This is a genomic window from Streptomyces sp. ISL-11 (assembly GCF_018614525.1).
Lineage (GTDB): Bacteria > Actinomycetota > Actinomycetes > Streptomycetales > Streptomycetaceae > Streptomyces.
The window spans coordinates 1-43,307 of sequence record NZ_JAGGOL010000174.1; the positions used below are offsets into that span (position 1 = coordinate 1).

Below are 43,307 nucleotides of genomic sequence, written 5' to 3' on the forward strand. Positions count from 1 at the left end.
CCGGGCACCAGGTCGGCGGCCATGCCCTCGACGGTCAGCGGCCCGGCCGGCAGCAGCGTGTGCGCCGCGTCCGCCGCCGTACCCTCGTCCGGGTAGCCGAGCACCGTCAGCGCGCGGGCGCGCGGCGCCTCCACGAGGCGGACCGTCGCCCGCGTCAGGACCCCGAGCGTGCCCTCGCTGCCGGTGAAGGCCCGCGCCACGTCGGTGTGCCGCTCGGGCAGCAGCGCGTCGAGCGCGTAGCCGGAGATGCGCCGCGGCAGGTCGGGGAAGCCTGTCCGCAGCCGCGCCAACTCGCCTCTCACCAGGGCTTCCAGGCCGTCCGCCAGGCGCGGCGGCAGTCCTCCCGGGCCCCGGCCGAGCCGGGCGCGCTCGCCCCCGTAGGTCAGCACGTCCAGCGCGCGGACGTTGTCGGCGGTGGTCCCCCAGGCGACGGAGTGGGCGCCGCACGCGTTGTTACCGATCATGCCGCCGAGCGTGCACCGCCCGTGCGTCGACGGATCGGGCCCGAACGTCAGCCCGTACGCGCCCGCCGCCGCCCGCAGCGTGTCGAGGACGACGCCCGGCTGGACGACGGCGGTGCGGACGGCCGGGTCGACGGAGACGACGGCGTTCATGTGCCGGGTGAAGTCCAGGACGACGCCCGTGCCCGTGGCCTGCCCGGCGATCGACGTGCCCCCGCCCCGGGCCACGACCGGCACCGCCCGCTCCCGGCAGACGGCGAGCACCGCCTCGACGTCGCCGGCGTCCCGGGGCGCGACGACGCCCAGCGGCACGCGCCGGTAGTTGGAGGCGTCCATGGTCATCAGCGCGCGGGCGGAGGCCCCGAAGTCGACGTCGCCGCGCACGGCGGCCCGCAGGGCCCGGAACAGATCCTCGCGATCGGTCATGATCTCAGCGTGCCCGAACTGCCGTCTCATCCGGTGGACGTATGGCCGGACCCGCGGCACCTGCGGTTAGGCTGCCCCCGTGGCTGATATCCAGATCCCCGTTGACATCAAGCCCGCCGATGGTCGCTTCGGCGCGGGCCCGTCCAAGGTGCGTACGGAGGCGCTCGGCGCCCTGGCTGCCACCGGAACCTCTCTGCTGGGCACGTCGCACCGGCAGGCCCCGGTCAAGAACCTCGTCGGCAAGGTGCGCGACGGCGTGCGGGAGCTCTTCTCCCTCCCCGACGGCTACGAGGTGATCCTCGGCAACGGCGGGTCCACCGCGTTCTGGGACGTCGCGACGCACGGGCTCATCGAGTCCCGGTCACAGCACCTGTCCTTCGGCGAGTTCTCGTCGAAGTTCGCCAAGGCCGCCAAGCTGGCGCCGTGGCTGGCCGAGCCGTCGGTGATCTCCTCCGAGCCGGGCACGCACCCGGAGCCGAAGGCCGAGGCGGGCGTCGACGTCTACGCCCTGACCCACAACGAGACCTCCACCGGTGTCGCCGCACCGGTCCGGCGCGTCGAGGGCGCCGACGCCGGCTCCCTCGTGCTGGTCGACGCCACCTCCGGCGCGGGTGGCCTGCCCGTGGACATCACCGAGAGCGACGTCTACTACTTCGCCCCGCAGAAGTCCTTCGCCGCCGACGGCGGCCTGTGGCTGGCGGTCTTCTCGCCGGCGGCCCTGGAGCGGGCGGCCCGGGTGCACGCGTCCGGACGGCACGTCCCGGAGTTCTTCTCCCTGCCGACCGCGATCGACAACTCCCTGAAGAACCAGACGTACAACACCCCCTCCCTCTCCACCCTCTTCCTGCTCAACGAGCAGCTGGAGTGGATCAACGGGCAGGGCGGCCTGGACTGGGCGGTCCGCCGCACGGCGACGTCGGCACGGACGCTGTACGGGTGGGCCGAGGCGTCGAAGTACGCGAGCCCGTTCGTCGGCGACCCGGCCAAGCGGTCCGCCGTCATCGGCACGATCGACTTCTCCGACGACGTCGACGCGGCGGCGGTGGCCAAGGTGCTGCGCGCCAACGGCATCGTCGACACCGAGCCGTACCGCAAGCTGGGCCGCAACCAGCTGCGCGTGGCGATGTTCCCGGCGATCGACCCGGCGGACGTCGAGGCGCTGACGGCCTGCGTCGACTACGTGATCGAGAAGCTGTAGGCCTGTCCGGCGGATCTTCGGCTGCGGGCCGTCCTGGCCGCGTGGCCGCCTGCGGCGGGGCGGGCCGTCTTTGCCGCCTGCGGCGGCGGGCGCCCTGCGGGCGCGTCCTCAATCGCCGGACGGGCTTGATTTGCGGCTGAGCTCAGCCGCTTTCAGCCCGTCCGGCGATTGAGGACACCGCCACGCAGCGGTGGTGCGCACGACACGCCCCGCGAGGGATCAGCTGTGCCGCAGCTGGCCCCAGGTCTCCGGTCCGACGATGCCGTCGGCCGGCAGTCCGCGCACGGTCTGGAAGCGCTCGACCGCTTCCTCCGTGCCGGTGCCGAAGACCCCGGCGGTCTCCTCGTCACCGATGCTGTGGCCCCAGAAGGACAGCAGGCACTGGGCCTCCCGGACCGCCGCGCCCTCGCTGCCCAGCCGGATGGCCGGCGGCGTGCGCCGGTTGTCGTGGTTGCACTGCACCCCCTCGATGGGCACGTCGGCCGCTGCCGCCGTGCCGGTGGTGAGGGCGGTGACGCCGGTCAGCAGGGCGCCGGCGAGCGCGGCGGATAACGCCGCGCGTTTCGCGAAGTTCATGATGCACCTCTCGGTTCGTCCGTTTTTCCGAACGAGCACGAGCCTAGGGATCAACCTCCGGGTGGGCGACGCAATTTCCCGGCCGGCCGGTCATGAGCCACCGGGTACGACGCCCGTCGGGTCACCGCCCGGCCCGCCGCCGGACCAGCCCGCGCAGGCCGAGGATCAGCGCCACCGCGACGGCGACGGCCCCGGCGCCCACGGCGAGCTCGCGGTGGTAGTCCCCGCCGGCGGCGGCGCCCTTGACCGGGGGCGCCGAGCCGTCGGCGCGGGCGTCGTCCGGCGCCTTCTCGGCGTGGTCGGGCAGCAGGTCGCCCTGCAGCCCGACGGGCTGCACCGAACTGCGCCGGCCCTCCGACCCGTACATCAGCGTCCGCCCGCCGGGCGCGAACGTGACGGACTCGCCCTGACGCTGGAGCGGCACGGCCGGGCGGCCGATCTCCTTGGGCACCCCGTCCTGCCACCGGTACTCCCGCGCGTCGAAATAGCCCCGCACGACGAGCCGGGTGCCGTCCGGGGAGAAGGCCCCGTCCGTCGCCCAGACGTCGATGTCCGCGATCCGGCGGAACGTGTTCACGCCCGACGCCGACAACTGCTGCGGCGCGGCGTAGAGGGCGCCCTTGCCGGACCGCTTCTTGCTGACGATGTAGACCCGCCCGGTCGTGGGATGCACCATCAGCGACTCGGCGTCGCGCGGCCCGTCCTCGTAGCGGACGGTGTGGCGCACGGGGGTGACGGTGGTGTCCTTGAGCGTCTTCGGCTCGGGGAAGCGGTAGATCCACACCTGCGGCCAGGTGCCGCCCAGGTTGTCGCCGATGTCCCCGACGTAGATGTTCCCGTCCGGGCCGATGGAGATGGCCTCGACGTCGCGGGGCTCGATGCCGGCGAGGGTGACGGTCGCGACCGTACGGCCGGTGCGGCTGTCGACGGCGTAGACGTACGGGCCGTCGTCACTGTCGTTGTGCGTCCAGTAGATGCCCGGGTGCGCCCGGCTGGCGGCGAGGCCGCTGGACTCCTTGATCCGTGGATCCTCGATGGTGAAGGCCGACGGCCCGGCGGCGGCCGGAGCGGCGGCGGGCAGCACGGCCAGCGCGGCGATGCCGAGGGCGGGCCCGAGGGTGCGGAGGAGCGGACGCATGGCACCAAGCGTGCCATCGCCCGGGCCGTCCGGGGACGGGACGCTCCCGACGGCCGCCCGGGCACCCGGAATATCGCTCGAATTCCCAGGTGGGCGTACGTATCGTGGCCGCGCCAGTGGTTGGCGGCGGGGTGGTGTGCCCCGGGGCGAGGGAGCGGGGACACGTGGAGCACAACGGATGGGCCGACGAGGGGTTCGGAGCCGTCGCCGACGCGTTCGGGCGCAACTTCACCGAGCGGGGTGAACTGGGCGGCGCCGTCACCGTCTTCGTCGCCGGCCGCAAGGTCGTGGACCTGTGGGGCGGCGTCGCCGACGAGCGGACGGGCCGGCCGTGGGAGGCGGAGACCGCCGTGCCGGTCATGTCCTGCGGCAAGGGCGTCGTGGCCCTGTGCGCCCACCTCCTCGCCCAGGAGGGCCGGCTGGACCTGGACGCGCCCGTGGCCCGCTACTGGCCGGAGTTCGCGCGGAACGGCAAGGCAGGCATCACCACGCGCATGGTGCTCGCCCACCGCGCGGGCGTCCCCGTCACCGACCGCACGCCGGACTTCGAGGAGGTCCTCGCCTGGGCGCCCGTGGTCCGCGCCCTGGAGGAGCAGGAACCCCTCTGGGAGCCCGGCACCGCCCACGAGTACCACGGGCACACCTACGGCTGGCTCGTCGGCGAGGTGATCCGGCGGATCACCGGCCTCACCCCCGGCGCCTACTTCCGCGAGGCCCTCGGCGACCCGCTCGGCCTGAGCACCTGGATCGGCGTACCGGAAGAAGAACTTCCGCGCCTGGCCCGGCTCGCCGAGGGCCCGGGACGGCCCACCCTGCCGGGCCCCGACACCCTGATCGGGCGGATCCTGACGATGAACGGCGTCCTGGTCTTCCCCGGCGTCGACCACCCTCACGGCTGGAACTCCCCCGCCTTCCTCGCCGCCGAGATCCCCGCGACCGGCGCGGTCTCCTCGGCGCGCGGCCTCGCCACGCTCTACGCGGCTGCCGTGACCGGCGTCGACGGCTCGGAGCCGCTGCTGACGCGGGCGACCGTCGACGACGCGCTGACGGAGCTGACGGCCGGCGCGTCGTGGTCGGGCTTCCCGGACCTCGGTACGCGCTGGGGCTCCGGATTCAAGCTGGGCACCGGCACCGACGGGGCCATGCTCGGCGCCCGCAGCTTCGGCCACGACGGGGCGGGCGGCTGCCAGCTGGGCTTCGGCGACGACGACTTCGGGGTCGGCTTCGGCTACGCCGCCAACCGGATGATGAGCCACGGCGACGCACGGGTGCGCGAGCTGGTGGCGGCGGTGCGGGAGTGCGTGAAGGGCTGAGAGCGGCCACGGCCTGCCACTCTTTCGGGTGAGCCGTACTCCCATCAGGCGTAGCGGTCACGGAGCGGGACAGCCTCGGGTCGGCGTGCGGATTTCCGGCCGCGCCGTGGGCCGACGAGCCGAGGGGGACCGTCGTGGAGGAGCAGGAGATCTATGAGCCGCCCGAGTTGGTGGAGGTCGGCGGCTTCGCGGAGCTGACCCGCGGCGTGCCCCTGCGGCTGCGCCGCGACTGGCCTCCGGACCCCTTCGCGTTCTCCGGCCCCGAGGACTGAGGCCGGCCGGCCCGTGACAGCCGAGCCGTGGTTCGCGGTCCTCCCCGACGGTGACGCGGGGATCCCGGCGGCGCGCGCGCTGCGCCCGTGGGCGACCGAGACCGTCGACCACCACTCGGGACGGCCCTGGCTGCTGGGCAGTTGGCCGGCCGGGCATGTGGTCGTGGCCGAGGCGGGGTCCTCGCGGCTGGCGGTGATCGGGCGCTGCCCGGTCAGTGCCGAGGCGCTGTCGTCGTGGCTGGGCGAGGTGCGCGGCATCGCCGAGACGGAGCGGGTGGTCTCCGGCCTGGTCGGCAGCTTCCACGTGGCCGCGTCGATCGGCCGCCGGGCCCTGGTGCGGGGCAGCGCGTCGGCGGTGCGGCGGATCTTCCACACGACGATCGGCGACACCGTGGTGGCGGCCAGCCGCGCGGACCGGCTCGCGGCCGCGACCGGCGCGGACGTCGACGAGCGGCTGCTGGCCCTCCACCTGCTGTCCGCTCCCCCGCCGCACCCGCTCGGCGACCACTGCCTGTGGCAGGGCGTCCAGGTCCTGCGGCCCGAGGACTGCCTGCTGATCGAGGCGGACGGGCGGTCCCGTACGCGGCGCTGGTGGCGGCCCCCGGAGCCGGTGCTGCCGTTGGCCGAGGGCGCGGTCGAGGTCCGCCGGGCGCTGACCGCCGCGGTGGGCACGTGCACGGCCGGCGGCGGCACGGTGAGCGCCGACCTGTCGGGCGGCATGGACTCCACCAGCCTGTGCTTCCTGGCGGCCGCCCGGGGCCCGGCCCGCCTGGTCACCTTCCGCTGGGCGGACTTCGCCCCGGAGAGCGACGCCGCCGACGCCGCCGCGCGGGCCACCGCCGCGCTGCCCGGCGCCGGGCACATCAGACCGGACCGGGCGCGAACGCCCTTGTGGTACAGCGGACTTCAGGACCCCGTCGCGTGGACCGACGAGCCGGGCGGGTGGGTCCGCGACACGGCCCGGTTCAGAGCCGTGGCCGAGCTGATGCTCGGGCGTGGATCGCGGCTGCACATGTTCGGCGGCGGGAACGAGCTGTTCACCGCCCACGCCCCCGCTCTGCACGACCTGGCCCGCAGCGACCCCGGGGCGGCCTTCGCCCGCATCCGCGCGATGCGGACCCTCCACCGCTGGCCCCTGCGCCCGCTCCTGCGCGAGCTGGCGGACCGCAGCACCTTCGCCCAGTGGCTGGCCGCCTGGGCCGAGGGCCTCACCGCGGCACCCCCGCCGCCGGCCGCCCACCGTGTCCCGTCCCTCGCCTGGGGCACGCGGGGCTCCCTGCCTCCCTGGGCGACGCCGGACGCGGTCGACGCCGTACGGAGCGTGCTGCGCGAGGCGGCCGCCGAGCAGGCCGAGCCGCTCGCACCGCAGCGCGGCCAGCACGCGGCGATCGCGTACGCCCAGGCCGGCGGCCGCGGGGCGCGCCAGTTCGACCAGGTCGGCTCCGCTATGGGGCTGGCGTACGCCGCGCCCTGCCTCGACGACGGCGTGATCCAGGCGGCGCTGTCCGTCCGGCTGCCCGAACGCCGCGCGGACGGGCGGTGCGAACCGGTGCTCGCCGAGGCGATGCGCGGGATCGTGCCCGACGCCGTCCTCGACCGCTCCACCGAGGACGACCTCACCGAGGACTTCTACACGGCCCTGCGCCGCCACCGCGCCGGCCTGCTGGAGCTGTTCGACGACTCCCTGCTCGCCCGGCTGGGCCTGGTCGACGCCGACGCGTTCCGTACGGCCCTGCTCGGCCTGCACCCCCGGCCCCACACCCTGCGCGGCCTGGACCCCACCCTGGGCTGCGAGTTGTGGCTCCGGACCCCCCGCCCCCTGGAGATGGTGGAGAAGCACCGTGACCCTCGCCCTGTGTCCTGATGTGTCCGCCACGGACACCGAGGACGGAATGGTGCTGCTGGACGAGGCCACCGGCCGGTACTGGCAGCTCAACGGCACCGCCGCGGTCATCCTGCGCGCCCTCCTCGACGGCGCCTCACCCCGGCAGACGGCGCACCGGCTCTCCGAGCGCTACCCCGCCCTCACCACCGAACGGACGACGACCGACGTGGCCTCCCTCATCCACTCCCTCTGCACGGCCCGCCTGGTGATGCCGGTATGAGCGTGCCGATGGTCCCGGCCGCCCGCGAGGCCGTCCCTCCGCACCGCCGCCCGCCGGCGCTGCTGGCCACCGCGACCGCCCGGCTGCTGGTCATGCTGCCGCCGCGCCGCATCCGCCGGGTGCTGACCCTGCTCCGGCGCGGTGCCGCCCCCGCGACGGCGGAGCAGGCACTCGCCGCCCGCCGGCGGGTCGTCGCGGTGAGCGCCCGCTGCGCGGGCGAGGGCTGCCTCCAGCGCTCCATCGCCACCGCGCTGCTGTGCCGGCTGCGCGGCGTCTGGCCGGACTGGTGCACGGGCGTACGTACGGGCCCGTTCCGCGCCCACGCCTGGGTGGAGGTGGACGGCCGCCCGGTAGGCGAACCGCACCCGGCCGGCTACTACCACCGCCTCATGGTCGTCCCGAGCCGCACCCGGGGCTGACGGGGGGCGATGTGATTCACATCTCATTGCGGCGGAGCCGCTAATTCCGCACTTCGGACGCCGTCAGGCCCCGTTCGCTCGTTATGATCATGGCGCGTTCCCGCCGTACCGTCCCGGCGGATGTGCGGTTCCGGACGAGGCGAATCCGCCGTACGACGGGCCTCCCGGAACGGGCGAAGCGGCACACCGCCGGGCTTTCCTCCGCCGCCGCGCGGAATCCGCCGCTCCCGACGTAGATCCATTTGCTGCAAACACGGGTGAACCGCCCAACCCTCGCGGACTGCCGCAAAGCGAGCATTGCCCGGTTTCAAACCGGCATATGTTCCGGCCATTGCCCCCTGTCATATTGCGACGCGTTCGCGCATGCTGTTTTCTTGCGATCAGGAAATCCGCCGCCTGGGGGGTATGGCCCAATATGGCAATTAAGATCAATCCGGCTCGCTTCAGTCAGTTCGGCTCCGCCGAAGGAAGCATCTTCTGCCTGATCACCAACCAGGAGATGATCCCGGAATTTGAAATCGTCAAGGATGCCCCCTACGCGGAGTACCGGACGATCATCCTGAAGCCGGGCGACGACTTTGAGCGGATGCTCGCCGATGAAACGGTTCCGCAGAATTCGCACTCGCTGGTCATCTCGCCGTACCGCTTCTTCGAGTCCCCGTCCGAGGAGGCGCTGGGACCGCGCCGCAAGCTGATGGGCATGGCCTGCAACTCCACGCCGGCCGGCCTCGACGTCATCAGCCACTTCATCGGCGTCATCGAGCGGACGTCGGCGCAGGAGCAGGCGGAGTTCAGCGACCGGTTCTTCGAGCTGGCCGAGTCGACGGACCACCTGGTCTACGTCGACGAGCGGCACGGCACCCGGGCCGTTCTGGACCATCTCGCCGACGGCCTGATCTGGAATCAGCAGGCCGGCCCTCTTGAATGGGGCGAACAGCAGATCGTACCCTCGGGCGAGATCAGCGTGCTGCCGATGCAGATCGTGGAATTCGACGAGTCGCTGCATCTGCCGCTCGAAGGAGATATCGCTTTCCGGGGTTTCCCGATCCTGCACAACGGAACGCCTTCTTTCCTGCGGAAGGACCAGGCCCGGCTGCAGAGCAAGCTGGCCGGACTGGAGCATGAGGCGGTGATTGCCGAGGTGCGCAAGGGAAGCATTACTTCGCTTCGCCCGCACCGGCCCGCCGGCGCTCCGGTCGCCAAGATCTTCGAGGCGATGTTCGAGATCGATTCCCGCTACACCCTGGTCTGGGAAATCGGTCACGCCCTCAATACCAGCCTGGACATCATGCCGGGCAACCACGCGATGAACGAGGTCTACGGCGGCGACCGCGGTTGCCTGCACTGGGGGCTGGGGCTCACGCCCTTCACCCAGTACCACCTCGACATCATCTCGCCCGACACCACCGTCTACACCGAGAGCGGTGAGGTGGTGCTGGGCAACAAGGGCGGCGCCCCGAGCGTGCGCATGGCCAAGGTCGCCTGAGCGACCGAGTGCCGCGCGGCCACGGCGGGAGCGCGAAATCCACGCGGACGGGAGGTGAGCTCTCATGAAGAAGACCATCAAGGTTCGCAAGAACAGCAACTACCTCGGGACCCTCCTGGGCTGAGCCCCGGACACCCGGCCCCACGATCACCAAGGGGAGGTGAGCCCTCGTGAAGAAGACCATCAAGGTCCGTAAGAACAGCAACTACCTCGGGACCCTCCTGGGCTGAGCCCTGTGGAGACCCTCGGCCCGTCGATCCCTGTCAGGAGGTGAACACCCATGAAGAAGACCATCAAGGTCCGCAAGAACAGCAACTACCTGGGCACCCTGCTGGGCTGAACTCAGGTGACAGGCTGACTCGTTGGCAGCCCTGTCGCGAGGCGGGTCGAGGTGCTGACTCGACCCGCCTCGCCGACACGCAACACATATCTGGGAGTGGTGTCGCGATGATTATCGTCCGCCCCGAGGCCTACCGCCAGTATTCGGTCGGCCGCACACACTTCACGCTCGTAGTCGAAAAGGCGATCGCCGACTCCTTCCGCCTGGAAGGCGGAAGCCGCTACGAGCAGTGCTCCACGGTCGCGGTCGAGCCCGGCCGGACGCTGGGTGACATCCTCCGCACCGACGTACCGGCCGACGGCGACGTCCTCGCGATCGCCACCGACGACGCCCTGCTGACCGCACCGGCCGTCGATGTCACCCCCGGACGCACGGTCGCCGCGATCCGCGTCGGCACCGGCCCCCTGGCGCTCGACCAGGTCGGCACACAGCTGGAGGCGCTGGAGAACACCGACCCCGACGACGTGCGGCAGCGCGCCGAGAAGCTGACCGGCGCCCTCGCCGCGTCCGGCGGGCTGCGTATCGAGGACGCGCTGACCGGCGCCGCCGCCGAGCTGACGTACGGGCGTCCCACCTGGTCGAGGTCCGACATCGGCGTCTTCGTGCCCGGCTCCGTGTGGTCCGCGCCCACCGGCCGCCTGCGGCTGGCGACCGACATCACCGGTACCGCCCTGTCCGGGCAGATCGCCGTCAAGGGCCGGCCGGTCGTACGGGCCCGCAGCGCGGGCGTCGCCCGGCGCAACGAGATCTACGAGCAGCTGGCCGGGCTGTCCCACCACCCGCTGGTGCTCACCGTCGAGAACGGCGCGGTGACCGACCTCAAGGCCGCCGCCCCGGGGTCCGGCACGGCCGCGGCGGAGCTGGAGCGGCTCTTCGCCGAGTCCGCCGACCACGCGCTGATCTCCGGCGTGGAGTTCGGCCTCGGCGTCATGACCCCGTCGCTGCCGTTCAACACCGAGGCGAATTCGGCCACCGCTGGCCGGGCCACCGCCTCCGTCCACGTGGTCCTGGGTGCCCTGCCACAGTCCCCGTACCAGCTGACGCTCGCCTGCTCGACCAGCACCGTGACGGCGCTCGGCGGCGAGGAGTCGCTCGCCGGAGCGGCCACGGACAAGGCCGGCGAGCGGCCGCGGCGCCGGATGAACCGGGTCTCCGCGGCGAGTTGCGGCTGTCACTGACCGACCCCGCGCGCCCGGCCCGGCACCCGCACCGGCCGCCCCGGCCCACACCGGCCGGCGGCGGCCCGTCTTGGTGGAGGCGCACGCCTCATGGAGCCATGGGAGTCCCCCTCGATGACCACGTCCTCTGCACCGCGCGCGGAAGCGCTGCCCCTGTGGGAACAGCGCTTCCGCGCCCCCCGCCACACCCTGCCGGCCTGGGCCAAGAGCGCGCCGGAGCGCTGTGTGTTCGTCAGCGACCTCGACGGCATCGCCCAGGTCTACTGCTGGGACCGCGCCGCCGGCACGCTCCGCCGCGTGACCGACCGCCCCGCCGGTACGCAGCAGTGCGCGATCGAGGCGTCGGGGGAGGCGGTGTGGTGGTTCGACGACGCCAAGGGAGACGAGTACGGGCAGTGGATGCGGCAGCCGTTCACCGGCGGGCCGGACGTTCCCGCCGTGTCGCTCCCCGGCTCGTACTGGCCGTCCGGCCTGGCCGTCGGCCTGGACGGGCACGCCCTGCTCGGCTGCTCCACCGAGGACGGCACGGCTGTCCACCTGGCCCTGCCCGGAGGGACCACACGGCTCCTCTACCGGCACGAGGAGCCCGCGTACGCCGTCGACCTGTCCCGGTCCCTGGACCTCGCCGTGATCGCGCACAGCGAGCGCGGCGACATGTGGGACCTCGGTGTCCGGATCCTCGCCACGGCCGACGGCACGACCGTGCTCGACCTCGACGGCGGCGAGGGCCTTCTGGAGGCGGTCGGCTTCTCGCCCGTACCGGGTGACGACCGCCTGCTGCTGCAACAGCAGCGCGACGACGACCACTGGGACGCCGTTCTCGTCGAGCCGCGCACCGGGGAGCGCACCGAACTGCGGCTGGGACTGCCCGGCGACGTGTCGGTGCAGTGGTACCAGGACGCCCGTTCCCTGCTGGTCGTCCACGACCACGAGGCCCGCTCGGCGCTATACCGCTACGACCTCGCCGACGGCCGGCTCGAAGCCCTCCCCGCGCCGTTCGGCGTCATCGACCACGCGCGTACCCGGCCCGGCGGGGACGCCTGGCTGCTGTCGTCGAGTTCCGCGCGGCCACCGGAGTTCCACGGGCTGCTGGCGGAGCCGGGGCTGCCCGTTTCCCGTCCGTCGCCGCCCGTCGCCGCCGAGGTGCGCGACCTGTGGGTGGACGGGCCCGGCGGCCGTATCCACGCCCTGCTCAACACCCCCGCCGCCGGGACCGGACCCCACCCCGCCGTCTTCCTGCTGCACGGCGGGCCCGACGAGCAGGACCAGGACTCCTTCGACCCGGTGATCGCCGCCTGGAACGACCACGGTTTCGCCGTGGTACGGGTCAACTACCGCGGCTCGACCGGCTACGGGCGCCGGTGGACCGAGGCGCTGCGCTGCCGCGTGGGCCTGACCGAACTGGAGGACGTCGCGGCGGTCCGGCGCTGGACGGTCGACCACGGCGTGGCCGACCCCCGCCGGCTGATCGTCTCCGGCTGGTCGTGGGGTGGCTACCTGACGCTGCTGGCGCTGGGCACCCAGCCCGACGACTGGGCGCTCGGCCTGGCCGGCGCCCCGGTGGCCGACTGCGCCGCGGCGCACCGTACGGCGATGGAGGACATCAAGGCCCTCGACCGCAGCCTCTTCGGCGGCTCGCCCGACGAGGTCCCCGAACGCTACCGGGACGCCTCGCCCCTCACCTATGTCGACGCCGTGCGCGCCCCGGTGTTCATCAGCGCCGGCGCCCACGACGCCCGGTGCCCCGTCGAGCAGACCCGGGACTACGCCGACCGGCTGGCCGGCCGGGGCATTCCGCACGGCCTCCACATCTACGAAGCCGGCCACAGCCTGACCGACGTGGACGAACGGGTGGCGCTCTTCCGCAGGCAACTGGAGTTCGCGAAGACCCACTTGCCGCCGGCCGCGCCCTGACGCGGCGGCCCGGCCGTGGGCCGGCCGTTCACCCGACCGAAGGAAAGGACCGACCTGTGATCGAGCCCGTACCGGACACGACCTCCCTGTACCCGAGGGACGAAGTACCGGATCCCCGGCCCTGGGGCCGCCGCGACCTGCTGCTGCGCCGCCTGCCGCCCCGCTCCTGCCACGTGCGGCCGGCTACTCGAACGCACCGTTGATCAGGGCCAGATGCGACCGAAAGGTGTAACCGGGCTCGGCGCGCCGCCGTTCCTGGAACGCCTTCCACTGGAGCTGCTCGCGCAACGAGTCCCCGGCCAGGGCCCGTTCGGCCTGGGCGCGTTCGGCCGTGACGATCCGCTCCGCGAGGGCCGTCACGTCCCCGCGGACGGCGGCCGGAACGACGAGCACTCCGTCGGAGTCGGCCACCACGAGATCCCCGTCCTCCCCCGCGACCGGCGGCAGGGAGGGCGGCTCGGTGCTGTCCGGGCCGAGCCTCGGTGAGGCGGGGCAGGGGCCGATGCTGAACACCGGGAGGCCGATGGCGGCCAGTTCGTCGGTGTCGCGGTGGCAGCCCCACACCACCACTCCCGCGATGCCGGCCTGGCGGGCCTCGATGGCGACGAGGTCCCCCACACAGGCTTCGTCCGTCCGGCCGAGGTTGTCGATGAGCAGGACCTCGCCCCCGGCGGCCGCGTCGATCCCGGCGAGGATCGACACCACCCCCTCCGTGTGCTGTACGCGGCGGAGGGGCCCGGCGCACGCCATGCCGGGCGCGGCCGCCCGGAGCGGGAGGGGTGTCAGGCGGAGGGGCACGCCCAGCCGGACGCCGGCGTCCCACAGGGCCGCGGTGGGGTGCCGGCCGTCGCCGGCGGCCCCGATCAGCTCGTCACCAGCCGGGTCAGGGCCGTCGCCGCGGCACCCAGGACGACGACCAGGAGCGTCGGCCACTTCCGCCAGACCCCGAAGGCGCCGACCGCCAGCCCGACCGCGCGGGCGTCGACGGTCAGGGACCGTCCGTCGCCGAACATCTGGGTGGCGATCAGGGCGGCCAGCAGCGTGGGAGCCATCAGCGTCACCACGCGCTGCAGGGCCGCCGGCAGTTCCTCACCGCCCAGCAGTACGGGGCCGGTGGCCTTCAGGGTCATGGAGACGGCGCCGACCAGGAGGACGGCGAGCCACAGTCCGGTCATCGTTTCCTCAGTCCCAGCAGGCAGGCGGCGGTGGCGGCGATGAGCGGGACGCCCGGCGACGCGAAGGGCACCAGGGTCAGGGCGATCGCCACACCGAGGACGGACGCGGCGAGCGCCTTGCGGCTGGTGATCTGGCCCTTGAGCAGCGCCAGGAACAGGACGGGCGAGACGACGTCGAGCCCGAACCGCTCGGGGTCGCCGAGATAGCGGGCCCCCAGCAGCCCGACCGCGGTGCCGCCGACCCAGGCGCAGTAGACGAGGACGCCCGCGCCCAGCAGCCGGCCGCGCGAATAGCGGCCGTTGCCGACGTGGCCGACGGCCCACGACTCGTCCACCACCAGTTGGGCGGAGAGGAACCGCTTGAGCACACCGCCGGTCATGGCCGGGGCCACGCTGATGCCGATCGGCAGATAACGGGAGTTGAGGAGGACGGCGGCGACGATCGCGGCCGCCACTCCGCCACCGGTGCCGAGCACCGACGCCGCGGCGAACTGGGCCGACCCGGCGAAGGTCGTCAGCGACATCACCAGCGGTGCCAGTACGCCCATGCCCGCCGCTCGGGCCACGACCCCGAAGGAGACCGCGAAGCCGAAGACGGCCACGGCCAGCGGCACCGCCGCCCGCAGTCCGTAGAGTAATTCCTCCCGAAAGCCCGCTTCGGGGGCGGCGGCCTCGGGCAGGGGAGTCGAGGACGACCGGGACAACGCCTCTTCGGGTAATGCCTCTTGTGCGTCCAACCGACGGCCTCCGCGTCCATGCGGCAACAGGAAGACGGCGCCCGCGTGCAGGGTGCGGCGGCGCCGACGATCAGCAATAGTACGGAGTCATGGTGAGGTTTACTAGTTACTCGGACGCTTCGGTGACCCTGGCCGAGGACCTGGTCAATACGCTCAATATCGTGCGTGAAGTGGAGAAACTTCCCGATGTGACGGCCTTGTCCACCCTGCTCGCCACCCACGGCATCGAGCCGGCCGCCCCCCTCTCCGAGGCCGACCTCGACGCCGCGCGCGAGCTGAGGCCCGTACTGCGCGAGGTCTTCGCCGCCCCGGACACGGCGACCGCCGTCCCCCTGCTCAACCGCGTCCTCGCCGACCATCACGCCGTCCCGCACTACACCGACCACGACGGCTCCTGGCATCTGCACGTCGCCGCGCCCGACGCCGCACCCGTCGACGCCTACGCGGTCAACGCCGCCATGGGACTGCTCGGCGTGATCACCACCGGCGGGACGGAACGCCTGCACGTGTGCGTGGGCCGCCGCTGCGCCGAGGTCTTCGTCGACACGTCCCGCAACCAGTCGCGCCGCTACTGCTCCCCCCTCATCTGCGGCAACCGCGCGAGCGCGGCCGCACACCGCGCCCGGCGCAAGCCACCCGCCGCGGTCTGACCGGGCCCGCCCCTGCGCGTACCGGACCGATGGTCGTCCCGAGCCGCCCCTGGAGCTGACCGGTTGTCAGCACCGGCCGCAGGCACGGCGTGTGGCCAGCCGGTAGACGCCTGCGGCCCGCCCCAGGGCCAGCCCGTAGAACGAGAAACCCCCGTAGGCGACGACCACCACCCACGCGGCGTGGCCACCGATCCCCGAGTCCACGACGCCGGCCCCGACGAGCACGCCCCAGACCGCCATGTAGATCCCGAAGGGCGCCAGGGCCCCCGCGCCCGTCCAGCCGAGGGCCAGCAGCGGCCACCGCGGCATCCGCCGCCCCCACGGCCGGGTCAGGGCGAGGGCGAGCACCATGCCGACGACGGCTAGGACGGCGGTGATGTCGACCCCGTGGTCGTACAGCCAGATCGCCCGGTCGTTCGCGTAGTACTCGTCGAGACCGGCGCGCTCGTTGTCGCCGGTGTAGCCCACGGTCGCGCCGAGCGCCCACGCCGTCTTGAGCGTGGCGTACGGGAGGAGCGCGGCCACCGCCACCCGGCCGGCCCGGGTGCGCCGTGCGACCGGCCCCCGCCGTGCGCGTCCACCGCAGTGCGCGCAGACGCCGCACGCGTGCCGCCGGTGGGCGAGAGCGGTGGCGGCCCACAGGGCGGCGCCGAGGGTGGCCACGCCCTCGTTCGCCCAGGCGGCCCAGTTCATCGGGGTCTGGTTCCGGGAGAAGACGTCGAGCAGGTGCGCCGGGCTGAACAGGAACCCGAACCCCGAGGCGAACGCCAGCGCGGCCACCGCCCAGGCGGCCAGGTGCGCGCCGCGCGCCCCGGGCCAGCGCGCCATGCCGTACGCGGCCGCGGCCGCCCCGGCGTACGCCCCCGCCAGTGCCCACTCCACGGCGGTGCCGCGTCCGGCGCCGCCCAGCGAGTACCCGAACGCATACCCCGGCGAGAGCGCCGCGGCCAGGGCTCCCGCCGCGTACACCACCGACCACCCGAGGGCCGCCCGCCCCGCCCACGTGGGCCAGTCGGCCCGTACCCTCATCAATCCCATGCCGCCAGCGTGTCCCGGCCAGGGGCCTCCCGGCGTCGCGCCACGGGCGTATCCGCTTCCGCCGGACGGCTGATGGCGCGTGCGACACAGGGCTGACCTCGACACACCGAGCGCCCGGACCTCCTGCGGCCCTTCTGTCGCGCGGTGCACGCTCGTACCACCAGGCATCGGCGCGGGCGGAAGGAAACGAGGGGCCATGTTCACCCACACCAAGGCATTCAGCGGCTTCGCCGTGGACGACATCGAGCGGGCCAAGGACTTCTACCACCGGACGCTCGGCCTCCGGGTGACCGAGGAGCACGGGCTGCTGACCCTGCACATCACGGGCGGCACGGAGATCCTCGTCTACCCCAAGGCCGACCACACCCCGGCGACCTTCACCATCCTCAACTTCCCCGTCGACGACATCGACCGGGCCGTGGACGAGCTGGCCGGGCGCGGCGTCCGCTTCGAGCGGTACGAAGCGTTCGCGCAGGACGAGAAGGGCGTCTTCCGGGAGGAGGGGCCGGCCATCGCCTGGTTCACGGATCCGGCCGGGAACGTGCTGTCCGTCCTCCAGGAGAGGTAGGGAGGGACGCGGGAGGCGGGAGGGATAATCTGAGCGCCATGCGGATCCTGTTCGTCGGCGACTCGATGACCATCGGTAGCGCCGGTGACCACACATGGCGCTACCGCATGTGGCAGCACCTCAACGCCTCCTACGGCGGCCCGTACAGGATCGTCGGGCCGCGCCGGGAGCTGTACGACCCGTCGAGCGACAGCCCCGCCTCCCTCGACTACGGCGATCCCGCCTTCCCCGAGCGCGCCCGCGCGCACCTGGCGGGCTGGGGCGAGGGCTGGCTGCACATGGCACCGCTGATCGGCGACGCCGTACGGGCCGGGAAGGCCGACACGCTGCTGGTCTCGCTCGGCCTCATCGACCTCGGCTTCTACACCGACGCCGAGCAGACCGCCGAGAACGTCCGCCGCTTCCTCGCCGAGGCCCGCGAGGCCAATCCGCGCGTACGGGCCGTCCTGCTGCCCGTCATCGCGAACATCAAGGCGCTCAACGACCCTGACTTCGCCGCCGAGTGCGAGCGTTTCAACGACCTGCTGGCCAAGGCGGTCGCCGACCTCGACCGGCCCGGCTCCCCCCTGCTGCTGGCCTCCCGGCCCGAGCGCTGGGACATCGACAGCCACACCTACGACGGCACGCACCCCAACGCGGCCGGCGAGCACCTCATAGCCGCCGCGTTCGCCGACGCGATGCACCAGGCGTGGGACGTCGCAGATATGTACGAGCCAGCCTCCCCCTGACGCGCCGGGCCGAGGGGCCAGCCTTGATTCGAGTGCGCTCCAAGGCGTTGGCTGGGCGACTATGGAGTACACGCAGCTCGGACGCACGGGGCTCAAGGTCAGCCGGATCGTACTGGGAACGATGAACTTCGGGCCGCAGACCGACGAGACCGACAGCCACACCATCATGGACGCCGCCCTGGACGCGGGCGTCAATTTCTTCGACACCGCCAACGTCTACGGCTGGGGCGAGAACAAGGGCCGCACCGAGTCGATCATCGGCAGCTGGTTCGCGCGCGGCGGCGGGCGCCGCGAGAAGGTCGTCCTCGCCACCAAGGTGTTCGGCGGGATGAACCCCGACGACGGCGAGCCCTGGCCGAACCACGACCGCCTCTCCGCCGTCAACATCCGCCGCGCCGTCGACGCCAGCCTCAAGCGGCTGCGCACCGACCACATCGACCTCTACCAGTTCCACCACGTGGACCGCACGACGCCGTGGGAGGAGATCTGGCAGGCCGTCGACGTCCTGGTCCAGCAGGGCAAGATCCTCTACGCGGGTTCCTCCAACCACGCCGGCTGGCACATCGCCCAGGCCAACGAGACGGCGCGCCGCCGCGGCTCGCTGGGGCTGGTCAGCGAGCAGTGCCTGTACAACCTCGCCGAACGGCGCGCGGAGATGGAGGTCGTCCCGGCCGCGCGGGCGTACGGGCTCGGCGTCATCCCCTGGTCCCCGCTGCACGGCGGCCTGCTCGGCGGTGTCATCCGCAAGGAGCGGGAGGGCGGCAGCGCCCGCGCCGCGTCCGGGCGGTCGGCGGAGGCGCTCGCGAACTCCGCGGTCCGTGAGCAGGTCCAGGCGTACGAGGACCTCCTCGACAAGCACGGCCTGGAGCCCGGCGAGGTGGCGCTGGCCTGGCTGCTGACCCGGCCCGGGGTGACCGGGCCGATCGTCGGGCCGCGCACCACCGACCAGCTCGGCTCCGCGCTCCGTGCCGTCGAGCTGAAGCTGACCGGGGAACTGCTGACGGAGCTGGACGCGATCTTCCCGGGTCCGGGGCCGTCGCCGGAGGCGTTCGCCTGGTAGACGGACCCGCCCACCCAGGGCCCTTCGTCGCCGGGAACGGCGGAGGAGGGCCCTCAGGAGCCGTCGTGCGTCTTCATGCTCTTGAGAAAGGTGTGGGTCTCGGCAGCGAGGTTTCGCATCTCCTCACCGGCCGCGTGCACGGTGGTGGTCTCGAAGTGCCATTCCTCAGATGGTGGCCGGTCGTGGATACCCCAGGTCAGATGGACGTAGCCGCCGGAGCGATGCTCCGCGGAGAGGGTCAGATCGTGCTCCAGGGAGCGCCAGGTGCGCGCTCCCTCCCAGCCCCGGAAGTCGTCGGCCAGTGAGTACAGGAAGGTGTCGAGGCCGTCGCCGTCCCAGGTCCGCACCCGGGTCTCGATGCTCACCCGTTGCCCACGCGCCATCACGAGGAAGTCGAGCATCGGGTCGTCCCCGAACGGTCGTGACGGCTCGGAGAACAGCAGGTGGACAGGGCGCGGTCCAGAGTCTCCCACCCGGACCGTGGGACTGCCGGAGTCGTCGAAATCGATCACGCGAGCAGGTTAGAAGATCAGGCTGGGTGGCCCGACGTCGTTTTCTGGTGGCCGACAGTGGAGTGCTGGAGTGCCCGGCAATGGCCAGCACGGACAACTCACGGTGGAGACGCACAACGGCTTCTCAGCCCTGCTCCGGCACCGTACGCGCGGGCGGGGCCGGGCGCCGCGCGTCACTTCACCGCCGACACCACGGCGACGACGACGAGCATCACGGCGAGCACACCGGTCATGATCCGGTTCCTGGTCTTGGGGTCCACCCCTTGAGCGTAACCGCCGGGTCCGCGCGCTCAGCCGCCGAGCCCCCAGGAGGCCACCGTCTCGTAGCGCGGCCGCTCGCCGGGCACGCCCGAGGCGGGCAGCCTGCTGCGGACGAGCGAGAGGCGGTCCACGGCCCAGGGCGTGCCCGAGAAGTCCGCGAGGCGCTCCTCGTACGGGCGCAGGTGCACCGGGCCCGCCGCGCGGGCGAGCGTGAGGTGCGCGCGGAAGGGGCGCTTGCCGTCGGCCTCGACGCCGGCCCGGCGGGCGCCGGCCGCCGTCGAGCGGGCGAGGTCGCGCAGGGCGATCCGGTCGCCCTCGGCGCCGACCCACAGGATCCGGTCGTCGAAGCGGCCGACCCCGGCGAACCGCAGCTCGTGCGGAGCGTGCCGGTGCGCCGCACGGTCCAGGCGCTCGGTGAGCGCGGGCAGCAGGGCCTCGTCGACCTCACCGAGGAAGGCGAGCGTGAAGTGCCAGCTCGCGGGCTCGGTCCAGCGCAGCCGCTCCGCTCCGGGGAGGGAGCGCAGGGGGGCGATGGCGGTGGCGAGCTCGGCGACGGCGGCGTCGGGAGGGATGACGGCGGCGAAGAGTCGCATGCGCACAGTGTCGCGCAACAGGGCCCCGGGAACGCGGGACGGACCGCTGCCGGCCCGTCCCGCGATCGAGGACACACGAACCCGCGGCTACGCCGCCACCGTCACCTCGGTCTCCGGCCGGACCCGCGGCACGAACGCCACGTGCGGGTGGCCGCGCCGCAGGTCGATCCTCAGGCGCAGGTCGCCCACGCGCGCCAGCACCAGGCCGACCCCGAGGGCCGCCAGCAGGGAGACGACGCCGCCCGCGAGGAAGCCGACCCGGGCGCCGTAGGCGTCGGTGACGTAGCCGACGAGGGGTGCGCCGAGCGGGGTGCCGCCGACGAAGACCATCATGAACAGGCTCATCACCCGGCCCCGCATCGCGGGATCCGTGGCGAGCTGGAGACCGGAGTTGGCGGTGACGTTGATCGTCAGGCCGGCCATCCCGATCGGCGCCAGCAGCGCCGCGAAGACCCAGAACTGGGGCGCGAGCGCGGCGGCGACCTCCAGGACGCCGAAGAGCACGGCGGCGCCGACCAGCATCCGCATCCGCGAGGTGCCGCGCCGGGCGGCGAGCAGGGCGCCCACCAGGGAGCCGGCCGCCATCAGGGTGTTGAGCAGGCCGTACGTACCGGCTCCGGCGTGGAAGACGTCGTTGACGAAGGCCGTCAGCCAGATCGGGAAGTTGAACCCGAAGGTGCCGATGAACCCGACGAGAACGATGGGCCAGATCAGGTCCGGGCGCCCGGCGACGTAGCGCAGGCCCTCGCGGAGCTGGCCCTTGCCGCGCGGTGCGCGCTCGACCTTGTGGAGCTCGCCCGTGCGCATCAGCAGCAGGGCGCCGATGGGCGCGACGAAGGAGAGGCCGTTGAGCAGGAAGGCCCAGCCGCTGCCCACGGCGGTGATCAGGACACCGGCGACGGCGGGCCCGACGAGGCGGGCGGACTGGAAGTTGGCGGAGTTCAGGCTGACGGCGTTGCGCAGGTCCGCGGGGCCGACCATCTCGACGACGAACGCCTGGCGGACGGGGTTGTCGACGACCGTGACCAGGCCGAGGACGAGCGCGATGAGGTAGACGTGCCAGACCGCGACGTGTCCGGAGAGGGTGAGCACCGCCAGCGCCAGGCCGGTGAGGCCCATCGCCGCCTGGGTGAGGAGCAGCAGCCGCCGCTTGGGGTAGCGGTCGGCGATGACGCCGCCGTAGAGCCCGAGGAGCAGCATGGGCAGGAACTGCAGGGCCGTGGTGATGCCGACGGCCGCGGAGGAACCGGTGAGGCTGAGGACCAGCCAGTCCTGGGCGATGCGCTGCATCCACGTGCCGGTGTTGGAGACCACCTGGCCGGTGGCGAAGAGCCGGTAGTTCCGGTTCCGGAGTGAGCTGAAGGTGCCGCCCTTGGGCTGGGGCAGGGCGGTGGTGCGGGTGTCGTCGGGGGTGTTCGGTGCGGGTGCGGAGTCTGCTCCGGGTCCCGTACTCAAAGTGGGTTCGCCTCCTCACTTGTGTGGGTGTTACAGGTGCGCGAGCTTCTCCAGTACGGGTGCGGCGGCGCGCAGCGTCGCCCACTCGTCCTCGTCGAGCCGCCCGACCAGTTCGGTGAGCCAGACATTGCGCTTGCGCCGGCTCTCCTCGAGCATGGCCTCGGCCCGCTCGGTCTGGGTGACCACCTTCTGGCGGCGGTCCTCGGGGTGCGGTTCCAGCCGGACCAGGCCCTTGGCTTCGAGCAGGGCGACGATGCGGGTCATCGACGGGGGCTGCACGTGCTCCTTGCGGGCGAGCTCGCCGGGGGTGGCGTGGCCACAGCGGGCGAGGGTGCCCAGCACCGACATCTCGGTGGGGCTGAGCGACTCGTCGACACGCTGGTGCTTGAGCCGCCGCGACAGACGCATGACACCGGATCGCAGGGAGTCCACTGCGGCGGTGCTGTCTTGAGGGTCAGGGTCCGACATGTTCCTTAGGTTAACTCATTACCCGCGCTAAATAAAGCCGGTATGCGGGGGCACGGGAGGGGGCACGGGAGCACCGTCGCGCATCACCGTGCGCACGGCCCGTGCGCACGGGCCCACCACGTGGGGGCGCACGAAAGGGCGGCCGGGTGCATTCCGCACCCGGCCGCCCGTACGCGCTCTGGAAGCGCCCTCCTCGGCGTGTTACTTCACGCCCAGCACCTGCTCGATCGGGTCGAGCAGGAAGTAGACGAGGAAGCACAGGCCGACCACGTTCAGCAGCCACGGGATCTCGCGGGCCCGCTTGTCCGCGATCCGCAGCAGGATGAAGGCGAGGACGCCGATGCCGATGCCGTTGGTGATCGAGTACGTGAACGGCATCGAGATGATCGTCAGGAACGCGGGGATCGCGATCGTGAAGTCGCTCCAGTCGATCTCCTTGACGTTGGCCGCCATGATCAGGAAGCCGACGACGAGCAGGGCGGGGGTGGCCGCCTGCGAGGGGACGACGGTGGCCAGCGGGGTGAAGACGAGGGCCAGCAGGAAGAGGCCGCCGGTCATCAGGTTGGCCAGGCCCGTACGGGCGCCCTCGCCGACGCCGGCGGTGGACTCCACGAAGCAGGTGTTGGCGGAGGCCGAGCCGAAGCCGCCCGCCGCGACGGCGACGCCGTCGACCATGAGGATCTTGCCCATGTTGGGCAGCTGACCCTTCTCGTCCGTCAGGCCGGCCTCCTCGCCGACGCCGATGATCGTGCCCATGGCGTCGAAGAAGCCGGAGAGCAGCACGGTGAAGACGAACAGGCAGCCGGTCAGCAGACCGACCTCGTGGAAGCCGCCGAAGAGGCTGATGTGGCCGACGAGACCGAAGTCGGGCGTGCCGACGACGCTGTCGGGCATCGTCGGGACGCTCAGGCCCCAGCTCAGGTCCGGGATGTCGGCGAGCGTGTTGATGACGATGGCCACGAAGGTCATCACGACGATGCCGATGAGGATCGCACCGCGCGTCTTGCGGACGACGAGGATGAACGTCAGCGCGAGGCCGGCCACGAAGACCAGCACCGGCCAGCCGTGCAGCTGCCCGCCCTGGCCGAGGCCGAGCGGCACGGTGGTGTGCGCGGCGTCGGGGTTGCGGGTGACGAAGCCGGAGTCCACCAGGCCGATCAGCGAGATGAACAGGCCGATGCCGATGGCGATGGCGCGCCGCAGACCGCCGGGGATGGCGTCCATGACGCGCTGCCGCAGACCGGAGGCGACCAGCAGCATCAGCACCAGGCCGGCGAGGACGACCATGCCCATCGCGTCCGGCCAGCTCATCTTGGGCGCGAGCTGGAGCGAGACGACGGCGTTGATGCCGAGGCCGGCGGCGCAGGCGATCGGCACATTGCCGATGACGCCCATCAGGACGGTGGAGAGGCCGGCCATCAGGGCGGTGGCCGTGACCAGCTGGCCGTTGTCGAGCTGGTGCCCGAACTTGTCCTGGCCCGCCCCGAGGATGATCGGGTTCAGCACGACGATGTACGCCATCGCGAAGAAGGTGGCCAGACCACCGCGCAGCTCGCGCGAGACGGAGGAGCCCCGCTCGGATATCCGGAAGTACCGGTCGAGGACGTTGCCGGGCGGCGGTGTGGGGGACGGCTGCTTGGCGTCGACCGGGGAGGTGGCCGAGGAGGGCATGCGGGACCTCAGTCGTACGGGCCCGCGCGGGGGACGCGGGCGACGGCGGGGGTGAAACGGGGGTGAGCGGAGAGGAACAAAAAGGATCAAGACTGTATGATCAAACAAAACAATCCAGCCGGATCCAGTTGGTTTCAGTATGAATAAACAATCCCCGAATTGCCATCTCCGCGCGTAGACCCTTATGCCCCAAGGGCCCCGGTCCCGGCCGCAGCGGCTACGCTTGCGCGCATGACGAAGTGGACACCCAGGCATGAGGCGCCGGAGCCCCTGGAGGGCAATGTCGTCGCCACCATCACCGGCGGCACCGTCCTGTGGTTCGTCCTCTTCCTGGTCCAGCTGCCGTTCTACGGCTGGTTCGACGACCACGGCCACCTGTGGTGGGTGTGGACCTGCCTGGCCGGCGCCGGCCTCGGCCTGATCGGCATCTGGTACGTCCGCGGCCGCGACGCCGCCATCCGCCGCCACGCGGCGGCCCGCGAGGCGACCGGCAGCGCCGTTCCGCCCGGTTCCACCGGCCCGTCCGGTTCGGAAGGTGAACCGGGCTGACCGCCCGTACCGTCGGACTCATGAGCGATCCGGCGCAGACCACCACAGAGGAATCCGTGCCGCCGGCCCCGCACACCGGTCTGACCTCGTCCCAGGTCGCCGAGCGGGTCGCACGGGGTGAGGTCAACGACGTACCCGTGCGCTCCTCGCGCTCGACCTCCGAGATCGTCCGGGCCAACGTCTTCACCCGCTTCAACGCCATCATCGGCGTCCTGTTCCTGATCATCCTGGTCGTCGGCCCGATCCAGGACGGCCTCTTCGGCTTCGTGATCGTCGCCAACACCGCGATCGGCATCGTCCAGGAACTGCGCGCCAAGAAGACCCTCGACTCCCTCGCCGTCATCGGCGAGGCCCGGCCCACCGTCCGCCGCGACGGAGCCCCCGCCGCCGTGCCCACCGGCGGGATCGTCCTCGGCGACCTCATCGAACTGGGCCCCGGCGACAAGTGCGTCGTCGACGGGGAGGTGCTGGAGGCCGACGGCCTGGAGATCGACGAGTCGCTGCTGACCGGCGAGGCCGACCCCGTGCTGAAGAAGCCCGGCGATCCGGTGATGTCCGGCTCCTTCGTCGTCGCCGGCGGCGGCGCCTTCACCGCCACCAAGGTCGGCCGCGCGGCCTACGCCGCCCAGCTCGCCGAGGAGGCGTCCCGCTTCACGCTCGTCCACTCCGAGCTGCGCACCGGCATCAGCCGGATCCTCAAGTACGTGACGTGGATGATGGTCCCGACCGCCATCGGCCTGATCATCAGCCAGCTCGTCGTCCAGGACCACGACTGGAAGGAGGCCGTCCGGCGGATGGTCGCCGGCATCGTCCCGATGGTCCCCGAGGGCCTGGTCCTGCTGACCTCCGTGGCCTTCGCGATCGGTGTCATCCGCCTCGGCCGCAAGCAGTGCCTGGTCCAGGAGCTGCCCGCGATCGAGGGCCTGGCCCGCGTCGACACCGTCTGCCTCGACAAGACCGGCACCCTCACCGAGGGCGGCATGGACGTCACCGAGCTGCGCGTCCTGCCCGGCGCACCGGCCGACGAGGGCTACGTACGCCAGGTGCTCGGCGCCCTCGGCGAGAGCGACCCCCGGCCCAACGCCAGCCTCCAGGCCATCATCGACGCCTACCCCGACGGCTCCGGCTGGCGGTGCACCGAGGCCCTGCCGTTCTCCTCCGCCCGCAAGTACAGCGGCGCCGCCCTCAACAGCCCCGACGCCGAGTCCGGCAACTGGCTGCTGGGCGCCCCCGACGTGCTGCTGCCCACCGGCGACCCGGCGCTGGCGGCCGTGGAGGACCTCAACGCCCAGGGGCTGCGGGTACTGCTCCTGGCCCGCGCCGAACGCGACCTCGACGACCCCGGCGTCACCGAGGAACTGCGCCCCACCGCGCTCGTCGTCCTGGAGCAGCGGCTGCGCTCGGACGCGGCGGACACCCTGCGCTACTTCGCCGAGCAGAAGGTCTCCGCCAAGGTCATCTCCGGCGACAACGCCGTCTCCGTCGGCGCCGTCGCCGCCAAGCTCGGCCTGCCGGGCGCGGACGCCCCCGTCGACGCCCGCCGGCTGCCGGCGGAGCGGACGGAGATGGCCGGCGTCCTCGACAAGGGCGCGGTCTTCGGGCGCGTCACCCCGCAGCAGAAGCGCGAGATGGTCGCGGCGCTGCAGTCGCGCGGCCACACCGTGGCCATGACCGGTGACGGCGTCAACGACGTGCTGGCCCTCAAGGACGCCGACATCGGCGTCTCCATGGGCTCGGGCTCGGAGGCCACGCGGGCCGTCGCCCAGATCGTGCTGCTGAACAACAGCTTCGCCGGCCTGCCGTCGGTGGTCGCCGAGGGCCGCCGCGTCATCGGCAACATCACGCGCGTCGCGACGCTGTTCCTGACCAAGACCGTCTACTCCGTGCTGCTGGCGATCCTGGTGGTCTGCACGCGCGTGCCCTATCCCTTCCTGCCGCGCCACCTGACCCTGCTGTCGACGCTCACCATCGGCGTCCCGGCGTTCTTCCTGGCCCTCGCGCCGAACAAGGAGCGCGCCAAGCCGCACTTCGTCCGGCGCGTGATGCGCTATTCCGTCCCGGCCGGACTGATCGCGGGCGTGGCCACCTTCGCCGCGTACCTGCTGGCCCGCAGCCACTACTCCGGGCCCGGCGCCCTGGACGCCGAGACCAGCGCGGCGACGCTGACCCTGTTTTTGATCTCGATGTGGGTGCTGGCGATCATCGCGCGCCCGTACACGTGGTGGCGCGTGGCGCTGGTGCTCGCGATGGGGGCGGGCTTCCTGGTCGTCCTGGTCGTGCCGGCGTTCCAGCGCTTCTTCGCCCTGAAGCTGGTCGGCACGACGATGCCCTGGGCCGCCGTGGCGATCGCCGCGGTGGCGGCCCTGGTGCTGGAGGTGGCGTGGCGCGCCCTGGCCCGCCGCTTCCCGGCCTGAGCCCGCCCGTCAGGCCTTGGCCTTCTCGTCCTCCAGGAACTCCTTGATCTGCTCGCGCAGCTCCGGGCTGTCCTGGTGCTTGTGCACGGAGATCGCGTGCTCGGTGGCGGCCTGGAGGACTTCGTCCTCCTCACCGGTGATGGTGAGGCTGCAGTTGGTCTCGCTGGGGAACCTGCGGCAGTCGGCGACTTTCCTGGTCATGACGGCCTCCTGGAATGGGGTTCCCTTCCAGCGTAGGCGCCCCGGAGGGCGCGGGCGGGTCGGACACCCCCTGGGCCGTGCCGGCGGGCCTTCGGCTGCGGGCCGTCTTTGCCGCCTGCGGCGGCGGGCGCCCTGCGGGCGCGTCCTCAAACGCCGGACGGGCTTGATTCGGCTGAGCTCAGCCACAATCAAGCCCGTCCGGCGATTGAGGACATCACCGCGCAGCGGTGGTGCGCAGGACACGTCCGCAGCCGCCCGCCCACGTGACCCCGCCGGACCCCGCCTAGTCGAACCAGCGGGCCCCGGCCAGCTCCTCCGTGCGGGAAGGGTCCTCCAGGAGCGCCGCCGCCTCGAAGCGGCGCGACCACGCGCCGGCCGCCCAGGCCAGGCCCGCCGCCACGCCCTCCAGGGTCGCCGCGTGCAGGACGCCGTCCGAACCGTGGCGCCAGTCCAGTTCGACGCCGTCGACGACGAGTTCCTCGTGCTCGACGTAGGTGTCCGGTGCGCCCGGCAGCAGGACCCGGACGCCCTCCGGCACCTGCCGGACCTCGCCGCCGCCGGGGACCGCCGCCTCCACGGTCTCGCTCAGGCGGCGCACCTGGAGCAGCTCGGCGAGCTCCGCCGCCCGCGCGGGCGCCACCGGCAGCAGCGGGAGCCCCTCGGCCAGCGGCAGCAGGTCCGGCGCGTCGGCGACCAGCGCGTCGGCCGCGTCCACGACCCGCACCTCGCCGTCGACGACGGCCCGCAGGTCGTCCGGCAGGGTGACCTGCTCGGGGTCCAGGCCGGCGAGGGCCCCGTACAGCGCGTGCAGCTGTGCCGCGCCCACCGGGTGGCGGGGGTCGGCCAGGCGGGAGAGCAGCTCGGCCGCGCCGCCCGGTTCGTCGAGGAGGGCGGCCACGGAGGTGCGCACGCCCAGGGCCCGCAGCACCTGGTCGTCCGCCAGGCCGGCCGCGTCCGCCGGCTCGTACAGCCCGGCCAGCAGCGGATCGCCGCCCGCGACCCGCAGGCCGGCGGGACGGCGGCCGTCGAGTACGGGATGGCCGCGCAGCCACCAGGCGGTGTACGGGCGTACGGACTCGGTCGTGCCGTCCGGGAGCAGGACGCGCACGGGCGCGGTCAGCGCGTCGCGCAGCGGCGGCCGGGACAGCAGGGCGAGCGCGCGCGGCCAGGCGTCGTCATCGACCAGGTCCAGGTCGCGTACGGCCACGATCTCGGTCGCGACGGGCGGCACCGGGGTGTCCGGCAGTTGATCGAGGACGTCCTCGCACCAGACGTCGACGGCGTCGAGCAGTCCGGCGTCGTCGGGCTCGGCGTAGTCGGTGTCGCGCGGCTCCAGCTCGTCCGGGTCCAGGACGACGTCCGTGGCGCGTACGAGCGCGAAGTCGGCCAGCACGCCCACGGCGGTCAGCGGCTGCTCGCCCCAGCGCTCGGCGAGGCCGGCGTCGCACGCGGCGAGCTCGCCGGGGCGGATGACGCTCTCGAAGGGGCTGCCGGGCAGGACGAGTTCACCGGCGGGGGCGAGTTCGCCGTCCTCGTCGGCAAGGGCGAGCGCGGCGAGCCAGGGCTCGTCGCCCGGGGCGAGGTTCGCGTCGCGCACCAGCGCGAGGACGGTCTCGACGAGGTCGTCGTGGGCGAGCGCGTCCTCGTCCCAGATCTCGTCGCCGTCGAGGGAGTCGGCGACCGCGGCCCGCACCTGAGGCGTCGTCAGAATGGCGCGCGGGGAGGCGGGCGTGGCGCCGAGCTTCTCCAGCAGCGGGTGGGCGGCGTCCGGGTGGGCGACCTTCAGCCCGAGGCGGGAGAGCCGCTCGGACCCGGTGGCGTCGGCGGGCGGCAGCAGGACCTGCCGGGGTCCGACGGCGGTACGGGCTCCCGCGCCGTCCGGCCGGCCGGCGAGCGGTACCGGCAGGCCGGTCAGCCGGTCGGGGTCGACGCCGGCGAGGCTGTCGTAGAGCCGCCACCACCAGGACGGGGCGCGCTCGACACCGGCGAGCCGGTCGACGACCTCGCCGAGCGGCACCCGCGCCACGCCGAGCGCGCGCAGCTCCGGGCGGCGCTCCAGGCCGGTGGGCAGCAGGCTGGGGAAGAGTTCACCCAGGACGGTGACGGTCTCGGCGCCCGCGCCCTCCACGACCTCGGCGTCGCGCGGGCACAGCGCGTACGGCTCGCCGTCGGGGCCGCCGCGCGCGAAGGGGTCGTCCCAGGTCTCGGTCCGCCCGTCACCCTCGGGCCGCTGCGTGGAGGCGTCGGGGCCCTCGGTCCAGGGAATCCCCTCGACGCCCTCGCCCGCGTTCTCCTGGCCACCGTTGCCGGGGGCGGCCGTCGCCGCGCTCGGCAGGAACGGCACGCGGGGCAGCAGCTCCAGCACCCGGCGGCGCAGCTCCGCGTCCAGCGGGCTGCGCGCGAGCGGCGACGGCACCAGGTCGAGGGTGCCGGTGGAGACGGGGTGCCAGTCGCGGAGCAGGTGCGTGTACGCCTCGGCGGCGCGCTCGGTGAGGAAGTCCGTGAGCGGGCCGGGCGCGGTGTGGCGGCGGGTGGGTTCGAGGGGGAAGGTGGCGATGAGCAGCGCGGGGAGGCCCTGCGGCTCGTCCGTGGGCGTCGGGGCGTGCAGCACGGGCGCGGTGCGCGGGCGTACGGGCGCGCCGTTCTCGCCCACCGGCACGGCCCAGGTCAGCGACCAGGCCGGGCGCAGCCGCTCCTCGACCGGCCGGTCGGCGAGCAGGGCCGCGTCCAGCGGGCCACCGGTGTGCTCGACGCGCCAGCGGGTGGTGCCGTGCTCCGAGTCGTCGACGAGGACGCACGGGCCGTCCTGGCGGCGCGTCAGCGTCCGTACGGTGCCGTCCGCGCCCTCGACGACGACCTCCTCCAGGCCCGGCAGGGCCAGCAGCAGCGCGTCGTCGATCCCGGCGAGCAGACGGGCGGTCAGGTCCTCGGCGGCGCCGTCGCGCAGCGGCAGGACGACGACGGTGTCGTAGCCCTCCGGCGCGGTGCCCTCGGCCGGCAGCGGCAGGCGCAGCAGCGGCACGTGGCCGTTGCGGCGGCGGATCTCCTCGCCCAGGCCGGGCGAGGAGGCCGCGGCGGCGACCGCGAGGTCGCGCGCCTCGGCGAGGGACCAGCGGACGCCGCCGGAGCGGCCGACGACGGCGGGTTCGTCGCTGACGGCCAGCACGGCGGAGAAGCCGACGCCGAAGCGGCCGACGGCCTCGCCGCTCTCGCGCTTCGCGGAGGCGCGCAGGGTGGCGAGGGATTCGACGCCCTGGGCGTCGAGGGGTGCGCCGGTGTTGGCGGCGGCCAGCACGGCGAGCTCGCCGTCCCGCGCGGGGCGCAGGGTCAGCCGGAGCCGGCCGGGGGTTCCGGCGCGGGCGGCGGCGTCGGCGGCGTTCTGGGCGAGCTCGACGACGAGGCGGTCGCGGTAGCCGCCGAGTGCGAGGTCCTCCTCGGCGTTGGCGTCCTCACGGAAGCGGGCGGGGCTCGCCGCCCAGGCTTCCAGGACGCGGTGGCGCAGCCGCCCGGTCCCGAACGGATCAGCGTCTTCGGCTGCGCCTCGCACCATCACGTTGTTCGTCTCCCTACGCGGTTGCCTTCGGCGAACGTACCGCGTGGTCGGCCGGGGGCCGGTCCTCGGGGGGTTGTGGCCCCGGTTCCGCGGGGCCTTTCGCCGTCGCCGCCCGGTGGCACGGCCCGCCGCGCCTGAGGTTACGGTCCGCTCGCCGCCCGCGGCACGGTGGCACGGCCCGCCGCTACCGCGGCGGTCACACCCTCCCGCCCGCCCATGACCCGGAACCGTCCCGGCACGCTCTCCCGTAGGGCTCGCTCGCCATCGGCGGCTCCCACCAGTCTTCCACTCCCCCAGGAGCGGAGTCCCGCAGCCGCACACCGCCGGAGGTGGGACGCGCAGGGGTGGTTGTCGGGGCGTAAAGCGAAGCAGCCCCGACAACCACCCCGGAGCGGCCCACCGCAGGCCCCAGCCACACGGGCCGACGCTCCGACCCCCACCACCCCGCCGGAGGCGGAAACGGCGCCGCACCCGGCAAAACACCAGCACCCCAAACCGCAGGGGCAGCAGCCTGCCTCAGGAGTGCCCAAGCTCCTCATCAGCCGCATCCGTCTCCACAGACCCCGCCGGACGGCGCAACGGCAGCGGATCCACCAGCGTCTCGTCGATCACCGGCTCCGACGGGCGCGGCGGCTTCGGCATGACCGCCGCCTCCGAGTGGCCGCCGCAGCCGTACGCCAGGGAGACGACGTGGCCGTCGGCCGGGCCGAACTCGTTGCCGCAGATGCCGAACGCCTGGCCCAGCGAGCCGCCGATGCGGACGAGGAAACCGCAGCTGACGCACGTCGCCGGCGCGGCCTGGGCCATCGGGGTCTTGCCGCCGTGCGATTCGTCCCAGCGGTCGGCCGCGGTGTGCAGGCCGTAGCGCGAGAGGACCCGCGCCCGGCGCATGCCGAGCTCTTCGGCGACGGCCGCGATCGAGCCGCGGGCGGGCGGGGCCGCCTGCGCGGCGGGGGAGCCGACGGTGATGTCGGCGTCCTCGGCCTCGGCGAGCCGGTCCATCTCCTCGGCGACGGCCGAGTTCGGCGGCGGGGCGTCCTCACCGGTCCAGCCGGGCTCCAGGCGCAGGTCGTCGGCCTCGGTGGGCAGCAGGTCGCCGGGGCCCATGTCGCCGGGGCGCAGCCGCTCGCTCCAGGGCACCCACTCGGGTGCCAGCAGGGCGTCGGAGCCGGGCAGGAGCACCGTCTCGTCGAGGGTGACGTTCTTGGCGCGGGAGGCGCGGGCAACGGTGACGGCCCAGCGCCAGCCCCGGTAGCCGGGGGCCAGGCAGGCGAAGTGGTGGGTGACGACGCGGTCCCCGTCGGCGGTGACCTCGACGTGGTCGCCGACCATGCCCGGCAGTGCGGCTTCCTCGGCCGCCGCACGGGCGAGTTCGACCGCCTCGGCGCACAGGCGGTCCGGGGTACGGCTTCGCATCGCAGCACTCACAAGAATCGATTCTCTCTTCCACGCCGTCTCACGAGTGCGCCAGCCGAACGGCCGGGTCGGCGGACGGAGCGGACCGGAGGACCGCGTCGACGTCCGCGCCCGAACGGCCTCGGGCGCACCTAGTCACTCCCATTCTGCGGGATCGAGACTCGGAGCGCGGCCAGGACGACCGCCGGTGGCGCGCTACGCACGCTACCCCGCGAGGACACCCGGGGGATACCCGGGCTTCGGCGAGCCCTCCCCCGGACGCGGCCGAACCGTTCCGCCACCCGGCCGTCCCGTCCCACGGATGGACCGAATGTGCCCTGCGGGGTGCCAGTTGGGGCAGTATGGCGTGGTGGGAGCCATCCGGTCAGCCGAGGGCGGCCCGCTCCGCCGTTCGGCCCGGGGCGTCGGCCGCGTACTGCGCGCTCCCCTCCGCTGGGCGGGGGGTGGCGTCCGCAAAGCCACGCACGCGCACGGCGCGGGCGAGTCCGGGCTGGGCAAACTGATCGAGTTGCACGCGGTGAATTCCGCCGGCGACATGATGATCACGGTCGCGCTGGCGTCCACGGTGTTCTTCTCGGTCCCCACCGACCAGGCGCGCGGCCGGGTGGCGCTGTACCTGGCGGTCACGATGGCGCCCTTCGCGCTGCTGGCCCCGGTGATCGGCCCGCTGCTGGACCGCATCCCGCACGGCCGGCGGGCGGCGATGGCGGGCTCGATGCTGACGCGGGCCCTGCTGGCGCTGACGATGTCGGGCGCGGTGGCGAGCGGCGGCCTGGAGCTGTATCCGGCGGCGCTGGGCGTGCTGGTGGCGTCGAAGGCGTACGGCGTGGTGCGCTCCGCCGTGGTGCCGCGGCTGCTGCCACCACGTATCTCCCTGGTGAAGGCGAACAGCCGGGTGACGCTCGGCGGCCTGCTCGCCACCGGTGTGGCGGCACCGCTGGGGGCGGGACTGCACCAGCTGGGTCCGGAATATCCGCTGTACGGGGCATTCGTCGTGTTCGTTCTGGGCACGATCCTCTCCTTCTCCCTGCCCCACAAGGTGGACTCGGCGAAGGGCGAGGCGCGGGCGCGGCTCGTCTCGGGCGAGCACCGCTCCCCCGCCAGGGAGAAGCGGCACCCCGGGAAGAAGCGGGGGAAGGAGAAGCAGCCCAGGCCGGGGCTGCGCACCGTGGGCAGCTCGGTGCTGCACGCCCTCCAGGCGAACAGCGCGATCCGCATGCTCTCGGGCTTCCTCACCTTTTTCCTCGCGTTCATGCTGCGCGTCCACCCGCTCGGGGACCTCAGCCCGGCCTTCTCCCTGGGCGTCGTCGCGGTCGCGGCCGGCGCGGGGAACGCCCTGGGCACGGCCATCGGCGCGCTGCTGCGCTCGCGCGGGCCGGAGAAGATGATCGCGCTGGTGCTCACGGTGACGCTGGGGGTCGCGATCGTGACCGCCGTGCTCTACGGCGCGTTCTTCGTGGTCGTCATCGCCGCCGTCGCCGGCATCTCGCAGGCGCTGGCCAAGCAGTCGCTGGACTCGCTGATCCAGCGCGACGTGCCGGAGGAGGTACGAACCTCCGCGTTCGCCCGTTCCGAGACGCTGCTCCAGATGTCCTGGGTGGTCGGCGGGGCGATCGGCATCCTGCTGCCGCTCAACGGCACGCTCGGCATGGGGGTCGCCGCCGGGGTGCTGGCACTGGGCGCGGCCACTGCCGTACGGGGGCTGCTGACGGCCGCCCGGCGTGGCTCGGCGCACCCGCGCGTGGCGTGAGCGGAGGGGCCCGATAGCCTGCCCGCATGACCGCTGCGTTTTTCCGGGGCAAGCGCCGCCGTGCCGCTGCCGCCGCCGGGGCCGTGACCTTCGGGCTCCTGGCCCTTTCCGCCTGCGACAAGCCGACGCCGCTGGCGACGGTGACCGTCGGCTCGACCACGGTGACGGCCGAGGCCGCCTGCTACGACGAGGGCAAGGACCTCGGCGAGGCGGCCCTCGACAAGTGCGTCAAGGAGGGGTCGCCCAAGACCATCAAGGTGAAGCCCGGGGACAAGGTCCGCGTGGGCGTCGAGCCGAAGATCGCCGACAGCGGCTGGATCGTGCTGACCTCCGGCCCGCAGCAGCGGAGCAACCAGTCGAAGCAGACCTATGTCTCCCTGGACGGCCAGCGGCTCTTCGTGAACCAGTCGGGCACCCAGATCGAGGACTCCACGGTGCTGACCGTCCTGACCAAGGACGGCGTCTGGAACGTCAAGCTCGAACTCGACAAGGGCTGACCGTCAGGACACCCCGCTGATGCGCGTACTCGTCGTCACCGCCGTAGCCGCCGAGCGGGACGCCGTCGTCCGCGGCGTCTCCGGGGCGGCCGGCACGGACGCCCCGGAGATCCCGCTCCCCGGCTTCGCCCTGGTCCGCCCGGCTCCCGCCGCGCCCGGCTCGTTCCCGCTGGTCGTGGACGTGCTGGCGGCCGGTGTGGGGCCCGCCGCGGCGGCCTCGGGCGCGGCGACCGCGCTGACGGCCGCGGCGCTCTCCGGCAGCCCGTACGACCTGGTGGTCTCGGCCGGCATCGGCGGTGGCTTCGTGGGTGCCGTGCGGGGTGCGCCGGTGGGCTCGCTCGTCGTGTCCGACACGATCGTGGCCGCGGATCTGGGCGCCGAGACGCCCGACGGCTTCGTCCCGGTCACCGGTCTGGGCTTCGGCACCGTCACGCACCGGCCGCCGCGCTCGCTCGTACGGGCCGTGGCCGAGGCGACCGGGGCCGAGCGCGGTGACGTGCTGACCGTGTCCACCGTGACCGGTTCCGCCCGGCGCGCGGCGGACCTCGCGGCGCGGCACCCGCGGGCGCTGGCCGAGGCCATGGAGGGCTTCGGGGTGGCCGAGGCCGCCGCGGCGCACGGTGTGCCCGCCCTGGAACTGCGGGCGGTCTCCAATCCCGTCGGACCGCGCGACCGCGCCGCCTGGCGGATCGGCGACGCGCTCGGCGCGCTCGCGGACGCCTTCGGACGGATCTCCCCCGCACTCGCCGCGCACCGCGCGGAGGAAGCCGAGGTCACCTCATGAGCGAGCCGCTGCGGATCGCCTACTCGCCCTGCCCCAACGACACCTTCGTCTTCGACGCGTGGGCGCACGGCCGGGTCCCCGGCGCGCCCGCGCTCGACGTGTCCTTCGCCGACATCGACCTCACCAACGGCATGGCGGAGCGCGGCGAGTTCGACGTCCTGAAGGTCTCCTACGCGGTACTGCCCTGGGTGCTGGAGGAGTACGCGCTGCTGCCGTGCGGCGGCGCGCTGGGCCGTGGCTGCGGTCCACTGGTGCTGACCCGCGAGGCGGGCGAGCCGGCCGGGCTGGCGGGGAAGACGGTCGCGGTGCCGAGCGAGCGCTCGACGGCGTACCTCCTCTTCCGGCTGTGGGCCGCGGCCGAGGTGCCGGGCGGCGTCGGCGAGGTCGTCGTGATGCCGTTCCACGAGATCATGCCGGCCGTCCGGGACGGCAAGGTGGACGCCGGGCTCGTGATCCACGAGGCCCGCTTCACCTATCAGAACTACGGACTGCACTGCCTCGCCGACATGGGCAGGCACTGGGAGTCCACGACGGGCCTGCCGATCCCGCTCGGCGCGATCATCGCCAAGCGCTCGCTGGGCGCCGAGCGGCTGCGGGAGCTGGCGGAGGCGGCGCGGACGTCCGTACGGATGGCGTGGGACGACCCGGAGGCGTCCCGGCCGTACGTGCTGGAGCACGCGCAGGAGATGGACCCGGCGGTCGCCGAGCAGCACATCGGGCTGTACGTCAACGAATTCACGGCCGACCTGGGCGAGGCCGGCTACGCAGCGGTGCGGGGACTGCTCACCCGGGCCGCGGCCGAGGGGCTCGTACCGCCCCTCGGCCCGGACGCGCTGGCGTTTCCCTGACCGCTGCCGGAGCGCCGGTACGCCGCCGCCGGACACGGGCAACGGCCGACCGGAACCGACCGGAAACCGGTCAGCCGCCTGACAGGTCAGACGTCGAGCTGGTCGGCGACCGCGCGCAGCATGCCCGCGATCTTGGAGCCGTGTGCCTTGTCGGGGTAACGGCCGCGCTCCAGCTGCTGGGTGACGTTCTCCAGGAGCGTGGTGAGGTCCTGGACGATCGAGGCCAGCTCATCGGGCTTGCGGCGCTGGGCGGCGGCGACCGACGGGGCGGGTTCGAGGAGCGTCACCGTCAGTGCCTGGTCGCCGCGCTGTCCGGCCACGACGCCGAACTCCACGCGCTGGCCGGGCTTGAGGGCTTCGACCCCGTCCGGGAGCACCGAGGAGTGCACGAAGACGTCGCCGCCGTCGTCGCGGGAGAGAAAGCCGAAGCCCTTCTCACTGTTGAACCACTTGACCTTGCCGGTAGGCACGTCTGTCCTCGTCCTCGTGTCTCGTCGGAAATGCGGAAACGTCTGCTCAGCAACGGAAAAACAGCTCTTGATAGCACTACAGCGGGTCGCAAGACCCGCTCCCCCCAAGGCTAATGGTCCCGGGCCCGCTGACAAGACGTCCTCGTCCGTGCGGCGATGGGCCTTCACGCCGACGGCTATGGATCTACCCTGGTCAGGTGAGTAACGAAACGCCCCGGGACGGGGATCTGCTGGTACGCGTCGGCGCCATCGTGTTCCTCGTCGGTGCGGTGGCCACCCTGGCGACGGTCGCCCCGCTGTTCCTGGGCGCCGATCCGCTGCCCTCGGCAGCGTACTTCGTCTGCATGCTGATGGGGGCGGGATTCCTCATCGCGGCCGCCGGGGTGCTGCGTTCGGTCGCCGCGCAGCGCCGTCAGGCGCGCGCCTCGACCGCCTCGCCCCTGTAGGCACGCAGCCAGCCGGGGAAGGCCGTGAGGTCGTCGAGGACCACCTCCGCGCCGGCCGCGCGCAGTTCCTCCGCGTCACACGGCCCGGTCGCGACCGCTACGGACAGCGCACCGGCCGTACGCGCCCCGCGCACGTCCCCGGTGTGGTCGCCGACGTAGACGCTCGCGCCGTGCGCGCGCAGCGCCGTCGCCTTGCCCTCCGCCCACAGGTCGCCCACGAGCGCGTCGGCGTCCAGGCCGAGGTGGTCCAGGTGGAGCCGGGCGTTCCGCTCGAACTTGGCGGTGACGACGACCGACCGGCCCCCGAGCTCCCGCACCGCCGCGAGGGCCTCCCTGGCGCCCGGCATGGCGGGCGAGGAGTGGACGGCGAGCGTCGGGTACATCCCCCGGTAGCGGGCCGCGACCTCGGCGACCGAGTCCGCCGGGAACCAGTTGGCCAGCTCCCGCTCCAGCGGCGGACCCAGCCGGCCGCACACCAGGTCGACGTCGATGCGCGTGCCCGTGTCGGCGACCAGCGCCTCGTACGTGGCCCTGATGCCGGGCACGGAGTCGACCAGGGTCAGGTCCAGGTCGAAGCCGACGGTGAACCGGGGATCGAACGGGTGCGAGGTCATGGGCCCCATTCTGCCGTGCTGCCCCACCCGTACACTTAGGGTCGCCTCACCAGGCCCGTACCGAAGTGGAACCGATGTCAGCCCCCGCCCCGATCAGCACCCCCGGACCCTCACCGGTCCGGCGCCGCATCGGCTGGACGGTGGCCGCGGTCGCCGCCCTGCTGGTCGCGGTGGTCCTCAGTCTCGCCGTCGGGGCCCGCCCCACGGCGCCGTCCCAGGTCCTCGACGCCCTCTTCCACGACGGACAGGGCAACGACGCCGCCGTCGTCCACGACCTGCGGCTGCCGCGCACCCTCATCGGCCTGCTGGTCGGCGCCGCCCTGGCCATGGCCGGCACGGTCCTCCAGGGCCTGACCCGCAACCCCATCGCCGACCCCGGCATCCTCGGCATCAGCCAGGGCGCCTCCCTGGGCGTGGTCGCGGCGATCACCCTCGCCGGCGTCCAGACCCTGTCGGGCTTCGTCTGGTGGGGCTTCGCCGGCGCGGCCGTGGCGTCGGTCGCCGTCTACGCCATCGCCTCGCGCGGGCGCGGCGGGGCCTCTCCCGTGAAGCTGGCGCTGGCGGGCGCGGCCATCAACGCGCTGCTCGTCTCCGTCATCCACGCGGTCCTCACCACCCACGCCGCCGTGATGGACCGGTTCCGCTTCTGGCAGGTCGGCTCGCTCTCCGGCGGCGAACACGTGGTCGCCGCGCAGATCTGGCCGTTCGTCCTGGTGGGCACCGTCATGGTGTTCTCCGTGGCACGCGGCCTGGACGCGCTGGCACTCGGCGAGGACGTCGCCAAGGGCCTGGGCCGCAACATCGCGGCCGTACGGATCGTCGGCGGCCTCGGCGCCACGGTCCTCACCGGCGTCGGCGTCGCGGCGGCCGGACCGATCGCCTTCGTCGGCCTCGCGGTGCCGCACATCGCCCGCGCGGTCATCGGCACCGACCACCGTTGGCTGCTGCCCATGGCGGCGCTCCTCGGCCCGGTCGTCCTGCTCGCCGCCGACACGGCCGGCCGCGTGCTCTTCCCGCCGAGCGAGGTGCCCTCGGGCGTGATGACGGCCCTGATCGGCGTTCCCTTCCTGGTCGCCCTGGTCCGCCGCAGGAAGGCGGTGGCCGCGTGAGCGTGAACACCGGGATCCGCCCCGCCGGGCACGCGCGCGTAAGGGCCGGCCGCGCCTCCTTCCTCCTCCACCGGCGGGCCACCGCCGTGGCGCTCGTCCTCGCGGCGCTGCTGGCCGCGGCCTGCCTGGCCTACCTCTGCGCCGCCGGTACGTCCTTCGTCGCACCCGGCGAGGCCCTCAAGGTCGTCGCCGGGCAGCCGTCGTCGCACGAACTGGTCGTCGGCATCTTCCGGCTGCCCCGCATGACGGTGGGTCTGCTGGCCGGCGCGGCCTTCGGCGTCGCCGGCGCGCTCATCCAGACCGTCGCCCGCAACCCGCTGGCCAGCCCCGACATCATCGGCGTCAGCCAGGGCGCGAGCGCCCTGACGGTCGGCGCGATGACCTTCGGCGTCACCTCGTTCGCCGTCCTGCCCTACCTCTCGGTCGCCGGCGGGCTCCTCGCCGCCGCCCTCGTCTACGCCTTCGCCTGGCGCGGCGGCCTGCACGCCACCCGCTTCGTCCTCATCGGCATCGGCTTCGCGATCGCGCTGCGCTCGGTCACCCACCTGTTCATGACCAAGGGCGACTACCTGGTCGCCCAGCAGGCCCAGGTGTGGATGACCGGCTCGCTCAACGGCCGCGGCTGGGCCGAGGCGACGCCCCTGGCCTGGACGCTGCTCGCGCTGACGCCCTTCGTGTGCTGGGCCGCGCGGGCGCAGCGCACGGTGTCGCTCGACGACGCCACGGCGACCGCGCTGGGCGTCCGGCTGGGCCGCACCCGCCTCGGGCTCGCCGTCCTCGGCGTGCTCCTGGCCTCCGTCGCCACGGGCGCGGCGGGCCCCGTCGACTTCGTGGCCCTGCTCGCCCCGCAGCTGGCCCGCCGCACGACGCGCACCGCGCAGATCCCGCTGCTGTGCTCGGCGCTGGCGGGCGCGTTCATCGTGGTCGTCGCCGACCTGCTGGGCCGCAAGCTGTTCGAGCCGACCGAACTGCCCGTCGGCGTGCTGACCGCCGCCGTCGGCGCTCCCTATCTCATCCGGCTCATCGTCAAGGGCCGCACCGGAGGAAGATCGTGACCGCCCGGCTCACCGCCCGCGACCTGACGCTCGCCTACGAGGACCGCACGGTCGTCGACCGCCTCGACGTCGACATCCCCGACGGCGGGATCACCGTCGTCGTCGGCCCGAACGCCTGCGGCAAGTCGACCCTGCTGCGCGCCCTGGGCCGGCTGCTGAGGCCGAAGGGCGGCTCCGTACTCCTCGACGGCACCGAGCTGGCCCGCATCCCCACCCGCACCATCGCCCGGTCCCTCGGCCTCCTGCCGCAGACACCGGTGGCGCCGGAGGCCATCACGGTCGCCGACCTGATCGCCCGCGGCCGGCAGCCGCACCAGCGGTGGTGGCAGCAGTGGTCGGACGAGGACGAGCGCGCGGTCACGGACGCGATGGCCCGTACCGACACGACGGCCCTCGCCGACCGCCCGGTGGACGAGCTCTCCGGCGGCCAGCGGCAGCGCGTGTGGATCGCCATGGTCCTGGCGCAGGAGACGGACCTGCTGCTCCTGGACGAGCCGACGACGTATCTGGACATCGCCCACCAGGTGGAGGTCCTCGACCTGTGCCGCAGGCTCAACCGCGAGCGCGGCCGTACGGTCGTGGCGGTGCTGCACGACCTCAACCAGGCCGCACGCTACGCCGACCACCTGGTCGCCATGAAGGCCGGCCGCATCGTGGCCCAGGGCAGGCCCGCCGAGGTGGTGACGGCGGAGCTGGTGCGCGAGGTCTTCGGCCTGGACTCGGTGATAGTCCCCGACCCGGTCACGGGCGGCCCGCTGGTGGTGCCCGGACAGCCCTGGTCGCGGTGATCAGCCGGGCCGGCGGGCACGCCACATCACGAACGCGGCGGAGGCCACGGCCGCGACCCTGAGCACCCAGGGCCAGGTGTCGGACAGCGCACCGCCCAGCCCGCCCGCCGGCACCGCATCGCCCCACCGGCCCTCCGTCCGGCCCCACAGCCAGACGACACCACCGGCCAGGACGAGCCCGGGCAGGCCCAGGACCGCCCACTTCGACTCGGTGTGGGACAGCTTGCGGGTCAGATAGGCCGTGGCCCAGCCGGCGGCGAGCACGATCCAGTTGCCGATCACGGCACCGACGACCAGCACCAGGGCGACGACCAGCAGCAGCACCGGCACGGGAGCTCCGTCGGCCCGCCGCAGCAGACTGGGCCGGCCCGGCTCCTCCTCGACTTCCTCCACGGCTTCCGCCTTCACCACGTCGTCCGCCGGCGGCGGAGGCGGCTTCAGTATGTCGGGAATCTCGATGCCGCCGGTGAAGCCGTGCACGGCCTCGCCGCGCGGGACCGCCTCCACCCGCCACCAGTCCGGCACGTCCCCGGCGGGCGCCGGCCCGTCGTCGACGGTGAGCCAGACGGGCTCCGGCACGGGCCTGGCGGGCTCGCCCTCCCGGCGCGGCTCCGGAACCCGGCCGCCGCTGTCCCCAAGACGGGCACCCGAGACGGCCTCGTCCGGGCTGCCCAGATCGGCGAGGATCCGCTGCACCGCGTTCGGCGTGTCGGCGCCCTCGGAGGAGCGTCGCCGCTCGATCTCCGTACGCAGCCGCGACACGAGCCGCATCCGGTCACCGGAGGTGAGCGCCCGCCGCTGGGCGAGGTCGCCGACCCGGCTCAGATAGTCATAAACAAGCTGATCGCTCTCGATCCCCACCGAAACCCCTAAGACCACCAGCCGTTACTTGCCCCGAAGGTACCGGTTCAACACAAGCAATAGGCCGGAACCGAGGAGCACCCGCCCACTGGACCAACCCCCACCGATCCTTTCCTTCACCCACCCACGGAAGGGGCCGGGCCGGAGGGGGCGGTGTACGGGGCGTAAAGCGAAGCAGCCCCGTACACCGCCCCCGGAGGCCCGGCCCCGCACCTGACCAGCCCCGCGCGGCGGCAACGCCCGCGCAGCGGGAAACGTCACCGCACCCGGAAACGGCGCGAACCCGAACCGCCCCGCGCAGCGGACCCGCACCGCTGACAGCCGACCCGCCCCGCGCGAGCGGACCCGGTACCGTAAACAGAATGACCACTGCGAGGCGGGAGCCGGGCGACACCGGAGCGACCGGCACGGAATCCGCCGCCCGGAGCGGCGGAACCCCGCGATCCGGCGAAACCCGCGGAGCACCCCGCACGCTGGCCGAGGAACTCCGCAACCGCCCCGACGCCGCCCTCGCCGCCCTCCTGCGCGCCCGCCCGGACCTGCTCAACCCCGTGCCGGGCGACCTCACCCAGCTGGCGACCCGGGCCGGTACGCGCGCCTCCGTGGTGCGGGCGCTGGAGCGCCTGGACCGGTTCGCGCTCCAGGTCGCGGAGGCGCTCGCCGCGGCGCCGGACCCGTGCCCGTACCCGGTGCTGGACGCGCTGATGAGCGGCGACGAGCCGACCGACCCGCGCGTCCGGCGGGAGCTGCCGCGCGCGGTGGCGACCCTTCGCGAACAGGCCCTGATCTGGGGCGCCGAGGACCGCCTGCGCCTGGTCCGCACCGCCCGCGAGCTGCTGGCGCCCACGCCCGCGCACCCGTCCCCCACGGGACTGGGGCCCACGGTCGCGGAGGCGACGGCGGGCATGTCGCCGGGCCGGATCCAGCAGATCATCGCGGCGGCCGGGCTGCCCGCGACGCACGATCCGGTGACGGCGGTGGCCTCGCTGACGGAGCTGTTCGAGGACCGTACGCGCATGGCGGCGCTGCTGGAGGCGGCACCGGCCGAGTCGACGGCGGTGCTCGGCAAGCTGCTGTGGGGTCCGCCCTACGGCACGGTGACCGCCGACCCGGCCCGCCACCTGCGCTGGCTGCTGGACCGCGGGCTGCTGCTGCCGACCGGGCCCGGCGGTGTGGTGCTGCCGCGCGAGGTGGCGCTGCACCTGCGCGCCGGGCACGCGCACCGTGCGCCGGAGCCGGTCGCCCCTGAGCTCGCGCCGGTCACCGAGCACGCGCCGCGCGTGGTGGACGCGACGGCGGCAGGCCAGGCGTTCACGGCGCTGACGATCGTCGAGGACCTGCTCAAGGAGTGGGAGACCGGCGGGCCGCCGGTCCTGCGCGCGGGCGGGCTGAGCGTCCGCGACCTCAAGCGCGTGGCGGCCGTGCTGGACGCGACGGAGCCGGCGGCCGCGTTCTGGGTCGAGCTGGCGTACGCGGCCGGGCTGCTGGCGTCCGACGGCGAGGTCGACGAGCGGTACGCCCCGACGCCCGCCTACGACGACTGGCTGCTGCTGCCCGCCGAGCGGCGCTGGACGCGCCTGGCCACGGCCTGGCTCACGGCGACCCGTACGCCCGGTCTGGTCGGCGGGCGCGACGCCAAGGCCCGCGCGCTGGCCGCGCTGGGCCCGGACCTGGACCGCGCCCCGGCCCCCGAGGTCCGCCACCGCGTCCTGGCCCTCCTCGCGACGCTGCCGGAGGGCGCGTCCGTCGCACCGGACACCCTCCTGGCACGCCTGCACTGGGAGCGCCCGCCGCGCGCCACCGGCGAGCCCGGCACCGAGGACCTGCGGTCCCGGCTGGCCCGCTGGACGCTCACCGAGGCCGAACAGCTCGGCGTCACCAACCGCGGCGCGCTCTCCGGGCCCGGCCGCGCCCTGCTCGGCGAGACCACGCCGGGCGGGGACCCGGCCGCGTGGCGGCCGCCGGGCGAGGCCGAGCTGGGGGCGGCGGCCGCGCGGGCCGCCGCGCGCCTCGCACCGCTGCTGCCGGAGCCGCTGGACCACATCCTGCTCCAGGCCGACCTCACCGCCGTGGCCCCCGGCCCCCTGCGACGGCCGCTGGCGCAGATGCTGGGCGTGCTCGCGGACATCGAGTCCAAGGGCGGCGCCACGGTCTACCGCTTCACGCCGGGCTCGGTGCGGCACGCGCTGGACGCCGGGCAGACGGCGACG

Annotated in this window: 42 protein-coding genes; 24 read left to right on the plus strand and 18 right to left on the minus strand. The window is 73.6% G+C overall.

The genetic code is table 11. The features are described 5' to 3' along the window. Nucleotides 1–887, minus strand: an 887-nt coding sequence (locus J7E86_RS27980) for an FAD-binding oxidoreductase (protein ID WP_215085522.1), incomplete at its 3' end; no start/stop codon positions are given. 79 nt (nt 888–966) lie between these two features. On the opposite strand from J7E86_RS27980, the gene serC reads away from it, so the two are divergent. Then, nucleotides 967–2,085, plus strand: coding sequence for a phosphoserine transaminase (gene serC / locus J7E86_RS27985; protein ID WP_215085524.1), 1,119 nt, complete (start codon nt 967–969; stop codon nt 2,083–2,085). 219 nt (nt 2,086–2,304) lie between these two features. On the opposite strand, the gene J7E86_RS27990 is transcribed toward serC, so the two are convergent. Then, complete coding sequence (locus J7E86_RS27990; protein ID WP_215085526.1) at nt 2,305–2,661, minus strand: peptidoglycan-binding protein; 357 nt, start codon at nt 2,659–2,661, stop codon at nt 2,305–2,307. A gap of 121 nt (nt 2,662–2,782) precedes the next feature. Then, nucleotides 2,783–3,799: a hypothetical protein gene (locus J7E86_RS27995; RefSeq protein WP_215085528.1), complete on the minus strand. Its 1,017-nt coding sequence runs from the start codon at nt 3,797–3,799 to the stop codon at nt 2,783–2,785. 164 nt (nt 3,800–3,963) lie between these two features. On the opposite strand from J7E86_RS27995, the gene J7E86_RS28000 reads away from it, so the two are divergent. The 8 genes from J7E86_RS28000 (at nt 3,964) to J7E86_RS28035 (ending at nt 12,826) form a co-directional block, all read left to right on the plus strand. Beyond that, on the plus strand, nt 3,964–5,112 hold the full coding sequence (locus J7E86_RS28000; RefSeq protein WP_215085530.1) for a serine hydrolase: 1,149 nt from the start codon (nt 3,964–3,966) through the stop codon (nt 5,110–5,112). Between the two features lie 134 nt (nt 5,113–5,246). Further along, the gene (locus tag J7E86_RS28005; RefSeq protein WP_215085532.1) at nt 5,247–5,384 is read left to right on the plus strand and encodes a lasso RiPP family leader peptide-containing protein; all 138 of its coding nucleotides are present in this window, start codon (nt 5,247–5,249) and stop codon (nt 5,382–5,384) included. 13 nt (nt 5,385–5,397) lie between these two features. After that, nucleotides 5,398–7,248 carry an asparagine synthase-related protein gene (locus J7E86_RS28010; protein ID WP_215085535.1) on the plus strand — a complete coding sequence of 617 codons (1,851 nt, stop codon included), beginning with the start codon at nt 5,398–5,400 and terminating at the stop codon, nt 7,246–7,248. Then, nucleotides 7,226–7,489, plus strand: a complete 264-nt coding sequence (locus J7E86_RS28015; protein ID WP_308312754.1) for a lasso peptide biosynthesis PqqD family chaperone — start codon at nt 7,226–7,228, stop codon at nt 7,487–7,489. Before J7E86_RS28010 ends, J7E86_RS28015 begins: the two co-directional genes overlap by 23 nt. After that, the gene (locus J7E86_RS28020) at nt 7,486–7,908 is read left to right on the plus strand and encodes a lasso peptide biosynthesis B2 protein (protein WP_215085537.1); all 423 of its coding nucleotides are present in this window, start codon (nt 7,486–7,488) and stop codon (nt 7,906–7,908) included. The genes J7E86_RS28015 and J7E86_RS28020 overlap by 4 nt, the downstream gene beginning before the upstream one ends. Before the next feature lie 415 nt (nt 7,909–8,323). Beyond that, on the plus strand, nt 8,324–9,394 hold the full coding sequence (locus J7E86_RS28025) for a hypothetical protein (RefSeq protein WP_215085539.1): 1,071 nt from the start codon (nt 8,324–8,326) through the stop codon (nt 9,392–9,394). Between the two features lie 447 nt (nt 9,395–9,841). Beyond that, a complete protein-coding gene (locus J7E86_RS28030; protein WP_215085541.1) occupies nt 9,842–10,912 on the plus strand; it encodes a hypothetical protein in 1,071 nt (356 codons plus the stop codon). Between the two features lie 114 nt (nt 10,913–11,026). Then, nucleotides 11,027–12,826 carry a prolyl oligopeptidase family serine peptidase gene (locus J7E86_RS28035; RefSeq protein ID WP_215085543.1) on the plus strand — a complete coding sequence of 600 codons (1,800 nt, stop codon included), beginning with the start codon at nt 11,027–11,029 and terminating at the stop codon, nt 12,824–12,826. Nucleotides 12,827–13,009: 183 nt separating this feature from the next. Here the strand turns inward: J7E86_RS28035 and J7E86_RS28040 are convergent, their stop codons facing one another. Genes J7E86_RS28040 through J7E86_RS28050 form a run of 3 tightly spaced genes read right to left on the minus strand, consistent with a single transcriptional unit; the run spans nt 13,010 to nt 14,738 of the window. Next, nucleotides 13,010–13,759, minus strand: a complete 750-nt coding sequence (locus J7E86_RS28040; RefSeq protein ID WP_308312755.1) for an RraA family protein — start codon at nt 13,757–13,759, stop codon at nt 13,010–13,012. Continuing rightward, nucleotides 13,690–14,001 (minus strand): AzlD domain-containing protein, encoded by a 312-nt coding sequence (locus J7E86_RS28045; protein ID WP_215085545.1) that lies wholly within the window; start codon nt 13,999–14,001, stop codon nt 13,690–13,692. Before J7E86_RS28045 ends, J7E86_RS28040 begins: the two co-directional genes overlap by 70 nt. Next, nucleotides 13,998–14,738, minus strand: a complete 741-nt coding sequence (locus tag J7E86_RS28050) for an AzlC family ABC transporter permease (protein WP_215085547.1) — start codon at nt 14,736–14,738, stop codon at nt 13,998–14,000. Before J7E86_RS28050 ends, J7E86_RS28045 begins: the two co-directional genes overlap by 4 nt. Nucleotides 14,739–14,827: 89 nt before the next feature. On the opposite strand from J7E86_RS28050, the gene J7E86_RS28055 reads away from it, so the two are divergent. Beyond that, nucleotides 14,828–15,388, plus strand: a complete 561-nt coding sequence (locus tag J7E86_RS28055; RefSeq protein WP_215085549.1) for a CGNR zinc finger domain-containing protein — start codon at nt 14,828–14,830, stop codon at nt 15,386–15,388. 66 nt (nt 15,389–15,454) lie between these two features. Here the strand turns inward: J7E86_RS28055 and J7E86_RS28060 are convergent, their stop codons facing one another. Then, on the minus strand, nt 15,455–16,426 hold the full coding sequence (locus tag J7E86_RS28060; protein ID WP_215085551.1) for a hypothetical protein: 972 nt from the start codon (nt 16,424–16,426) through the stop codon (nt 15,455–15,457). A gap of 196 nt (nt 16,427–16,622) precedes the next feature. Between J7E86_RS28060 and J7E86_RS28065 the strand changes: the two genes are divergently transcribed. The 3 genes from J7E86_RS28065 (at nt 16,623) to J7E86_RS28075 (ending at nt 18,782) form a co-directional block, all read left to right on the plus strand. Beyond that, entirely contained in the window at nt 16,623–16,994 is a 372-nt protein-coding gene (locus tag J7E86_RS28065; RefSeq protein ID WP_215085553.1) for a VOC family protein, read from the plus strand. A 38-nt stretch (nt 16,995–17,032) separates the two neighbouring features. Next, on the plus strand, nt 17,033–17,722 hold the full coding sequence (locus J7E86_RS28070; protein ID WP_215085555.1) for a GDSL-type esterase/lipase family protein: 690 nt from the start codon (nt 17,033–17,035) through the stop codon (nt 17,720–17,722). A gap of 61 nt (nt 17,723–17,783) precedes the next feature. Further along, nucleotides 17,784–18,782: an aldo/keto reductase gene (locus J7E86_RS28075; protein ID WP_215085557.1), complete on the plus strand. Its 999-nt coding sequence runs from the start codon at nt 17,784–17,786 to the stop codon at nt 18,780–18,782. 53 nt (nt 18,783–18,835) lie between these two features. On the opposite strand, the gene J7E86_RS28080 is transcribed toward J7E86_RS28075, so the two are convergent. From J7E86_RS28080 to J7E86_RS28100, 5 genes are all read right to left on the minus strand, one after another. After that, on the minus strand, nt 18,836–19,294 hold the full coding sequence (locus tag J7E86_RS28080; protein WP_215085559.1) for a DUF6228 family protein: 459 nt from the start codon (nt 19,292–19,294) through the stop codon (nt 18,836–18,838). A 290-nt stretch (nt 19,295–19,584) separates the two neighbouring features. Beyond that, on the minus strand, nt 19,585–20,148 hold the full coding sequence (gene thpR / locus J7E86_RS28085; protein ID WP_215085561.1) for an RNA 2',3'-cyclic phosphodiesterase: 564 nt from the start codon (nt 20,146–20,148) through the stop codon (nt 19,585–19,587). An 87-nt stretch (nt 20,149–20,235) separates the two neighbouring features. Continuing rightward, complete coding sequence (locus tag J7E86_RS28090) at nt 20,236–21,603, minus strand: MFS transporter (RefSeq protein ID WP_215085563.1); 1,368 nt, start codon at nt 21,601–21,603, stop codon at nt 20,236–20,238. A gap of 30 nt (nt 21,604–21,633) precedes the next feature. Further along, nucleotides 21,634–22,071, minus strand: coding sequence for a MarR family winged helix-turn-helix transcriptional regulator (locus J7E86_RS28095; RefSeq protein ID WP_215085565.1), 438 nt, complete (start codon nt 22,069–22,071; stop codon nt 21,634–21,636). A gap of 201 nt (nt 22,072–22,272) precedes the next feature. After that, the gene (locus J7E86_RS28100; RefSeq protein WP_215085567.1) at nt 22,273–23,742 is read right to left on the minus strand and encodes an NCS2 family permease; all 1,470 of its coding nucleotides are present in this window, start codon (nt 23,740–23,742) and stop codon (nt 22,273–22,275) included. Nucleotides 23,743–23,973: 231 nt separating this feature from the next. On the opposite strand from J7E86_RS28100, the gene J7E86_RS28105 reads away from it, so the two are divergent. Together J7E86_RS28105 and J7E86_RS28110 are read left to right on the plus strand one after the other, a co-directional pair. Then, nucleotides 23,974–24,291 (plus strand): DUF2530 domain-containing protein, encoded by a 318-nt coding sequence (locus J7E86_RS28105; RefSeq protein ID WP_215085569.1) that lies wholly within the window; start codon nt 23,974–23,976, stop codon nt 24,289–24,291. Between the two features lie 20 nt (nt 24,292–24,311). Beyond that, on the plus strand, nt 24,312–26,705 hold the full coding sequence (locus J7E86_RS28110; protein WP_215085571.1) for an HAD-IC family P-type ATPase: 2,394 nt from the start codon (nt 24,312–24,314) through the stop codon (nt 26,703–26,705). A 9-nt stretch (nt 26,706–26,714) separates the two neighbouring features. On the opposite strand, the gene J7E86_RS28115 is transcribed toward J7E86_RS28110, so the two are convergent. From J7E86_RS28115 to J7E86_RS28125, 3 genes are all read right to left on the minus strand, one after another. Continuing rightward, entirely contained in the window at nt 26,715–26,906 is a 192-nt protein-coding gene (locus J7E86_RS28115) for a DUF1059 domain-containing protein (protein WP_215085573.1), read from the minus strand. A 283-nt stretch (nt 26,907–27,189) separates the two neighbouring features. Further along, a complete protein-coding gene (locus J7E86_RS28120; protein WP_215085575.1) occupies nt 27,190–30,456 on the minus strand; it encodes a sacsin N-terminal ATP-binding-like domain-containing protein in 3,267 nt (1,088 codons plus the stop codon). Between the two features lie 519 nt (nt 30,457–30,975). Then, nucleotides 30,976–31,875: a DUF3027 domain-containing protein gene (locus tag J7E86_RS28125; protein ID WP_215085577.1), complete on the minus strand. Its 900-nt coding sequence runs from the start codon at nt 31,873–31,875 to the stop codon at nt 30,976–30,978. Between the two features lie 349 nt (nt 31,876–32,224). Here J7E86_RS28125 and J7E86_RS28130 point away from each other — a divergent pair, with 349 nt between their 5' ends. Genes J7E86_RS28130 through J7E86_RS28145 form a run of 4 tightly spaced genes read left to right on the plus strand, consistent with a single transcriptional unit; the run spans nt 32,225 to nt 35,754 of the window. Next, entirely contained in the window at nt 32,225–33,625 is a 1,401-nt protein-coding gene (locus J7E86_RS28130; RefSeq protein WP_215085579.1) for an MFS transporter, read from the plus strand. 26 nt (nt 33,626–33,651) lie between these two features. Beyond that, entirely contained in the window at nt 33,652–34,122 is a 471-nt protein-coding gene (locus J7E86_RS28135) for a DUF2771 family protein (protein ID WP_215085581.1), read from the plus strand. Nucleotides 34,123–34,141: 19 nt separating this feature from the next. Continuing rightward, nucleotides 34,142–34,906, plus strand: coding sequence for a futalosine hydrolase (locus J7E86_RS28140; protein WP_215085583.1), 765 nt, complete (start codon nt 34,142–34,144; stop codon nt 34,904–34,906). Beyond that, nucleotides 34,903–35,754, plus strand: a complete 852-nt coding sequence (locus J7E86_RS28145) for a 1,4-dihydroxy-6-naphthoate synthase (protein WP_215085585.1) — start codon at nt 34,903–34,905, stop codon at nt 35,752–35,754. The genes J7E86_RS28140 and J7E86_RS28145 overlap by 4 nt, the downstream gene beginning before the upstream one ends. An 86-nt stretch (nt 35,755–35,840) precedes the next feature. On the opposite strand, the gene J7E86_RS31715 is transcribed toward J7E86_RS28145, so the two are convergent. Continuing rightward, the gene (locus tag J7E86_RS31715) at nt 35,841–36,224 is read right to left on the minus strand and encodes a cold-shock protein (RefSeq protein ID WP_215085588.1); all 384 of its coding nucleotides are present in this window, start codon (nt 36,222–36,224) and stop codon (nt 35,841–35,843) included. Nucleotides 36,225–36,421: 197 nt separating this feature from the next. Here J7E86_RS31715 and J7E86_RS28155 point away from each other — a divergent pair, with 197 nt between their 5' ends. Further along, complete coding sequence (locus tag J7E86_RS28155; RefSeq protein WP_215085590.1) at nt 36,422–36,670, plus strand: hypothetical protein; 249 nt, start codon at nt 36,422–36,424, stop codon at nt 36,668–36,670. Here the strand turns inward: J7E86_RS28155 and J7E86_RS28160 are convergent. Continuing rightward, a complete protein-coding gene (locus tag J7E86_RS28160) occupies nt 36,637–37,293 on the minus strand; it encodes an HAD family hydrolase (RefSeq protein ID WP_374223871.1) in 657 nt (218 codons plus the stop codon). The genes J7E86_RS28155 and J7E86_RS28160 overlap by 34 nt on opposite strands. A gap of 65 nt (nt 37,294–37,358) precedes the next feature. Between J7E86_RS28160 and J7E86_RS28165 the strand changes: the two genes are divergently transcribed. The 3 genes from J7E86_RS28165 to J7E86_RS28175 are packed head-to-tail and all read left to right on the plus strand — an operon-like array spanning nt 37,359 to nt 40,236. Beyond that, entirely contained in the window at nt 37,359–38,393 is a 1,035-nt protein-coding gene (locus J7E86_RS28165; RefSeq protein ID WP_215085594.1) for an iron ABC transporter permease, read from the plus strand. After that, entirely contained in the window at nt 38,390–39,448 is a 1,059-nt protein-coding gene (locus J7E86_RS28170; RefSeq protein ID WP_215085596.1) for an iron chelate uptake ABC transporter family permease subunit, read from the plus strand. Before J7E86_RS28165 ends, J7E86_RS28170 begins: the two co-directional genes overlap by 4 nt. After that, nucleotides 39,445–40,236, plus strand: coding sequence for an ABC transporter ATP-binding protein (locus J7E86_RS28175; RefSeq protein WP_215085598.1), 792 nt, complete (start codon nt 39,445–39,447; stop codon nt 40,234–40,236). The genes J7E86_RS28170 and J7E86_RS28175 overlap by 4 nt, the downstream gene beginning before the upstream one ends. Here the strand turns inward: J7E86_RS28175 and J7E86_RS28180 are convergent, their stop codons facing one another. After that, on the minus strand, nt 40,237–41,097 hold the full coding sequence (locus J7E86_RS28180) for a hypothetical protein (RefSeq protein ID WP_215085600.1): 861 nt from the start codon (nt 41,095–41,097) through the stop codon (nt 40,237–40,239). Nucleotides 41,098–41,459: 362 nt separating this feature from the next. On the opposite strand from J7E86_RS28180, the gene J7E86_RS28185 reads away from it, so the two are divergent. Beyond that, the coding region (locus J7E86_RS28185) for a helicase-associated domain-containing protein (protein WP_215085602.1) at nt 41,460–43,307 on the plus strand (1,848 nt) is incomplete at its 3' end.

Bases quoted from the DNA above. Each gene is read 5' to 3' on its own strand.
- J7E86_RS28105 (WP_215085569.1), top strand. From the start codon at position 23,974: ATGACGAAGTGGACACCCAGGCATGAGGCGCCGGAGCCCCTGGAGGGC.
- J7E86_RS28135 (WP_215085581.1), top strand. From the start codon at position 33,652: ATGACCGCTGCGTTTTTCCGGGGCAAGCGCCGCCGTGCCGCTGCCGCC.
- J7E86_RS28045 (WP_215085545.1), bottom strand. From the start codon at position 14,001: ATGACCGGACTGTGGCTCGCCGTCCTCCTGGTCGGCGCCGTCTCCATG.
- J7E86_RS28145 (WP_215085585.1), top strand. From the start codon at position 34,903: ATGAGCGAGCCGCTGCGGATCGCCTACTCGCCCTGCCCCAACGACACC.
- J7E86_RS28055 (WP_215085549.1), top strand. From the start codon at position 14,828: ATGGTGAGGTTTACTAGTTACTCGGACGCTTCGGTGACCCTGGCCGAG.
- J7E86_RS28075 (WP_215085557.1), top strand. From the start codon at position 17,784: ATGGAGTACACGCAGCTCGGACGCACGGGGCTCAAGGTCAGCCGGATC.
- J7E86_RS28125 (WP_215085577.1), bottom strand. From the start codon at position 31,875: ATGCGAAGCCGTACCCCGGACCGCCTGTGCGCCGAGGCGGTCGAACTC.
- J7E86_RS28110 (WP_215085571.1), top strand. From the start codon at position 24,312: ATGAGCGATCCGGCGCAGACCACCACAGAGGAATCCGTGCCGCCGGCC.
- J7E86_RS28065 (WP_215085553.1), top strand. From the start codon at position 16,623: ATGTTCACCCACACCAAGGCATTCAGCGGCTTCGCCGTGGACGACATC.
- J7E86_RS28060 (WP_215085551.1), bottom strand. From the start codon at position 16,426: ATGGGATTGATGAGGGTACGGGCCGACTGGCCCACGTGGGCGGGGCGG.
- J7E86_RS27990 (WP_215085526.1), bottom strand. From the start codon at position 2,661: ATGAACTTCGCGAAACGCGCGGCGTTATCCGCCGCGCTCGCCGGCGCC.
- J7E86_RS28035 (WP_215085543.1), top strand. From the start codon at position 11,027: ATGACCACGTCCTCTGCACCGCGCGCGGAAGCGCTGCCCCTGTGGGAA.
- J7E86_RS28165 (WP_215085594.1), top strand. From the start codon at position 37,359: ATGTCAGCCCCCGCCCCGATCAGCACCCCCGGACCCTCACCGGTCCGG.
- J7E86_RS28095 (WP_215085565.1), bottom strand. From the start codon at position 22,071: ATGTCGGACCCTGACCCTCAAGACAGCACCGCCGCAGTGGACTCCCTG.
- J7E86_RS28160 (WP_374223871.1), bottom strand. From the start codon at position 37,293: ATGGGGCCCATGACCTCGCACCCGTTCGATCCCCGGTTCACCGTCGGC.
- J7E86_RS27995 (WP_215085528.1), bottom strand. From the start codon at position 3,799: ATGCGTCCGCTCCTCCGCACCCTCGGGCCCGCCCTCGGCATCGCCGCG.
- J7E86_RS28100 (WP_215085567.1), bottom strand. From the start codon at position 23,742: ATGCCCTCCTCGGCCACCTCCCCGGTCGACGCCAAGCAGCCGTCCCCC.
- J7E86_RS28140 (WP_215085583.1), top strand. From the start codon at position 34,142: ATGCGCGTACTCGTCGTCACCGCCGTAGCCGCCGAGCGGGACGCCGTC.
- J7E86_RS28030 (WP_215085541.1), top strand. From the start codon at position 9,842: ATGATTATCGTCCGCCCCGAGGCCTACCGCCAGTATTCGGTCGGCCGC.
- J7E86_RS28070 (WP_215085555.1), top strand. From the start codon at position 17,033: ATGCGGATCCTGTTCGTCGGCGACTCGATGACCATCGGTAGCGCCGGT.
- J7E86_RS28115 (WP_215085573.1), bottom strand. From the start codon at position 26,906: ATGACCAGGAAAGTCGCCGACTGCCGCAGGTTCCCCAGCGAGACCAAC.
- thpR (WP_215085561.1), bottom strand. From the start codon at position 20,148: ATGCGACTCTTCGCCGCCGTCATCCCTCCCGACGCCGCCGTCGCCGAG.
- J7E86_RS28120 (WP_215085575.1), bottom strand. From the start codon at position 30,456: ATGGTGCGAGGCGCAGCCGAAGACGCTGATCCGTTCGGGACCGGGCGG.
- J7E86_RS28025 (WP_215085539.1), top strand. From the start codon at position 8,324: ATGGCAATTAAGATCAATCCGGCTCGCTTCAGTCAGTTCGGCTCCGCC.
- J7E86_RS28020 (WP_215085537.1), top strand. From the start codon at position 7,486: ATGAGCGTGCCGATGGTCCCGGCCGCCCGCGAGGCCGTCCCTCCGCAC.